Genomic DNA, 45,550 nt, shown 5'->3' with positions numbered 1-45,550 from the left:
GGACCGGCCGGGGCGGTCGCGCTGACCTGGGCGCTGTCGCCGACGCGCGACTCGCTCGGCCTGTCCGGCGTGCTGCTGTGCCTGCTGCTGGTGGTGGCGGGGACCGCGCGGCTGGGAGGGCTGCTGCCGGCGGCGGGCAGCACCGCGGCCGGGGCGCCGGCAGCGGACTACTTCTTCACCACGCCGTGGCGCAGCCTGACGGTGGAACGGGGCGCGGACCTCGCGGCGCTGCTGGTGTTCCTCGCGGTGGCCGGGGTGATCTCCCATCTGATCGACGGTCTGACGCGCCGTTCGCAGCAGGCGGACAGGTCACGGGCGGAGGCGGCGGTCCTCACCCGGTTGGCGGGGGAGACGGTGGAGTCGGGGCCGCGGGTGCTGTCCGACCTGGTGGCGGAGCTGCGGCAGGTGTTCGGCCTGGACGGCGCCGCCGTGCTGGTGCGTGCGGGTGAGGCACTCTGGCAACCGGCGGCCTCGGCCGGGGTGGAGGTGCCGTCGAGGCCCGACGAGGCGTCGTTCTCCGTCGACCTGGGCGACGGCGCGGTGCTGGTGCTGCGCGGCGCACCGCTCACCGAGGAGGACACTCGGCTGCTCGGGCCGTACGTCACGCAACTGAAGCTGGCCCGGGAGCGGGAACGGCTGGCCGCGCAGGCCTCGGCGGCGGAGGTGCTCGCGCACACCGACGCGATGCACACCGCGCTGCTGGAGGCCGTGGGGAAGGACCTGCGGGCGCCGCTGGCGGCGGTGCGTCGGGAGGCCGAGCGCCTGCCGGACCCGGCCGAGGAGCGGATCGACGCCGAGGTGGAACGGATGGAGCGGTTGGTCGCCAACCTGCTGGACCTGAGCCGGCTGCGGGCCGGCGTGATGCCGGTGGTGCTGAGGCCGACGGCGGTGGCCGAGGTGGTACGGGCCGCCGCCGACGGGCTGGTCGGCGTCCGCATCGACCTCGGGGCGGGTCTGCCGCGGGTGCTCGCGGATGCCGGGTTGCTGGAGCGGGCACTCGCGGACGTCCTGGTCTCCGGGGGGACGGCGGCGGTGGCGGTCGACGCCGGCGTGGTGGCCGGGCGAGTGGACGTCCGGGTGACCGTCCACGGCGGCGAGGCTGTTGCCGTGGAGCCCACGGGTCTGGCGGTGGTACGGGGATTCGTGGAGGCGATGAACGGCGAACTGGCCGTCGAAGAGGCACCCGGCGGCGGCACCGCGTACGTGATCAGCCTGGCCCGTGCGGTGGCCTGAGGGCGTGGCGCCGGGTCGGCCGACGGTCCGGGGCACCAGGACCGCGTTGTCGGTCGAGGCGGGTGTTCGGCGGGACCGACTCGTCGATCTGGCAGCCGACTTCAGCCACCTCGCGGAGGGTGCGGCCGACCCGACGATCATGCGGCACGATGTCCGAGCGCGCCCGCAAGAAGAGGGCTCGGCACAAGAAGGGGGCGAACCGCGGCCGCAGGGCCGGGCAGAGCTGACCTCGTGGACCCACCCGGTGCCGCGTGCCACCGGCACCGGGTGCACCCTTCGGGCCCTGAGGCCCGTCGTCCGTCCGCCGGTACGGCGGGCGTGCTGGGCGGCCATTGCGACCGCGGTCGGGACGCCGAGCGAGGTCGGGGTGGGGCCGGCGAGATGGGCGAGTGGTTCCTCGGCCGGGCCGGACGGCGCCCGCGGCCGGTTGCCTCGGTCGAGCAGTCCTCCTGCGGATGTCGAGTCCGCCTCACCACGAACCACCGATCAAGAGCCGCTCGCCGGACCTGGCCGACCGGCCCGAGGCCGACCTCCGTCTCCGTGCGTCATGGTGGCGCCCCGTCCAGGCGGCCGTGGTTCAGGAGCCGTGGCCCGTGCCGACGCAGCGCTCGGGCGGGGCGACCTTCAGGTACTCGTGCTTGAGGAGGTTGGCGACGTTGTAGCGCTCGGTGTCCGTGAAGTCGGACGGCTTGAACTGGGGGTCGAGCCACTGCTGGTAGCCGAACCCGGGCTGGTTGAAGCCGGCCGCGATCCGGCCCGCCTGCACGCGGAAGGAGCGGCTCACCTCGTAGCAGTGGTAGCTGTTCCCGGGGCCGTTGAGCGAGTCCGGCGGCAGGGCGCGCTTGGCGTAGGGAGTCCCGCCGGTCGCCAGGAATCCGCCGGTCTCGGCCCCGAACCGGTCCAGGGCCTGACCCACGTCCATCGCCTGCTCGTGCATGTCGAGGGTGCCGTTGGTCTCCGCGAAGCCTCGGTTGTCGGGGTACTTCCACTGGGTGCCGTCGCGGTACCAGGCGAGGAACTGGGTCGGCTGCAGGCCCCCGAAGCGCTGGTAGTGGTTCAGCAGCGCCGCCACCGGTCCGGTTGTCGGCAGTTCGGCCGGGCCCAGCTCGGACCGGCCGCAGTAGTAGACGGTCGGGTCGTCCGGAGGGAGGAGGTCCGGACAGTCGGACGGCTGAGGGGCGCGGTGGGACGCCGACCGGTCCGGCGCGGCGACGGCGGTGCCGGCCGAGGCCATCACGGTGAGCGGAAGGGCAGCGGCCAGCGGCAGGACGACGAGCCTGAGCGAACGCATGGGTGGGCTCCAGGAGTGCACGGACGGAGGGGGTGCGCGACGTACGACGCAGCGACAGCGGGCGTACGTGGCACGGTCATTGCACACTCGTACTGATGGGTAGGCGGGCAACCCGGGGAGTGGCTGCGCGCACGGCATCCGGACGGAGCAGTCGACGGGGCCGCGAGGCCTCGGGTGCCCCGCTCTCTGCAGCGGTGGCTTCGGCGCCGTCCGCCCGGGCGACGTGGACCTCATCCACGCCCCCGGCCTCGACGGCCTCGGCCTCGACTTCTACAGCCCCACCCGCGTCGCCGCCCCCACCGAACCCGGCCTCCCTTTCGACCTGGTCGACATCCCCGACGTCCCCCACGCCGCCTTCGGCTGGCTCGTCGTCCCCGGCGCCCTGCGCCAACTCCCCGTCAATCTCAAGGACTTGTACGGTACGGCCCTCCCGCCCGTCACCATCACCGAGAACGACTGCTCCGTCGAGGAGTCCACCGACCCCGCCCAGCCCCACAGCGCGTGGATCGCGCACCGGCCGTTCCGTCGAAGGTCCGGAGCGTCGACCTCGGCCGGAGGGTCTCAGCCGCGCCAGGGCGTTGCCCGGATCTCGAAGCCCGTCAGGCCCTCGGGCTGTTCCTCCCAGACGAGGACCCGGTCCACGATGGCCAGTGGCGGCCCCTGCCTGGTCCACTCGACCAGCCGCTGGACGGTGGCCGAGCTCCCCTCGAACACGGCCTCGACGGTGCCGTCCGGCAAGTTCCGCACCCAGCCCCGCACGCCCTGCGCGGTTGCTTCGTGACGGCAGGTGTCGCGGTAGAAGACCCCCTGCACCTCGCCGGAGACGATCACTCGGCTGCGGATCATCGCCCACTCCCTACGGTGTCCGGGTCACGGTACGGCCCGCTCGCGCGGCAGCGGCCGCGAACGCGCTCGCGTCAAGCACCGCCGCACCGCCCAGGTCGTTGTTGAAGTACACGTAGACCTCGGCCGAGTCCGCCCAGCTGTCGGCGATTCGGCCCACCCAGCCGGCCAGCGCCTGCCGCCCGTACCGGGGCCAGGGCCGGGCCCGCCCGGCGTGGCAGCGCAGATAGCCCCATTCACAGGTCCGCCACAGCGGGGTGACCGGGCGTGACTCCCGGTCCGCCCAGCACAGTGCGGCGTTCCGGCCGGTCAGCACCGCACGGATCTCCGGCGTCCACCACGACGGGTGCCGCGGCTCGACGGCGACCCGCACGCCCGCGGGGAAGGCGGCCAGACAGCCGTCCAGCAGCTCGGCATCCGCGTGCAGCGTGGGCGGCAGCTGGAGCAGCACCGGGCCGAACCGCTCCCCGAGCCCCTGTGCCGCCGCGAGCAACCGCTGGACCGGCTCGGCCGGCTCGTGCAGGCGCTTGATGTGGGTGAGGTAGCGGCTGGCCTTCACCGCGAACACGAAACCCTCTGGGGTACGGGCGTGCCAGTCGGCGAAGGTGTCCGGCGAGGGCAAACGGTAGAAGGCGGCATTGCTCTCCACCGTGGCGAACCGCTCGGCGTACTCCTCCAGCCAGCGTCGCTTGGGTGTCCCTTCCGGATAGAGCACCCCGCGCCAGTCGTCGTACTGCCAACCAGAGGTACCGACGATCACCGACATATCTCCAGCAAACACCCATCTGCCGGACCCGGCCCTCGATGGAGATCACAAGCGGCCGTTGTCGGGAACGCGCAGCTGCCCGGGATGGCAGTGGCGTCGGTCGGGAGCGGGTGGCAACAACGGAGCCACCCGCTCCCACAGGTCGTCCGGAACAGGATCGGCACGCACCCGGACACCCTGCCGACCAAGATCGCCGAGCGCAAGGCCCGCAGCTCAACCCGTCTGGAACGATCGGTAGGTCCTGCGTCGTCCACTCGGCCTCGGTCTCAGCCCGGACGGCGCAGGCAGTCCGCGAGCGCGTCCGCCAGGCCGAGCACCGTGTGCGAGGCCCGGCTCGCGACCACCTCGTCGGGGAGGAGGGTGTCGTACCTCTCCTCCAGCACGGTCATCACTTCGAGCCAGGTCAGCGAATCGATTCCGAGTTCCGCGGACGAGGTCTCCAGCGCGTCGCTGCGGGCACCGAGCCGGGCCCGGAGCGACTCCAGAGAGGCCTCATCCGCCCCAGCGTTCCCAGCCGCTGTCAGGACCGCGCCGATCACCACGCCTACCCAGTCCTCGGCCGCCACCGGGAGCGGCCGATCGTCCTCCTGCCCGTGGGTACCGGCCGGCCGCATCGCCATGTCATCCATCGTTCTTGATCCGTTCCGTGAGTGCCGTCCGATCGAGCTTCCCCAGGCCGGTCCGCGGCAGCTTGTCGAAGATCCGAAGACGTGGCGCGAAGCCGTCCGTGGTGGCGGAGCGCAGCGCCCGCTCGACCGAATCCCGGTCGATCCGGGACCCGGCCACCACGGCGAAGACGTCCTCGAACTCGGCACGGCCGGCCCGCGGGAGCACCACGAAGGCCACCTCGTCCACGCCCTCGACCGCGTTCAGCGCAGCCTGGACGGGGCCGGTGTCGAGGAACGTCCCATTGGCCCGCAGGGCCCCGGGCTTGCGTTCGACGAACCGGACCTGGCCGGAGGCGTCACGCTCGACGATGTCACCGGTCTCCCACCGCAGTGATGTTCGGACGGGCTCGTGGGCGTGGCCGAGCACGGGAGTCCGGGTGCGAATCACCAGCTCGCCCCGCCCACCGACCTCGGGCCGGACGATGTCGACGGAGGGGATCGGCCGGCCGAGGCCGCGCGGACCGATGAGGATCCCCCCGGTCTCGCTCGATCCGTAACCCCGGGTGACCGGGACTCCGAACCGGGTCACGCACTCCGTGTCCAGACTGTCCGGGACCAGCCCCGCGCCGGCCAGAATCGCCTGGGGACGGTTGTCGCCGCGTCGTGCGGTCCGGGTGAGCAGGCTCAGCAGGGCGGGGGTCACGGCCAGCTTGGTGGCCGGCCCGCGGTCCAGGTCCGCAGCGACGCCGGCAGGTGTGGAGAACGGACGGACATCGAGCCGGCAACCCGACAGCAGCGCGCTGAAGGCGACCCCGGAGCCGAACGAGTGCGCCACCGGTACCGGAATGCGTACCGTGTCTGCGGCGTCCAGTCGAAGCCCCTCGCGGTAGCCGGCGTGCTCCGCCAGGAGGCTGTCGACGCTGCGGCGGGCGAGCTTCGGTTCACCGGTGGAGCCGGAGGTCTCGTGCACCAGCGCGAGGGCCTCGGGCACCGGTCCGGCCGGTTCGCGCTGTCGGGTCGCCGTGGGCTCCACGGCCCGTTCCGCGGTCGCGACGAATGTCGCGCCGTCGGCCCGTACCGCCTCCCGTGCGCGGGGGGTGACCCGGACGGCTGCCCCGATGCTCCAACAGGCGACCACGACGGCCAGCATGCTGTCCTGCGCGAGGCCGGTGAGCAGAACCAGGTCGCCGTCGCCCACCCCGGCGCGCTGGTACCACCGCGCACACCGGTCGATGCGGGCCACGGTGGCCTCTGCCCCGGACCCGTCGAGCCTTCCCCCACTGGCCAGGACCGTTTCGGCCAGCTGTCGGCGAGCCTCAGACATTCTGCAGGGGAGCCGGCGTCGACGAGGTCGTCTCCTGGATCAACCGGTCCACACCGATGACGGGAAGGGCCGTCGGGAACGATCCCACCATGCCGATCCACATGCACGCCACGACCCCCGGGTGGGAGCCGAGCCGGCCGGCGACGACAGGCGCATCGGACACGGGCGCGGTCACCGGGTGTCTCCCTCGTTCATCGCCTTCTGTTCGATGAACACAGAGCCCCGTAGTTCGAGTCCGGAGGACTCCACCAGACTCCGCACATGGTCGAGTGTCACGACGAACCGGTCCTTGCCGTAGATCAAATAGCGTTTCCGGTCGCCGGCACCGGAGAAGTTGACAGTCATGACGTTCGCGCCCGCGTCGAGCCCGCGCGACTGCCCACCGCCACCCACCCGCTCCAGCGCGCTGACCGAGGGGATCAGCAGGTGCGGGTAGTTCAGACGGAGCAGGGCGATGACGTTGAGCGCCAACTCGTTGTCGCCGATGGGCTCAAGGCTCATCGGTGTGTTCGGAGCCGGAATGAACGGGCTCACGCTGCACATGTCCGCGCCGATCTCACCCGCCAGCTCGATGTCGTCGATGATGCTGTCCAGGCTCTGTCCCGGCAGACTGGAGATGAGGCCGGTGCCGATCTTGAAGCCGACGTCCTGGAGGTCCCGCAGATGCCGCAGGCGACTGTCCAGGGTTTCGTGACGGATTCTCAGGTGCAGGTCTCGATCGCTGGTCTCGTGCTTGAGGATGTAGCTGGTCGCGCCGAGCGCGTGCAGCCGTTCGTACTGGCCGCGCTTGAGATTGCCGACGTTCAGGAGCACTTCGACCCGGTCGTCGTACAGCCGGCGGATCCGAGGGATCGCGCTCTCCAGGACCGGCAGCACCGCTGGCGTTTCGCCGCCTTGCAGCAGGACGACGTCGATCCCGTTGTCCCGGATGAGCTCCGCGGTCGAGACGATCTGGTCGGCCGTCAGGAAGAACGTGTCGTTCTCACGGACGTTGTCACGGCGCATCGGGCAGTAGTCGCAGTTCACGCGGCACACATTGGTCAGCTCGATGACACCGCGTAGAACGACCGTCGCCCCGAAACGCTCGTTCCGGACACGGCGGCTCTCCGCGAACAGCTCATCCTGTTCTCGGCCGCGTGCCACCAGTAGTCCGTGCATCTCTTCACGGGTCAGCAAAACGTGCCTCCTCACTCGTCGATTTCGGGTGTTTCCATGTCGACAACCAGTGCGCCGGACGGCCGGTGTCCGCACCCGACTCGGCATGGGTAGTGACGGCGCCCGTCAGGGACGGTCAGAAGTCGACTGTCTCCTCGCTTCCACCGACCGTCGCCACCACGCGGCCGGGATCCAGCCGACCCGGGTGCCGGCCGGGTCGGCCTGCTCGATGCCGAGCAGCTCCCCGACGGCGGGTGTCCCCCCACCGGGGAGCGGCACGGTGAGGGTGCCGGGTCCCTGTGCTCACAGCTGTCGCCCGGTGGGCAGCTGGGCCAGCAGTTCGGGATTCCGTCCTACGACGACTGGGTGCCCGACCGCGCTCAGCATCGGCAGATCGGAGATGTGGTCCCCGTACCCGTAGCAGTCCGCAGGATCGAGGTGTGGATAGCCGGCTATCGTCGAGCGCACGGCCTCCGCCTTGCCGGAGCCGACCAAGGGGTCGCCCAGGAGCCCCCCGGTCAGCTCGCCGTCGAACTCCTCGGGCCGGGTGCACAGCACGTGGTCGGCCCGGACATCCCGCGCGATCGGGTCCAGCAGCGCCGGAAACGACCCGGAGACCAGCACGATGGCAGCTCCGCCCGCCTGATGCCGTACCAGGGCCTTGCGGGTGGATGCCAGATAGAAGGAGCCGTCCGCCGAGCGCTCTGCGAACCAGCGCTCACCCCATCGCGCCACGTCCTCGGCCCGCTCGCCGGCCCAGGCCCGGAAGTACGCCCGGTTGGTCTCCTCCCGAGGTATCCCCTGAGACGCCTGTACCAGCAGGGACTCGCGCAGCTGCCGGGCTCTGGAGGTGCCGGCCGCGCCGTGGCGTCCGGTCATGTAGTAGTCGAGGAAGTCGAACATGCTTCTGCAGTTGATCAGGGTCTCGTCCACGTCGGTGAAGACCAGACGGGTCGGCAGGCCGGCTGTGTCCATGGGCACTCCAGGCGTGGGCGACGCTCGGCGAACTCCGGGAGTCGGGCGGGCGGGACGGCTGGGCGGCGGCGCATGGACGTGGCGTCCGCCCGGGTCACGCTGCCGGCCTCTCCCTCCGGCGATGCCCGCGGCGCTGGTGTCGAGGGGGAGTGCCACCGGAAGGTCACGGTTGCGGAAGCGGGTGATGCTCCTCGCAGCCGCCGCGACCGTGTTCGCCGGCCGGGCCCGAGTGGTAGGGCGCAGCGATCCGCCGGCGTACTCGCAGATCGCCGGTCCGCCCGGACGTCGTGAAGCGTGGAGGCGTGTGTACCGATGCATGAGGGCAGTTCTCCTGGTTCTTCTCGATCGGGTGTGACGGGTGGCGCGACAACGCGGCAGCGGGGGTCGGCAGGAGACTCAGAGCGTCGGACGGGCCCCGGGGGGCAGCCCGCCGTCCACGTGGATCGTCTGGCCGGTGATGAACGAGGCGTCGTCGTGCGCGAGGAACGCGAGGGTCGCGGCCACGTCCTCCGGAACTCCCACGCGCCGCACGGGCGTCGCTGCGGCGACCGCCGTGTGGAGGGCGGCGAGGTCATGGCCGCTGGAGCCGGCAGCGGTCAGCGGGGTGGCGATGAAGCCGGGGGCGACGGCGTTCACGGTGATGCCGAACGGGCCCAGCTCGATGGCATGGGCACGTGTCATGCCCTCCAGGCCCGCCTTGGACGCGGCGTAGTTCCCCTGCCCGTGGTTGCCCTGCGCGGAGATGCTGGACACGTGGAGGATGCGTCCCCAGCAGGCCTTCGCCATGTACTTGTGCACGGCGCGCGAGCACAGGAAGGCACCGCGCAGGTTCACTGCCAGCACGCTGTCCCAGTCGTCGGTTGACATGGCGAAGAGCGGTCGGTCCCGAGTGATGCCGGCGGCGTTGACGAGGATGTGGACACCTCCGAACTCCCCTGCCGCGGTACGGACCGTGGCCGAGACCTGGGTCGGGTCCGTCACGTCACAGCCGGCGGCAAGCGCCTGCCCGCCTTCGTCGGCGATGATCCGGGCGAGTTGCCGGATGCCCTTCTCGTCCCGGTCGACGAGGGCGACCGCGGCCCCGTCGCGTGCCAGGCGGAGCGCGGTCACGGTCCCGATCGCACCGGCAGCCCCGGTCACCATGGCCACTCTGTTGCGCAAGGTCGTACCACCGATCTTCAGACGGAGTCATCGCATGAGCGGACCTGGTGAAAGCGGAGAGACTGGGGCGCGCCACAGCGGCCCGGTGGTTCCCGTGCAGGTGACGGCCACGTGACGCGGAGCGCTTCTCCGGGTACGGCGGCCGCGTCTCGAACCCGGTGCCCTGCCGATCCTATTACTAAACTCGTTTAGTAACCCCGATCTTTTGAATTTGGCCTGCCGATGCCCACAATTCGGGGAGGTTCTGCCCGGTATCAGCCGAGGTCAGGGGCCGAATACCGTCACGACCGGGCTCCGTCGGGGTGGCAAGGCGATGACTTCCGGGCCTTGCGTGTACGCGAATCGCATGCTAGCACTAAACCAGTTTAGTAGATCCGGGGCTCTTGACTCATTCGGACGCCGGGTCGGATGATCGCTCGGTGTCCATACGGGCGGTGGCGCAAAGTCCTTCGCGGAGGAGTGAGTTGACGTCATTTCAGGACCTGGCCGATTTCTGGCCGACGCAATGCGATTCGGTCGGTGATTACCTTCGTAGATGCGGTATCGGTGAATCCCGGGCCCGACTCTACGAGCGATACTTCGGATTCTCCGAGATCCGGGTCGCCGACGGCATTTCTCCAGCTGATCAGCTGGTCTCCGCGGCGCGCAATCTGTCGCATCTGGACGATCGAAGGCGGCATATCCGGTACATCCTGCAGGCCCGTACCCTCCCGGTCGGAGCGCCCTATCCCTCCAGTACGGTCCATCAGGTCCGAGCGGCGCTCGGACTGGAGCACGCACAGGCGTTCTGCGTGACACAGCACGCGTGTGCCTCCGGCCTGCTCGCCGTCGAACTCGCCGGGCGCCTGTTGGCAGGGGCCGGCGACCCCGAGGCCCTGGCTCTCGTCGTCACCGGTGAGAAGGCGATCGGCGTGGAGACCAGGGTGATCCCCGAGACGGGGGTCATGGGGGAATGCACTGCGGCGATCCTGGTCGGCCTCGGTGGCCGACACGATCGCGTCTTGAGCTATGCCACGGCGACACAGGGCGATTTCGAGGACGGCGCGGCCATGACCGACGAACAGAGGGCCAGGTTCCAGGACGTGTATCCACAGGTCCTCGCGGACGTCATCGCCTCGGCCGTGCAGCGGGCGGGGTCCCAGATCGACGACATCGACCTCATCCTCCCCCACAACGTCAACCGGATGTCGTGGTTACCGGTCCTGCGCAGGCTGGGGCTACGCGGCTCGGAACGGCTGTTCCTGCGGAACCTGCCGCTGATCGGTCACTGCTTCGGGGCCGACCCCTTCATCAACTACCTGACCGCGCGCAATGAGGGGCGGCTCCGACGCGGTCGGCGGTACGTGCTGACCTCCGTCGGGCTCGGCGCCACGTTCTCGGCGATGGTCGTGGAACATTGAGGACGGATCCGACGATGGCGGAAGACGGTTCCCCCACCTGGGCCGGCAGGATCCGCACCGTACTGGCCGGGTCCCCGCGCGCGCCGCTCGTGCTGCTGGGGAACTTCGAAGTGGAGAACGCGTGGGCGAAGGGCGAGCCCGGCCTCCCGCGGATCGCGGTCGGCGCCACGACGGAGATCGTCAACCGCATGGACCAGTTCGCCCTGCTGCTGGGCTGCGGCGCTGATCACGTCGTCCTCAAGTCCCAGCCGGACCCGGACCATCTGAGCCACCTGGCGGAGCTCGGGTTCGACCTGCCCAGGGTGCTGTGCCCCAGCGCCCAGGATCCCCACCACACCGTCACCGAGGACGTCCTGGCAGACCCCGGACTTCTCCGGGTGCTGAGCGGACTGGCCGGTACGGCAGCGCTGTGGCCCCACGGGATCTCCGAGCGGGAGGAGGCGGTGGCCGAACGGACCGGACTTCGGCTGGCGGGGCCGAGCGCCCGGATCTGCAAAGCCGTGAACGGGAAGGCCTACAGCCGCCGGCTCACCGAGGACCTCGGTCTGCGTCGGCCACGGGGCCGGGTCTGCTCGACCGTTGACGAACTGCTGCGAGCGACCGTCCGGGCCCAGGAGGGGGAATGGCGGCCCCTCGTGCTCAAGGACTCCTACGGGGTGTCGGGCAAGGGCCTGTTGATCGCCCACGACCCCGCGACGCTCACCCGGGCATGCCGCATGATCGCACGTAGGGCCGAGCGTTCCGGGGACGACCGGCTCGACGTGGTCCTGGAGGAATGGGTGGCCAAGAAGGCGGACCTGAACTACCAGTTCACCCTGGGGCGTGACGGCGCCGTGCGGTTCGACTTCGTCCGGGAGGCCGTCACGGAGGACGGAGTCCACCAGGGCCACCGCGTTCCAGCCCGCCTCGACGAGGCCAGGACCGGTGAACTCCGTGAGGTCTCGCAGCGGATCGGCGAACGCCTCCACGATGACGGCTACTTCGGGGTCGTCGGAGTCGACGCGATGGTGGCCCCGGACGACGGGATCTACCCGGTGGTCGAGATCAACGCCCGCAACAACATGTCCACCTACCAGCAGGGAGTCATCGAGCGCTTCGTCCCCGCAGGCGGGGTCGCGCAGGCGGGCCACTACCCGGTGACGCTCCGCGAGTTCCTTCCCTACTCCACGTGCCGGGAGCTCCTCAAGGGCCTGGTCCTGGAACCGGGTGGCAGCGAAGGGCTCATTGTCACCAACTACGCGACGGTCAACGCGGCGCAGCACCGCCTGCGGGATTCGGACAGGGGAGACCGGACAGGGCGAACGAGCTTCGACGGCCGGCTCTACGGAATCACCGTCGCGAACGGAGCCGATCGACTCAGGGAACTCACCGCGGAGCTCGCCGCCCGGATCACCGCGTTTTCGAAGGGGAATCGAGATGAACGCTGAGTTCCGCATCCAGGACGTACCTGTGACCGAGCTGGCCGAGGAGTTCGGCACTCCGCTCTACGTGTACGACTCCGAGGTGATCTCCCGCCAGTACCGCGGTCTACGGGACATCCTCGACCCGGACGTGGAGATCTTCTACTCGCTCAAGGCCAATCCGAACATCGCGGTGTGCGCACTGCTGCGTTCCCTCGGCGCACGGGCCGAGGTCTCCTCGCTGGCCGAACTGATCACCGCCCGACGCGCGGGTGTCGCCCCGCACGACATCGTCTTCCCCGGCCCCGGAAAGAGCGCCGAGGAACTGGCGGCCTGTCTGGACGAGGGCATCGAGGCGATCGTCTGTGAGTCCCTCTCCGAACTGGACCTGATCGACCGGCTCGCGACCGAGCGCAACGTGGTGGCGCGGGTCGCGCTGCGCGTCAATCCCAGCTTCGCGGTCAAGGGCTCCAAGCTGGTCATGGGCGGCACCAGCCGGCAGTTCGGAATCGACGAGGAGATCCTTCTCGCGACCCCTCGCCTCGCCGCCTCGCATCCCTCGGTACGGATCATCGGGGTCCACGTCTACATGGGGACGCGGGTGCTGGAGGAGCGGGTGGTGGCCGAGCACACCGAACGCATCCTCGACCTCGCCGAGCGGGTCTCCGCAGCGCTCGACTTCCCGCTCGAACTCGTCGACATCGGGGGCGGCTTGGGTGTCGCGTACTTCGACGGCGAGCGGGACCTCGATCCCGAGGTTCTGGCCGGGCTGCTCAACCCGCTCGTCCGGAGGTTCGCGACCGCCCACCCGGGCACCCGCATCGCGATGGAACTGGGCCGGTACCTCACCGCACCGGCGGGGGTCTACCTGACCCGGGTACTCCACACCAAGGAGTCCCGAGGCGTCAGGTTCGCGATCACTGACGGCGGTACGCACCACCACGTGGCCGCGTCGGGAAGCGGCTCCTTCGTCAAGCGGAACTTCCCCATCCGGCTGCTCTCCCGGATCGAGGCGGAGCCGGACGAGGCCTGGACCATCGCCGGGCCGCTCTGCACGCCCAACGACACACTGGGGAAGGGCGCTCCGCTGCCCGGCCTGGCCCCCGGTGACCTGATCGGCGTCCTGCGGTCGGGAGCGTACGGTCCGAGCGCGTCCCCCGTCCTCTTCCTCAGCCACGGCCATCCCGCCGAAGTGCTGGTGCACGAGGGCCGGGCCGGCCTCGTCCGCGAGCGGGACCGTCCTCAGGACCTGCTCGCACGACAGTACATGCACGAACTCATCGACGGCGGAGCGAACCCGGACCGCTGACACCGCAGACCGACCGGACCCGACGCACGACCAGGAGGAGACGAACAGGATGAGCACCGACCCCCACGACACCCTCGCCACTGCACGGGTGACAGATGCGGTGATCAAGGTCCTTGCCACCGTACTCAACCGCGAGCCGGCGTCGATCGCGCCACGGACGCGGCTCTTCGACGACCTGGCCTTCGACTCCACCAGCATCCTCGAACTGCTGATGGCCCTGGAGGACGAACTGGGAGTCGAGTTCGATCCGGATGTCCTGGAGCCCGAAGACTTCGAGACCGTGAGCGCGCTCGCCTCGCACGCGGTCGGACTGCTGGAGCAGCCCGAGTGATCTACACCTCCGTCCCGCCCGAGGCGGCCCCCGGAGCCCGTCGCAATCCAGGGCTGCGGCTGGCCCGGCTGTACCTGGACGATTCCGGCCCGACCAGGCCGTACAACGACACCGAACGGGCCTTCATCTCCGATCTCCTGCAAGCCCACGGCCTCCCCGCGGACATCGACCGCGTCGTAGGGCAGTTCACCCCGCTCCGGGACATGCTCGCCCGGATCCTGCCCCGGCTCACCACCCACGACCGGCCCTTCGACCTGGCACTGCTGGCCTGCGCCACACCGGATGCCGAACTCGGCTGGTCGATGAGCCGCCTCGCCCGGGTACTTCCGGGCTCCGGGCTCGGGTTCGCGATCTCCGACCAGGGGCCCACCGCGCCGTTCGCGGCACTGCGGCTGGCCGTCGACGGCGTCGTCGTCGACGATCCCTCGTGCTCGCTGGTGATACTCGCGGACCAGGCCGTCACCGGCCTCAGCGCGGGGCGGCTGCCCGAGGAGTACCTCCCGCACCGTGAGGCGATCGCTGCACTCGTGCTCGACGTGGAGGGCGGCATCGCCTCACTCGACGCGACCCAGCTGCCAGGGGTGCTCCCCGAAGCCGTGCCCACCCTGACGGCTGCCTGGCTGAAGGAGGCCGAAGCGGACACCGGATCCCGTCCCGTGCTGTTGGCGGGGCCCGGGCTCACCGGAACCCTCCGTGACCCGTCGGTCGACGTGGAACCGGTACCTGTGCCCCCGGGGCTGCCGTGCGTGGGCCTCTGGTCGCGGTTCGCCGAGGAACTGCCGCGGCTGCGCCGCACAGGCGGCACCGTGCTGCTGGCCGAGTACGACACGCTGCTCGGCTACCTGGGCCTGTGCCGAGTGGACGTGGACCAGGCGCCCGGCGGGGACATCGGGGCGGCTGTGAACACGGACGGGGCCGGCCCCGATCAACGGGACGCGCCCCACCCGGGGCGGCGGGGCGGCGGGGCATGACCGCCTTCGTCGCACCTGGCGACCCGTCGTCCCCGCCCCACCGGCTGGAGGATCCGCGGTTCCACCGCCACCTCGGCGACGTCGCCCGCCATGGCGGCGCCTTCCCGGCGGTCGGCGCACTTCAAAGAGCCGCCGGGGAACGCGTCCTGATCACCGGTCCGACCGGCCATGGCGTGGCACCGGCAGCTGAGCTCGAAGCCGCGCAGCGGACCTGGCCCTCGGGCCGCACCCTCGAACAGCCGCTGTCCGTCCGTCCAGTGTTCCCCGTCCCACCGGCGGACGGCGCCCTCTTCCTGGTCGAGACCGAGTCCGGTCCGGGCACCACTGCGAGCACCGCTTCCGCCTGCGACGCTCCATCCTTCGCCGTCGCGCTGCTCCGGCTGCGTCTCGGCCTGTCCCTGCGGCTCTACGACGCCTGCTTCGGCTACCTGGGCGGCCGCACGGTCGCAGGTGAGCCCCTGCTGCGCCGGCAGTTGGTCAAGGGAGCGCTGGCCGACGCGGTCGCCGACCAGGTCGCCGTGGAGACCCTGCTCGCCCCAGGGGGCCGACCCGACGCTGCCACCCACGGCGACCTGCACCGTCAGCTCACGGACACCGATCGCGGACTGCTCCGGCTGCTGGGAGCGTCCGGTTTCCTGGCCGACGGCCCCGGCGCCACCGCCCACGTCTCCGAGCTGCTCGCCGACGTCTATGCCCTCGCACCCCTCCCGCCGACCGATGCGAGGACAGCATCGTGACCGAACTCGACGACCGTCTCAGGAAGCTCCAGGGACTGGCCCGGGAATGGTGTGCCGAACTGCGGCCACACTCACTGGCAGCGGACCGGGACCCGGACCGCGCGGTAGAGCTGGCCCACCTCCCGGCGTTGGGACGGCTGGCGACACTGCAGGTTCCACCCGAATACAACCCGGATCCGCTGCGGATCTCCGGACACGTCTACTACCTGACGAGCACCCTGGAGAAGGTCGTGTTCCTGGAGGAAGGCGCGTGGGGCGATCTCGGCCTCATGCTCTCTTCCCCCGGAGCGCCGATGGCCTCCGTACTCGTCGACGAGCTCGGCGACCCCGGGCAGAAGGAATGGTTCTACGGACAGGTACTGGCCGAACCGACCTGGACGTTCTTCGCCCTGACCGAACCCGCGCACGGCTCCGACGCGGCCGCCATGTCCACCACGATCACCCGGATCTCACCGGAGGAACCCTGGCGCCTCACCGGCGCCAAACGCTACGTCGGCAACGCCGCCCGGGCCCGACTCGGCGCGGTCTTCGCCCGCACCGGCAAGGGCCCCCTGGGCGTGAGCGCCGTCCTCGTGGACACGGATGCCCCCGGCTTCACCGCGGAGCCGATCGAGACCCTCGGGCTGCGTGCGGCCCAACTCGGCGCCATCACCCTGGACTCGGTGGAGGTCGCACCCGAACGCCTCCTGGGCAGGCACCTTCCGGCCAGCCGACGCGGCATGGCGGGCTGGCTGCGGACCTTCAACCGGCTGCGCCCCGTGGTCGCGAGCATGGGAGTCGGGCTCGCGAGGGCCGCACACGAGTACACCCTGGCCAACCGTCGCCGCTTCTCCGCCGAGGAGCAGTCACGGGTCGAGGCCGTTGCACGCCGGATCGAATCGGTGCGGCGCCTGACTCGACGCGCGGCGGCGGCCGTGGACGCCGACCCGGGTGCCGGCGAGCTGGCCAACATCGCCAAACTCCGGGCGGCCAGGCTTGCGGAGGACGTGACCCTCGGGGCGCTGGATTTCTTCGGGCCCGCAGCACGTGTCCGACATCCCGTCCTGGAGAAGCTCGCCCGAGATGCGCGCGGGATCGAGTTCATGGAAGGCACGGGGAACATCCAGCGCCTCAGCATCTTCAACAGGATCGCCAAGGGAAGGCACATCAATGACTGACCCCGCCGAGGAGGCCGGCCCACAGGCCCCGGCGACCGCGGGCCACACAGACACGCTGAGCAGCTCAAGGGCGGTATCCGAACGGGTCCCCGGCGCGTCGACGCGGATCCGCCGCCTGGCCCTGCCGATGACCGCGGGGGAGATCGTCGGGTACCTCCAGATGCTCGCGCTGGTGGCCATGGTGGGCCGGATGGGCGGCGACGCCCTGTACGTGCGCTCGCTGTTCGTTCCCCTCGGCATGCTCTTCGGTGCTCTCAACTCCGCCCTCGCCGTGACCGCCCAGGTCGCCTGCTCCATCAGCAAGGGCCGCAACGCCCCGGAGAAGGCGTTCCCCATCGCGGTGAGCATGATGAAGGTCTGGGTCGCCCTGGGCACCGGCCTGACGGTGCTGGTCACCGCCTGCTCCCCGCTCCTGGCAGCGTTCTTCGACGTCAGCGCCTCCGCCAGGCCCGACTTCATCCGGTTCCTGTGCTGGATGTCCCTCGTCAGCCTGCTGGGCTTCGGGCCCGCCGTGTGCGCGTCCGCCCTGAGGGCGTTCGGGTTCGTCCGGCAGGCACTCGTGGTGTCCCTGAGCGGCGCCGCTCTGGAGCTCGGCCTGGTGGGCGCGCTCGGCCTGGGCGCCGGGATGGGCATGGACAGCCTTCCGGTGGCCGCCGCGGTCACCGCCGTGGCGGGAACGCTCGCCGGCCTGTGGATGCTGCGCCGCACCGGACTCAGCAGCGCCGGACAGCGGTCGCCGTGGCAGCCCGAGGTCATCGGGCTCATCAAGAGCGTGGGTGTCCCGGTGGCCTTGACCATCGGTGTGATCTCGCTCTACAGCCTTGCCATGATCCGGGTGCTGAGCCCGTTCGGGTCCGCAACCGTTTCGGGGTTCGCCACGGCGTCCTCCGTGCAGAGCCTGGTCATCATGCCGGGCCTCGTCCTGGGCTCCGCCGCGGCCATCGTCCTGAACCAGCAGCGGGGTGCGGGCACCTACACGTCCCTCGGCCCCACGTACGCGGGCGCAGTCAGGATCGCGTTCGGGGTGTACGCCGTGATCGCTCTGGTGGCTTGGGCGGGCCGGGACCTCATCGCCCAGGTGATGACCGACGATCCGGTGGTCGCCGAGCAGGCCGCCCGCTATCTCGCCATCGTGGCGCTGACCTACGTTCTCCAAGGCCCGGTGCTCATGGCACTGACACTGATGGAACACGTCGGGGGCGGGCAACGCGCGCTGCTGCTCAACATCGGCTACTTCGGCGTCAACATCATTGCCGGTTACTGGGCGAGCCGGGCATTCGACAGCCCGGACGGGCTGTACTGGGCCGTAGCCGCGTCGAACCTCCAAGGCGTCGTCGTCCTGCTCATCGCGGCCTCCTTCATGAGGACGCTCGCTTCGAAGGACGACGGAGCCGGCACACCGTGACGAGCAACGACCCGACGGCCTCCCGGCCGACGTACCCGCAGCCGGGTCCGTCATCGCCGGGGAAAGGTGTCGCCCACCTCTGGCGCATCGACGTGCCCGTCGTGCTCCGCACTGACGAGCCGCACCGGTACCTGAGTGGAGCGGAGCAGCGCCGCACGGCACGGATGGGAGATCCCGCGGTCCGGGCCCGGTACCAGACCGTGCGTGTCGCGCTGCGCGACGTCCTCGGCCGGTACCTGGCCGTACCGCCGCACCTCGTCGAACTGCGGACCGGTGCCGGAGGAAAGCCGGAGATCGCCCACAGCCCCCTGCGGTTCAGCCTGTCCCACTCCGGAAGGCTCGGCCTGCTCGCGGTGACGTGGGCCCGCGACGTCGGCGTGGACGTCGAACGGCCGGCTGACGGGCGCGACTTCGGAGCGCTCGCCGCCCGGTACTTCCCCGAAGCCGAGGGCAGACTCGTGAACTCCGCCGACCCCGCTGACCGGGCCGGGATCTTCCTCCGGCTGTGGACGAGGAAGGAAGCCTGCACCAAGGCGGCCGGCGGCCGGATGCTCGGCCCGGGCCTGCGCATCCCGGCAGCCGGATCGCTCGCGGCCGGGGACGGCCTGGTGACCCACGATCCGTCCTGGTGCGCGCCAGGAGGAGTCTGGACGATCCGTGACGTCCCGGCCCCGGTGGGGTACCAGGCGGCGCTCGCCCTGGCCGGACCCGAACCCGCTCGATTCATCCTCAGACGATGGGAGCAGCAGTGAACGCAGAGAACACCGTGACCGCGCCCATGTTGTGGGGCCAGGAGTACTACTGGTTCAAGTACTTCGACACACCCGCATACGGCACCACCCCGGACTCCATCAAGATCTCCCGCGTCTGGAGGGTGCCCCGAGGTGTGCCGGACGACGATGACTCGGTACTGGCGGCCCTCGACGAGCTCGTCCGCCGCCATGAGGCACTGCGGACCAACTACCTGGTCGACGACGAGGGCCGACCGGTTCAGGTCATCCGCCCGCCGACCCCGACGGGCTTCGCCTTCCGGGCGACCGGCGAGGCCGCCGACCTCCCCGCGCTGCAGGAGCGCCTGGCCGCGCCGCCCTTCGACCCCGCTCGCGACCGTCCGCTGCGCGCGGCCCTGGTCAGGTCGGCCGGCGGTGGGACCTGGGTCGTCCTCACGGTGCTCCACGCCGCAGTCGACGGGTTCAGCTGGCCGGTGCTGGGCACCGAGTTCGAGGCACTGCTCGCCTCGGGCCCAGCCGCCGGGCCGCCACCGCCCGCCGCCCGCCAGCCCCGGGAACAAGCCGTGCTGGACCAGGGGCCCGATCGGGCGGACCGCAGGGAGCGGGTCCGTCAGTACTGGCAGTGGGCGTTACGGTCGATGCCCCAGAGCATGTTCCCCGGGTTCAGGCCGGCACCGGTCGGTCACTTCGGCGGGCACACGCCGCCGAGCCCGTACCGGCGCATGGTGCTGACCTCCCGCCGACTGGCCACCGCCGCAGAACGCGTGGCGGCCCAGCGGCGGGTGACCCCGAGCACGGTCTATCTGGCGGCGTTCGGCATCGCCCTGTCCGCCATGTCGGGGAACGAGCGGTGCGCCATCTCGATGGACACCTCGAACAGGTCCGAACCGCTGCTCAAGTCCGCGGTGGGCTGCTTCTTCCAGCCCGCCCTGGTCATCCTCGACGCGGATCCCGACCAGAGCGCGCAGGACTTCCTCAGCACCGTGTTCCGCTCGGCCATGCGAGCCCAACGCCACTCACGCTATTCCCACCTCGACGTCTTGGCGGAGCAGACGCGCATCGGCTTCGAACGGGGCATGAACCTGCGCATCGGCGTCACCTACAACTACTTCTCGGAGCGTGGAGCGAAGGACACCGCGCGGACCGACCCGGCCGACCGCGACGGCAACCGGGACGACGACGGAGCAGACGGAGCACCGGACATCGAGATCCGTCCGGCTTCGATCGACTGGCAGGACAACAGCGCCGACCTCTACCTGGCAGTCCAGGCCGATGACGACGGCGTCGCACTCGCCATGCACGGCCACGTCTCGGTCACCGACACCGACCGGATCACTCGCGCCCTGCACGGCATCGCCACCGTGATCTGCACCTGGGCGGACCACAGCGAGACGCTGGAGACGCCGATCGGTCGGCTGGCTGACGACCTCGGCATCCCCCGCGGGCGCCACGGGACCGGTTGGACGTATCTCGACCACTCCTGGATCGACACGTCCGAAGTGACCCGCGGACTCTCCGCGTTGCCAGGGGTCACAGCAGCCGCCGTGTTCCCCGAACCGGTCGATGACGGCGTCGGGCTCACGGCGTACGTGAGCAGCAAGGCTTCCCCGGCCGAGCTCCGTGCCGCTCTGGCAGCCATGCTGGCCGAACGTCCCAACCTGGTACTACCGCACCGGTTCGTGGTGTGCGCGTCCGCACCGGACGACGCCACGACAGGGTCCTGGGCCGCGCTCGAGCCGACCGGGACGGGAGACGGCGCCCCGGACGGGAGGCTGCCGCGGACAGCGGCCGAGCAGGCTCTGGCCGAGGCACTCTCGGCGTGCTGCCCGGGGCTGGTCCCCGACATGGCGAGTCCGTACGTGCCACTGGGCGGCCAGGTGATCCGAACACCGCGGGTCATCGCCTGGCTGGCCGAGCGAGGATTCACCGGGATCATCCCGGCCGATCTCTTCGGACCGCTTCCGCTGGAAGCGGTGGCGGAGAAGCTACGGGAGAGGAAATGACCGGAGCCGGCCGGACCCCAGCGACACCGCCGGCGCTTCCGCTGCGGCGGGAATGCCCCTACCACCCGCCGCGCGCCTACGAGGAACTGCGCGACCGGGGCCCGTTGACCGAAGTCCGGCTCTTCGACGGCCGGACCGTGTGGGCAGTCACCGGTCATGGCCTGGTGCGCGACCTGTTGTCCGACGCCCGGCTCTCCGTCGACCGAAGCCACCCGGACTTCCCACGGCTGACCAGGGTCCTCACTTCGGTGCCACCCGAACGCCGGCGCGCCATGCAGCCCCTGCTCAGTACCGACCCCCCGCTGCACGCCGAACAACGGCGAGCCCTGCTGGCCGGATTCACCCTCAAACGGGTCCGTGCCCTCCGGCCGGCACTGGAGGGGGCGGCCGACGCCCACCTCAACGAGATGGTCGCGGAGCAGGGCCCGGCCACCGACCTCGTCGCGGCCTACGTCAGACCGCTGGTCACGACGGGCATCAGCCTCCTGCTGGGCGTCAGAGGCCGGGACGAGTCCGTCCTGAAGGACCTGCTGTCCCGACATTTCGATCCGATTCCGGCCCTCATGGACCACTTCACCGCCCTGTTGAACGACGGATCCGGGCCTGTGCGCCCCGACACGGACCTGCTCGGCCACCTGCACGCCCGGATCGCGGAGGGCACACTGGCCGCCGAGGACGCGGCGAGGTACCTGACCGTTCTGGTCGTCGCGGGCCAGGACGTGACGGTCCACACGATCGCCGTCGGCGTGCTGGCCCTCCTGGCCCACCCCGCACAACTCGCCGGACTGCGCAGCGGGCAGGTGCCATGGCCCGGTGCGATCGAGGAGCTGCTGCGCTTCGTCTCCCTGACCGGAGGGCTGGTGCGGCTGGCGACAGCCGACATCCCCACGACGGCGGGCCTCATCCGGGCCGGCGACGGAGTGCTGCTCCTCAACCCGGCGGCCAACCGTGACCCCGCCGTGTTCGACCGCCCCCACGAACTCGACCTGCTGCGGCCCGCGCGCAGCCATCTGACCTTCGGGTTCGGCGTCCACCAGTGCATCGGCCACAACCTGGCCCGCTTGGACCTGGAAGTCGCCCTCCGGCGACTGTTCACGCGTCTCCCGTCCCTGCGACTCACCGTCCCGGTCGAGCAGGTGCCGCTGCGCCAGGGGCTCGTCTCCGGCATCACCTCGCTCCCGGTGTCGTGGTGACAGCGGGCCGCACGGGGCAGCAGCACGACTACGCATTCCCGGCTGGCGGAGGCCGTCTCCCGCCCCGACACAGGTAGGAGAAGAAGAAGTGGATGACAACGTCGTGGAACCGGTCAACCTGGTCGCGCACTTCCTGGTGGCCGACGGCTACGGCAGCCTGGCGGAGTACACGGCCGTCGGCATGGCACGGGCCGGGGCCAGGGTCAACGTCCTGCCCATCAAGGTCTTCCCCGAGGGCCTGAGCGCGCCGATGACGACCCTGCTGGCCGAATCCACCGAGTTCACGGGCGGCCCGGTCCTGTTCTCGGCCGCGCTGGAACCGGAGCTGGAACAGTACGCGGGAGTGGAACACTTCGTTCACACCATGTGGGAGTCGAGCCGGCTCCCCGCCGACTGGCCGCGGAAGCTCAACCGTGCGCGGGCCGTCATCGTGCCCACCAGGTTCGTCGCCGACGTCTGCCGGGCGAGCGGAGTGACCGTTCCGGTCGAGGTCGTCCCCGAGGGGGTGGACGCCGGGCTCTACCCCCTGCTGAAGCGGCCGCCGCGATCCGGCCTGACCACCCTCATGGTCGGTACGGTCATCCCGCGCAAGCACGTCGTCGAGGGGATCGAGGCCTGGAGACTCGCCTTCGACGGCGATCCCGAGGCGCGCCTGGTCATCAAGTCGCGCTTCAACACGGCGGCGGCCTACGGCCTCCGGGTCGATGATCCGCGCATCACGGTCATCGACGAGCCCGAGATGGGACGGGGGATCCTGCACTGGTACGAGCAGGCGGACGTCCTACTCGCCCTGGGGAGCGAAGGGTTCGGGCTCCCGCTGGTCGAAGCCATGGCCACGGGACTGCCAGTGATCGCGCTGTCATCCGAAGGCCAGGGTGACGTGTGCGCGGACGCCGCCGACCTGGTCCTGGCCGTTGCTCCGGGACGGTGGGAAGCCGTCGACGAGCCGGGATACGGGCGGTGCGGGGTACGCGGCGTACCTGATGTCCGGGAGGTCGCGGCGCTGCTCTCCTGGGTGGCGGGACACCGCGACGAGGCCGCCCAGATGGGCGCGGCTGCCTCCGACTGGGTTCACCGCAACCGCGACATCTGGGCCAAGGGGCCGGCAACGCTCGACGTGATGGAGCGGTACCTGCAACCCCGACGGCCGCTCAGGGCCCGATGAAAGCCACTGTCACCACTCAAGAGGGGGATCGATCACACGTGCTCCATCACCGGCACACCGCGGACACGGTGTGCGTCATCGGCCTGGGATACGTCGGCCTGCCACTGGCGGTGGCGCTGGCCGCTCGCGGCCGCAGGGTCATCGGCGTCGAACGGAACCGCGAAGTGGGCGAAGAGCTCCGCCACAAACGAGCACACGTGCACGAGGCAGGACTCGAACTGGCCGAAGCCGTGGACAGCGGAATGCTCACCGTCACCGAATCCCTGCCCGACGGAACCGGAGTCGGCACGTACGTCGTGTGCGTCGGCACCCCGGTGGACGAGGCGGGTTCACCGGATCTGTCCCAGTTGGAGGGAGCGCTCGCCGCACTGGCCGGTCTCGTCGACGACGGAGACCTGATCGTGCTGCGCTCCACGGTTCCGGTAGGCACGTCGCGGCGGTTGCTGGCCGCCCTGCGGACGCACCGCGACGTCGACCTCGCATTCTGTCCGGAACGGACGGTTCAGGGCGCGGCCGTGCGTGAACTGCGCACGCTCCCGCAGATCGTGGCCGGCAGCAGTCCACAGGCCGTCGAACGGGCCGCTGCCCTGTTCCGACTGCTCACGCCCGAGATCGTGGAGGTCTCGTCACTGGAGGCAGCGGAGATCGCCAAGCTGGCGTGCAATTCCTTCCGGTACACGGCGTTCGCGTTCGCCAACGAACTGGCCAGGCTCTGCGAGAAGGTGGGCGTCAGCACCCGGGAGGTCCAGCAGGCTGCGTCCACCGGGTACCGGCGTGGCGCGATGCCGGCACCAGGGCCCGCCGGCGGCTCGTGCCTGCCCAAGGACATCAGGATCCTGTCCCGGGCGTTCGACGACTACGGACTCGGACCTTCCGGCCTGGTCGACGGAGTCGGCGAGGCCCATCGCGCCGTACCGGACAGACTGGCAGTCGACGTCATGGAGCACACGGCCAAGGTCGCCGACTTCGGACAGCTGGAAGTGGCACTGCTCGGTGTCGCCTTCAAGGGACATCCGGAGACGGACGACGAGCGGTGCTCCCCGTCCGTGGACCTCCTCGAACGGATCCGCCGCCGGGCCGATGCCGTGACGATCCGTTCACACGACCCTCTGGTCCCGCACAGGAGACAACGGGCCCTCGGATACCTGCCGTGTGCGGAGGTGGCCGAGGCGGTTCAAGGCGCCAACGTCGTGATCCTCGGGACCAACCACCGGATCTACCGGAACCTGTCACTTCCCTGGCTGACCAGCAGGATGGAGCACCCCGGCCTGGTGTACGACATCTGGTCCCTGCACGCGGACCAGGTGCCCGAGGTCCCCGACGAGGTGATGTACCTCGCGTTCGGTGAAGGTCAGTTGAAGTAGGAAACCGCACGAGTCGGAAGGCAGGACAAGCAGGTGAAGGTGTTGGTCACGGGCGCGGCGGGATTCATCGGCGGCTACGTCGTGGAGGAGTTGCTGGCGCGCGGGTACACGGTCGTCGGACTGGACAATCTGTCGAAGTACGGACGACCTGCCCGCGCCCCGATCGAACACGAGCGGTACACCGAGGTGGTGGGTGACGCCGGAAATGCCGAGCTGCTGCACGAACTGTCCGCCGGCTGCGATCACCTGATTGCGAATGCCGCCATGATCGGCGGCGTCCGGTACATGAGCGACCTGGCATACGACATCCTCCGTGAGAACAACCGGATCGTCCAGACGGCGGCCGACATCGGAATCGCCCGGCGCGGGCAAGGGCTTCGCAAGGTCACCTACGTCAGTTCGTCCATGGTCTACGAGAAGCACGACGGTGCGGGTTTCCTGGAGGGCGACGAGCGCAGGGTCCCGCCGCCCGCGACGGCGTACGGATTCCAGAAGCTGTCGGTCGAGTACTACGCGAGGGCCGCATGGTCACAACACGGCGTGCCCTACACCATCGTGCGGCCGTTCAACTGCGTGGGCGCCGGCGAGCGGTGGGCTCAGCACGAAAGCACGTCATCCGACCAACTGCAGCGAATGGTCCGCGGCCACGTGATACCCGACTTCGTGGAACGCGCCCTTCGATGTGAGACCCCCTTCCGCATACTCGGCGACGGGCGTCAGTTCCGCACCTTCACCTACGTACGGGACATGGCCCGAGGCATCGTCCTCGCCATGGAGTCGGAGGCCGCGCGCAACGACGACTTCAACCTGTCCGGTCGGGAAGGATGCACGGTGGCGGATCTCGCCCGCCTCGTCTGGGAGCGCGTCAATCCGGGGCTCCCGATGGTGGTGCGACACGAGCCGGCGCTTCGTGACGACGTCAGGGTTCGACACCCCGACACGAGCAAGGCGGCAAAGGTCCTGGGATTCCTGCCTGAGACCCCCCTCCACGTCATGGTGGACGAAGTCATCGAGTGGGTCCGGGAGCACGCATGACGTCAACCGTGAACCTGGCCGGTGAGTTCTACGTCCACGACGGCTACGCGGGAATCTCCGAGTACATCGCGGTAGGCCTGTCCAGACTCGGGATCAGGGTCAACCTGCTCCCGTTCAAGACGGACCGCAACGGGCTCTCGGCCGAACTGCTGCGGATCCTGGAGCAGTCCGGCCCCGAGGTGCCCGGCCCACTGATCTTCAACTCCTGGGTACGGCCGGAGCTGGACCGCTTCGCCGGGCGCGAACACCTCGTCCACACCATGTGGGAGTCGAGCCGACTCCCTGATTGCTGGCTGGAACCGCTGAACCGGGCGCGCGCACTGATGGTTCCGACACGATTCGTGGCGGACATGTTCCGGGCGAGCGGAATCCGGGTGCCGATCGAGATCACGCCCGACGGCGTGGATCCGATGGTCTACCCGTACGTGGCCCGGCCGGAGCGGGAGGGGATCACCACCCTGGTGGTGGGGACCGTGGTACCGCGCAAACACGTCCCCCAGGCGATCCGGGCCTGGCAACTGGCCTTCGAGGACGACCCGACAGCCCGACTGGTGATCAAGGCGCGCTTCGGCGAGGAGGGGCGCGCCGGACTGACCGTACGGGACGAGCGGATCACCATCGTCTCCGAGAACGAGCCGTCCCGAGGGATCCTCCACTGGTACGAGCAGGCGGATGTCCTCCTCGCCCTGGGCAGTGAGGGGTTCGGTCTGCCCCTGATCGAGGGCATGGCTACCGGGCTCCCCGTCATCGCCCTGTCGTCCGAGGGCCAGGGCGACGTCTGCGCGGACGCCGCCGATCTGGTACTGGCGGTGCCACCCGCTGCCTGGGAAGACGTGTTCGAGCCGCACCTGGGGCACTGCGGAGTCCGTGGCGTACCCGATGTCCGAGAGGTGGCCCGCCTGCTCAGGTGGGTGGCCGACCACCGCACCGAAGCCCGCGCACTCGGGCTCGCGGCCTCCGAGTGGACCCACAGGGAACGCAACATCTGGCGGAAGCCCGCCCTCTTCCTCGACGCACTGGAACAACACTGGCCTGGCCCCTGACGCAGGGGACAACGGCCGTCATCCCTCCCCGTCCGACCCGTCGACGGGTTCCTCTGGTGTTTTGGCGCAGTGTCAGTAACATGAGTGCTCCTCATGTTCTCGCCAGGAGGCTGCCATGCCGGATCGCTACGACCTGCCGGCGGGATTCCGCTGGGGTGCCGCCACCGCCGCCTACCAGATCGAGGGGGCGGTGGGGGAGGACGGCCGAGGGCCGTCCGTCTGGGACACGTTCGCCGCCCGCCCGGGCGCCGTACGCGACGGGCACACCGGCGCGGTGGCCTGCGACCACTACCACCGGTACCCCGAGGACATCGCCCTGATGAAGGGCCTCGGACTCGACGGCTACCGCTTCTCCATCGCCTGGCCCCGCGTCCTGCCCACCGGCGCGGGCACCGTCAACCCCGCCGGACTCGCCTTCTACGACCGGCTCGTCGACGCTCTGCTGGAGGCCGGCATCACCCCACTGCCCACCCTCTTCCACTGGGACCTCCCGCAGGCCCTGGAGGACGGTGGCGGCTGGCTCAACCGCGACACCGCGTACCGCTTCGCCGAGTACGCCGCCATCGTCGCCGACCGCCTCGGCGACCGGATCCCCGCCTGGATCACCCTCAACGAGCCCTTCGTCCACACCGTCTTCGGCTACGCCCTGGGCACGCACGCCCCCGGCCGCGCCCTGATGTTCGAGGCTTTGCCCGCTGCCCACCACCAACTCCTCGGCCACGGCCTGGCGGCGTCCCTGCTCCACGAGCGGGGCCTGGAGGTGATGCTCTCCAACAACCTCACCCCCGTCGAACCGGCCTCCGACTCCGCCGAGGACAAGGCCGCCGCCGAGGCCTACGACGCCTTGCACAACCGGCTGTTCACCGACCCCGTCCTCCTCGGCCGCTACCCCGACCTCTCCGCCCTCGGCGTCCCCGACGACATCCACGGCGCCGTCCACCCCGGCGACCTCGACCTCATCCACACCCCCGGCCTGGACGGCCTCGGCCTCAACTTCTACAACCCCACCCGCGTCGCCGCCCCCACCGAGCCGGGCGGCCTGCCTTTCGACCTCGTCGACATCCCCGACGTCCCCCACACCGCCTTCGGCTGGCCCGTCGTCCCCGACGCCCTGCGCCGACTCCTCCTCCACCTCCGCGACACCTACGGCAAGGCCCTTCCGCCCCTCACCATCACCGAGAACGGCTGCTCCGTCGCCGAAGACACCGACCCCGACCAGCCCCGCATCGACTTCATGGCCGCCCACCTCGACGCCCTCGCCCAGGCCGCAGCCGAAGGCGTCGACGTCCGCGGCTACTACACCTGGTCCCTCCTCGACAACTTCGAATGGGCCGAGGGGCTGTTCAGCCAGCGCTTCGGGCTGGTCCACGTTGACTTCGAGACCCAGCGCCGCACGCCGAGGGCCTCATATGCCTGGTACCGGGACCTGATCTCCGTTCACCGGGCCCGTTACTCGGTGTAGTTGACATCAGTCGATGTGGGATCGTATGGCCTCTTGGTGTCTACCGAGAGGCCATCCTGATGGCGTGGCCCGCAGCAGCTGTGATCATCGACGAGGCCTCGGAGCAGCCGATCCACCTGGACGTCCCGCCCAAGCTCCCGGACGGTTGGCGCGCTCACCGGGTGGTCATCACGCACCTGGAGCGCCCCGAGCATCGGACCAGGCTGCACTGACGAGTTCTTCGCAGGCCGGATCACGGGGCCGGGGCACGGGGTCCTCGACCACACGATCGGTCTGCGGGGACGCAGGGGAAGCGCATTCGGCACGCGAGCGCCGGTGTCCGTACGCGTACTGTGGGGCCCGACGGGGAGGAGGGGAGCTGTTGCGCAGGGTGCCGCCGGAGATGTTCCGGTTCACGACGGGGGAGAAGGCCGAACTCTACGGTGCGATCCTCCAGGCCTTCGGCGCGGCCAACGAGCGGTTGGAGACGGCGCTCGGGCTGGATGACGTCCGCGCCCGGCTGCGGGCGGTCGGCTGGCTCGACGCGGTCGACGACGACGATCTCCAGGAGGCGCTGCGGAAGCTCCGGGAGTGGCAGTTGCTGGACGTCGTCCAGAACCACGCGGAGAACTACCGGACCGCCGAGGAGTACGAGCGCCGCAACCTCCAGTACTCGCTGACCCGGCGCGGTGAGGCCGCGTTCGCCGGGGTCGAGCACGCCCTGTCCGTGCTCGCCTCGACGGGGGCGCTCCAGACGGCGGTGCTGGAGGCGATCACGGACCGGCTCGACGAGCTGTACGTCCTTGTGGGCGACTCCACTTCCTCGGACCGTCGGGTCTTCACCACCCTCCAGGAGCTGGAGGGCCATCTGGAGGCGCTACTGTCCAACACCAAAGCGTTCAACGGAGAGTTGCAGCGCCTGCTGCGCGCCGAAGGTGCGGACCTGGCGACGTTCCGTGAGGTGAAGGCCGCGACGGTGGCCTATCTCCAGGAGTTCCTCGTCAACCTGGACCAGCGGGGACAGACGGTCTCCTCCGCCGTGGAGCGGTTGGAGCAGCGTGGGGTGAGCCTGCTGCACGAGCGGGCGCTGCGGGGCGCCGAGCTGCCGCCGGTCGCCGACGGCGACCCCGCGCCGGCCTGGCTGGAGCGGCGTCGGGCACGCTGGGAGGGGCTGCGGGCCTGGTTCCGGCCGGCGGACGGGTCGCGACCGCGTGTGGAGCAGCTGCACGACGTGGCGCGGCGGGCGATCGTGACGCTCCTCCAGGTCCTCGACCGGATCACCGAGTCACGGCGCCGCTCGTCCAGTGCCGTCCAGGACTTCCGGGAACTGGCGCGCTGGTTCGCCGCGGCGCCCGGGGAGGACGACCTGCACCGCCTGTGGTCGGCCGCCTTCGGACTCGGCCCGGCTCGTCACGCCCATCTTGCGCACCCCGATCCTGAGTTGGTGCCTTCGTCGGGGACCTGGGCCGAGGCCCCGCCGGTGGAGGTGTCGGCTCTGCTGCGCACCAGTGGCCGTACCGAGAGGTTCACCCGCACCGGCAAGGTGCGTGACATCGGCGGCGTCAAGGCGGCCCGCGCCGAGCGGGCCCGGAAGGAGCGTGCCGAGCTCGAAGCCGCCTGGGACGTGCTGGGCACCGACGGCCCCGTGCGGCTCTCCGGTTTCGGCGTGCTGGACCACACCGTCTTCGAGCGGCTGCTCGACCTCCTCGGCCGGGCGCTGGCCGTACGACCGGACGCCGACGGAGCACGTCGGGCGGTCACCTCCGACGGGCGCGTCGAGATCGTGCTCCGGCCGCTTCCCGCCGGCGGGCGTGCCGTTCTGCGGACCTCCCACGGTCGGCTGGAGGGGCCCGACTACCTGGTGGAGATCCGCAGCCCGGGCGCCCCGCGGGCGGTCACCCGGGAGGACAGCGCATGAGTGGGCGGAGCGCGATCCTCATCAGGAGAGGCGTATGAGCACCCTTGCCAACCAGCTGGTCCTGGCCGAGCGGCAGGACGTGGCCCGAGGCATCAGACTTCTCCTCGGCCGACCGCTGATCACCGAGCGCGGCGACCCGCCCGCCTTCGAGCTGATCCGCCGCCGGCAGGACCCGTTGACGAAGTGGTTCGACTACCACTGCGGCTGGCAGCTGGTGGTGGAGCCGCGCCTGGGGTACGCGCGCCTGCTCAAGATCCGGGCCGTCCCCGACGCCTCGCGCCCCGCCCGCCGGCTGAGGTCCGGCAAGGCTCCGTTCGACCGTCGGCGTTACACCCTGCTGTGCGTCGTCGCGGCCGAGCTGCTCCCGGTCCCGGTGACGACGGTCGGCCTGCTCGCCGACCGGATCGTCCAGGCCTGTGCCACCGACGAGGCGCTGCCGCCTTTCGACACGGCGAGCAAGTCCGAGCGCATGGCCTTCGTGGACACCCTCAAACTGTTGGAGTCCTACGGCGCACTCCTCACCGTGGACGGCGTCACGGAGAGCTTCGTCGACTCGGCGAAGGCCAAGGTCCTCTACCGGGTGGACGCCACCGTACTGATGCGCCTGCTCGCCGCGCCCGTCGGGCCGTCCCGGCTGGCCGTGCCGGCGGAGGACGTGCCGCTGCGCTTCGAGGAACTCCTGCGGGGCACGGTGCGCGAGAGCCGCTACGGCGGTGCCGACGCCTCCGATGCTCAGCGCAACCTCCGGCTGCGGCACTCGGTGCTGCGCCGGCTCTTCGACGATCCCGTCCTCCACCACGACGACCTCGGCGCCGACGAGCTCGCCTACCTCGGCTCGCCGACCGGGCGCCAGATCGTGCGGCGCGCCGCCGAGCAGGGCGGCTTCGTGCTGGAGGAACGGGCCGACGGCCTGTTGCTCGTCGACCCGGACGGGATCGCCACGGACAGCCGCTTCCCGGACGACTCCGCGACGGCCCGTGTCGCCGCCCTGCTCCTGCTGGAACCGCTGACGGCCGCTTCGGACGGGCTGACACCGGAACAGCTCGCCGTCGAGGCGAACGAACTCCTGCGGCGCTTCCCGAAGTGGGCGAAGAGCTACCAGTCGGAGGACGGCGCCCAGCGCCTCGCGGCCGATGCCGTTCGCGTCCTCGGGGACTTCGGCCTGGCCCGTCGGATCGGCGACCGCACCGTTCCCCGGCCCGCGGCGTTCCGGTACCGGACCACCGTGACCGACGGTCCCGCAACCTGACCAGGGAAGACTTCCGATGACCGTGACACAGCTCCCGCAGCGCTCGGCGTTCCCGACGGCGGCCGCAGCAGCGCGATGGCAGCCCGCCCGGGCCGGCATCCTCAACGTCTGGCGCTACTACGACGAGACCTTCACCTTCCACGAGGGCCGACTGCTCCTGCGGGGGCAGAACGGCACCGGCAAGTCCAAGGCCCTGGAGGTGCTCCTGCCGTTCCTGTTCGACGCCAGCCTGCGCCCCAACCGGCTGTCCACCTTCGGCGGCTCCGAGCGCACCATGCACTGGAACCTGATGGGCGAGGGCACCTCGGGCAAGACCCGTGTCGGGTACGTGTGGCTGGAGTTCGTCCGCGACGACGGCGATCCCGTCCGGTTCACCTGCGGCGCGAGGCTCCAGGCGAGCGTGCACACCACCGGTGTCACCGTCGACTACTTCACCACCGGCGCGCGGATCGACCGCCCCGGCGGTCTCTCCCTGGTCAACGACGCGGGCCAGCCGCTCACCCGCGCCGCCCTGGCCGAAGCCCTGCACGGCCGGGGTGAGCTGCACGGATCACCCACCGACTACCGCAACACGGTCCGGAGCACGCTCTTCCCCGGACTGAGCGAGCAACGCTACGACGCACTGATCACCGCCCTGCTCCAGCTCCGCACCCCCAAACTCTCCGAGCGCCTGGACCCGTCACTGCTGTCCTCCCTGCTCTCCCGGGCCCTGCCCCCGCTCGGCCAGGGAGAGATCACCGAACTGGCCGAGGGCTTCGAACGCCTCGACCGGCAGCGCGAACACCTGAAGTCCCTGGACGACGAGGTGGCCGCGGCCACCGCCGTCGCGACCCAGCAACGCGGCTACGCCCAGCGCATCCTGCGTGCCGGGGCGGCGGCGCTCATCTCCGCAACGACCGAGGTGGACAACCTCACCCGCGTCGCCAGGGAGAGCGAGAAGGAGCACGCCGACGCCCTGCGCCGACGCGATGAGGACAGAGGGGCGCGGGAGGAGCTCGAACACCGGCGACAGGAGGTCGAGGGCGCCATCGAGGGGCTGCTCGACTCCGAGGCCTATCGGCAGGGGCAGGAACTCGATCAGCTCCGTCGCAGGACCGACCAGGCCGCCGGGACCGCCGCCCGTGCCCGCGCCGCCGCCGACCGGAAGGTTCAGACGGCCGACGAGGACGCCGGGCGTGCCGACGATGCACGGCTGCGCTCGGAGCAGCGGGCCGAACACACCCGCGTGGCCCGGGAGGAGACGCGCGGCGCGGCGCGGCGAGCAGCCATGGAGTCCGTCTGCACCGAGGTGCAGACCCTGCTCGGTGCCGCACCGGGTCCGTCCGGGGACGCGCAGGAGCAAGGGCGCACGGCACGCCGCCTGCTGCGCGGCGCGGTCGTCTCGCGGCACGGCCAGATCGCCGAGGTCCGCACCGCCGCCGAGCGTCACGAGCGTTCCCTCGCGGACCGGACGGCGGCGGAGCAGCACCTCGACACGGCGCGCGAACGGCTGGCCGACGCGATCGCGCGGCGCGAGGGGAACGCCCACGCCTACGAGACGGCCGTCGACGCCCACGCCGACCGGCTGCGCCGGTGGGCAACGGCCGACTGCACCGAGCTGTCGATCGACGACGTCGAGGAAATCGCCTCCCGCGCCGCCGTCGAGACCGACGTCCTCGCGCTGGTCGAAGCCGCCGCCCGGGCCGTGGAGAGCTCCATCACCGCGGACGAGACGACCGCCCGCGCCGGCCGGGACGACGCCCGCGCCCGGCGTGACCTGGTCGTCGGGGAACTGGAACGCACCGCGGCCGCGGCGGATCTCCCGCCGGTGCCGCCACGGACCCGCACGGCCGACCGGTCGGTCCTGCCGGGTGCCCCACTGTGGCGACTGCTGGTCTTCCGGCCGGACGTGCCGCCCGCCGACCAGGCAGGCATCGAAGCGGCTCTGGAAGCGGCCGGCCTGCTCGACGCCTGGATGACCCCCGACGGAGGCCTCGTCGTCGCCGGGCACGACATCCTGGCCGACCCGGCATCGGCCCTTCCCGCACCGGGTCCCTCGCTGCTCGACGTCCTCGCTCCGGAACCCGACGGCCCGGTGACGACCGACCGGGTACAGCGGCTGCTGGCCGGTATCGCCTACGGCCCCACGCTCCCGGCGGGCCACCAGGCCGCCGTGGCGGCCGACGGAAGCTGGCGGCTGGCGACGGTGGTCGGCTCCTGGACCAAGGAGGAGTCCAGCCACATCGGCGCCGCGGCCCGGGAACGCGCCAGGCAACGGCGGATCGCGGAACTCACAGCTGAGCTGGCTGAGGTGGACACCACCGTCACCGGCTTCGAGACGCGGCTGCGCGCCCTCGCCGACCGCCGGACGCGCCTCGGCGCCGACCTCCGCTCCCGGCCGCACCACCGGGAGGTGGAGCAGGCCAAGCGCGTCTGGGAACGGTCCGAGTCCGAGGTGGGTGCCCGCGAGGATGCCGTACGCGAGGCCGTCGAACGGCTCGCGCGACAGGAGGAGGCGGTCGCGGGCGCGCTGCGCGCACTCGCCGTCGCCTCGGCCGAGCACGCCCTGCCGACCGAACGCGCCGCCCTGGACGCGACCGCCACGGCGGTCGACGCGCTGCGCGAACAGGCAGACGCCTGGCTCGATGTGCACCTGGCCTGGACGGCCGCCCAGCAGGCCTGGGACACCGCCCGCAGCCACGCCGAGGCATCCCGGGGTGCGGCAGCCGAGAGCCTGGGCGAGGCCGAGGACGCCGAGGCCGCCGCCCGCGGGCTCCGATCCGCGCTCCTGGCCGTCGAGAGCACCGTCGGCGAGGACTACCGCCAAGTGGCCGCCCGGATCAGCGACTTCCGAAAGCTGCTCGACCGGACCCGCCATGAGATCGACACCAGCAACCGGTCGCTCCTCGCCCTCGAAGGCCGGATCGGCGCGCTGGGCGCCACCACGGCCCAGGACGCGGCCCGGCGCGATGACGCCGTGGCGGCCCGGAACGAGGCCGCCCACGGCTTCCGGCGCCTGTGCGTTCTCGGGTTCCCCGAGGACGCGGGCCTCGGGCTCGTCCTCACCGCCGTGGACGGCACCCGCGCCACCCTTGGGGCGGCGCGCGAGACCGCCGCCGCGTGGCCCAACCTGCCGCACGGCACCAGGAACCTCGGAGACTCGCTGAACCGACTCTCCGAGGCCGTACACCGAGCCCGCCAGAGCCTCAGCAGCCGCGCCGACCTCGAACTCGAAGCCGAGGAGGACATCCACGTCCTCACCGCCACCATCGACGGCATCCGGGTCGGCGCGACCGGCCTCCTCGCCATCCTCACCGGCGACCGTGACCGCAGCCAGGACGACATCACCACCGCCGAACGCAGCCTCTTCGACCGGACCCTCACCGGCGACACCCGCCGCCACCTCGCCGCCCGGATCCGCCAGGCCGGTGAACTCGTCGAGCGGATGAACGGCCACCTCGAACGGGTCCGCACCGCCTCGCGGGTGGCCGTCCGGCTGGTGTGGCAGATCCACCCCGACCTGCCCGCGGGTACCCGGACGGCCCGTGAACTGCTGCTCAAGGACCCGGCGCGGATCACCGAAGCCGACCGCGAGGCCCTGCACGCCTTCTTCCGGGGCCGCATCGAGGAGGCCAAGACCCGCAACACGGCGGCGACGTGGGAGGAGCAGCTCGCCGAGGTCCTCGACTACACGGCCTGGCACCAGTTCGTCGTCAAGCTGGACCGCGCCAACGGCTCCGGTTGGCAACTGCTCACCAAGAAGCTCCACGGCGCGCTCTCGGGAGGTGAGAAGGCCATCGCCCTCCACCTGCCGCTGTTCGCCGCCGTGGCCGCCCACTACGAGGCGGTGCCGGAGTCCCCGCGACTGATCCTGCTCGACGAGGTCTTCGTCGGCGTCGACACCGTGAACCGCGGGCAGGTCTTCGGCCTCCTCGCGGCACTCGACCTCGACCTGGTGCTCACCTCCGACCACGAGTGGTGCACCTACCGGGAGCTCTCCGGCATCGCCGTCCACCAGCTGATCACCGGAGGCGACGGCGACGACGCCGTCACCAGTGCCCGCTTCACCTGGACGGGCACCGAGCTGCTGCCCGACGAAGCCGACACGGAAGAACCGGCATGACGGCCCGCCACCCCCTCGACCTCCCCGAACTCCGCCCCCTCTGGTCGGCCGTCCACGACCGCCTCTCGACCGGCCGTCCCGTCAGCCGGGTGCGGTCCGGACCGCTCGACGACGCGGGCCGGGAGGCATTGGCCGACCTCCTCGGACTCGACCGACTTCCCGGCGCCGAGCCGACGATCCCCCTGGCGGGACTCGACGGTGCCGTGCTGGAGGCCTGCGGTCGGCCCGTCCGGGACGTGGTGACCGCGATCCTCGGCCCGATCCACGACCGGGCTGCCGACCGCGAACGCAAGGCCGGCCAACGCGACGCCCTGTGGGAGTGGTTGGCCGGCCACAACGTGGTCGCTGCCCAGCCCGCGCTCTTGGAGTGGGTCGGCCACCTGCAGGCCAACGGCCTCGTTGACGGCTCACCCGACCGTACCCGGGGCCTGCTGACTGCGGCGCTGACCGTCCTGGCCGCCCTCCCGGCCGACGGCGAGCCGCTACCGGTCCTCGCCGCCCGTCTCCTCGACGGCGACTCCCACGCCCTCGACGACGGGACCCGACTGTCATCCCTGGTCCTGCGCGCACTGGCGGTGCTGTACGGCACCGACATGCCCGAAGCCGCCGAGGGGCGACGCGCACTCTGGAGCCGAGCCGGCGTGGCCGACGACGAGCTGTCCGCCACCGTGCTCGCCGTCGGTCTCCGCCCCAGGGGAGAAGGCCCCGTCGCCGGGATCTCCCGGATCTGCGCCGGAGCCGGCCACCCCGTCAGCCTCACCCTCGCCCAACTGCGCTCACCCGGCGAATTCACCGGTCCCGCAGGCCCCGTGCACATCACCGAGAACCCCAGCGTGCTCGCCCTGACCCTGCGCCGCTTCGGCCCCCACTGCCCGCCGCTGGTCTGCACATCAGGGTGGCCCAACACCGCCGTGATCCACCTGCTGCGCCGACTCGCCGACGACGGCGCATCCCTGCACTACCACGGCGACTTCGACGGAGAGGGGGTCCGCATAGCAGCCCATGTCCTCGCCAGGACGGGGGCCGTACCCTGGCGGATGTCAGCCGACGACTACCGGGCCGCCGTGCCCCGGGTTCCCTCAGGCCCCGACCCGGGGCGTCTCACGCCCGCACCGTGGGACCGGGCACTCGTCGACTCCATGGCCGAGCTGCGCACCGCAGTGGTCGAGGAGGTGGTCGCGGACCTGCTCCTCGACGACTTGGCAGACCACCGACAACGATAGATTGACAGCCCGTTCGACGGGCCGAGGGGTTCAGCCGGCGCTTCGACTGGTTCGCCGTTCGCGCGAGTCCGCTCCCTGAGGGCCGCTCACCGGAGTCGGCCGGGCCCCCGCTCGGGGCGGCGCACGCGCAGGGCGAGTGCCGGGCACTGGTTCACGGCCCGGCGGGCACCGTGTTCCTGCCAGGGGGCGACGGGGATGGTGGTCGACGCGGGACAGCCGTGCGGGCCGAGCCGGACGAGGCCGGGAGGACCGCGATGTGGACAGCCAGGAACCCGAGCGCCGCGACGGCGGTCGCCCGGTGCACCGACTGGACGGCGACCCGCAACCGCGGCGTCGCACGATCCGGCTTTCTCCCCGACGCCGCCACAAGCACGCTCGATGACCGGTCACCGGCGGGGGAAGCTGAAGGTGTAGCCGTTGTCCTTGAGCCACGGCAGGAGTTGCTCCAGGGCTTCCAGGGTCTGGGCGCGGTTGCCGCCGCCGTCGTGCAACAGCACGGTCGGGCCGATCCGCAGTTGGGCCTTGGCTGTCTCGACGATCTTCTCGACGCCGGGGCGTTCGAAGTCGCGGGTGTCGGCGTTCCAGCCGAGCGGGCGCATGCCGTGGGCGGCGGCGATCTGGCGGCTCTCGGGGGTGAAGGCGCCGCCGGGGGCGCGGTAGTACGGGACGGGGGCGCCGTCGGTGGCGTCCTGGATCATCTGCAGGCCGTCGACGATCTCCTTCTCCTGGTACGCGACGTCCTTGTGGTCCATGGCGGTGTCGTGGCTGACGCTGTGGTCGCACAGCCGGTGGCCGGCAGCGACGACCTGCTTGGCAAGGTCGGGGTGGGCCCGGGCGTTGGGGCCGAGCATGCAGAAGACGGCCTTGGCGCCGTTGCGGGCGAGGACGTCCAGGACCCGGGGGGTCCACCGCGGGTCGGGGCCGTCGTCGATGGTCAGGTTGACGGTCTTGCCCGGGTCCTCGGACTGACGGGAGATGCTCATGTCCACCGTCGGCGCCGGCAGGCCCGGGTCCGGAGCCGAGACCCTGTCGGTCGCGGCGGTGGGCACGGAGGGCCCGTTCACCGCACCGGCGACGCCCAGCAGGGTCAGGGCCGCCGCCCCCAGCGCCGCCCCCAGCGCCAGCCCCAGTGTCGTGCTCCGGCGTCCGGACGGCCGGCCCAGCCGGTCCGCCCGCGGGTACCGGCTGTGCGGGGTCTCGTCGGTCGGGGCCGGCTCGTGGTGGTCGCGCACGGTGGTACTCCTCGCCAGGGGTTCGGGTGTCGGTGTCCACCACCGTCCGCCGCAGGGTTGCGGGCCCTGTGATCTGCATATGAGCGTTTCGCAACAACCCGCCCTGTCCCCACGCCGCAGGCGCGATTCCGCAGGTCGAGACCGGATACTGGCTGGCATGGCACGGCTATTGCTGATCGAGGACGACGACTCCGTACGCGAGGCGTTGGCGCTGGGGCTGCGTCGCCAGGGCCACGCGGTGCGCACCGCCGCCTCTGGTGAGGAGGGGCTGGAGCGTGCGCGGCAGGAGCCGCCGGAGCTCGTGGTGCTGGACCTGATGCTGCCCGGGATCGACGGCTTCGAGGTGTGCCGACGGCTGCGGCGGGCCGGACCGACCCCGGTGATCATGCTGACCGCGCTCGGGGACGACGTGGACACCGTGCTCGGCCTGGAGGCCGGGGCCGACGACTACGTGGTCAAGCCCGCGCAATCCCGCGTCCTGGACGCCCGGATCCGCGCCGTGCTGCGCCGCGCGGGCGGCGCCGGCCCGGAGGCGGAACGGGAGGCCCACGGCGACCTGGTGCTGGACCGGGCGGCGCTGACCGTCACCAAGCGCGGCGCCCCGCTGCCACTGGCACCCAGTGAGCTGCGGCTGCTGCTGGAGCTGGCCGCCGCCCCGGGACGGGTGTTCAGCCGCGAGCAACTCCTGGAATCCGTCTGGGGGCTGGGCCGTCAGGAGGACATCCGCCTGGTCGACGCCGGAGTGAACCGGCTGCGCGCCAAGATCGAGGACAGCCCCTCCGCGCCGCGCTACATCCAGACGGTGCGCGGCTTCGGCTACCGCTTCGGGCCCCTGTGACCACCCCACCCGTCGGCCCCGACCCCCGCACGCCCCGACGGGTCCGGCTGCGCCGCGCGGTCGCGGGGCTGCGGCAGCGGCTGCTGGTCGCGTTCGTCGCCGTCGCCGCCCTGAGCGCCCTGGCCACCGCCGCACTCACCTACCGGGCCGCGACCAACTCCACCCTGGAGCTGACCCAGGACACCACCCTGGACGAACTGCGCCGCCGCGTCGACGTCCTCGCCCCAGCCCTGCCGTTCCCGCCGACCCAGGGCGAACTCGACCGGTTGGCAGGTCAGTTGTCGGGCACCGGCGGTTTCCGCGACTGGCGCGTCCTGGCCGCCTACGGCACCGCGCACTCGGAGTGGACCCAGCCCGTCGCCGTCCCGCCCACCCTGGCGGCCACCGTCGGCGGCGGCCACGCCGCGTTCCAGCGTTTCACCGCCGACGACCACCCCTGGCTCGCCGCCGGCGTCCCCGTCACGTACGCGAAGGGCGGCCCGTCCGGCCTGACCGTCTACGCCCTCCTCCCGCTCGACCGCGAACAGAGTGCCGCCAACGCACTGCTCGCCGGGGCGGCCGGAGCTGGGGCGTTCGCCGCGATCCTGGCCGCCGGGCTCGCACTGCTGGCCGCCCGCCAGGTCCTGCAGCCGGTCCGGGCGCTCGGCGACGTCGCCCGGGCCCTCGCCCAGGGGCGGCTCGACACCCGGCTCACCGTCACCGGGCACGACGAACTCGCCCAGCTCTCCAAGACCTTCAACCACACCGCCCGCACCCTCCAGGGCACCATCGAGGAACTGCGCGCCGTCGAGTCCCAGGGCCGCCGCTTCGCCGCCGACGTCTCCCACGAACTGCGCACCCCGCTGGCCGCGATGCTTGCCGTCACCGACATCCTCGACGAGGACGCCGAGCACCTGCCCGCCGACACCGCCACCGCCCTGCGCATGATCAGCAACGAGACCACCCGCCTCACCCGGCTCGTCAACGACCTCATCGAGATCTCCCGCCTCGACGCCGGCGCCGCACCCCTGCGCACCGAGTCCGTCGACGCCGCCACCGCCGTCCGGGAGACCCTCGACCTGCGCGGCTGGAACGATCGGGTCGACCTCGACCTGCCCGCCGAACTGCCCGTCCGGCTGGACCTGCGGCGCTTCGACGTCATCGTCGCCAACCTCGTCGGCAACGCCTTGCGCCACGGCCGCCCGCCGGTGCGACTGAGCCTTCGGGGGACGGACGACGACCTCGTGCTCACCGTCGCCGACCGGGGGCCGGGCATCCCACCCGCCGAACTCCCGCACCTCTTCGACCGGTTCTACAAGGCCGACAAGGCCCGGGCCCGCTCCGAGGGCAGCGGGCTCGGCCTCGCCATCGCCCAGGAGAACGCCCGGCTGCACGGCGGCCTCATCGAGGCCGCCAACGCGCCTTCCGGCGGTGCGGTGTTCACCCTCGTCCTGCCCCGCGGTCTCGTCACGGAGGACACATGACCACCTGGCACCGCTGTTTGGCCGCCGCGGCCGTGCTGCTGCTGGCCTGCGGCTGCTCGATCTCCACGACCGGCCCGGTGAGGAGCGGGCAGCCGGCCACCGGGGTCCAGCCGGGCACCCGGCTGTACTTCCTCGACCAGCACGGCATTCACCTCACCATCCGACCGGACGCCCAACGCGAGGACCTCCAGCAGACCCTCGACGCCCTCGCCGCAGGCCCAGACCCGGCCGAGCAGCGGTCCGGCCTCTACAGCGACCTGCCCGCCTCGGGCCGCGTCCAAGCCACCGTCACCCCCGGCACCGTCACCCTGCGGCTGTCCTGGTCTGCTGCGTCTCTGAGCACCACTGCCATCCAGCAGCTCGTCTGCACCACCGAGGACGCCCCCACCACCGGGCCCGTGCCGAAGGTAACCATCGTCAGCAGCGACGCCCCCTCCGGCATCCAGCAGCAGTGCGACCTCCACCGCGCCGACTGATCACCACCACGCCGACGGGCCCGGCACGCGAAACACGCGTACCGGGCCTGTACCGGGTTCAGCCCTCGCTGCGCGGCACCGCCGCCGCAGTGACCCGGTGCACCAGGGCCTCCAGCGGACCACGGCGGAAGAACCGGCGCCACAGCACCGAACCGACCAGCGCCGCCGCGGCGAACAGCGCGTACGGGACGAGGGACTGCGGCGCATGGCCGAAGCCGCCCGGCCCCCGGCCGAGGAACCGGCTGGTGACCACGTCCTGGACGAAGTACCAGGTCATCGCCATCCCACCCATCGCGGCCAGCGGCCACAAGACCCGCTGCCACAGGCCCCGTTCGGTCAGCAGGAGCAGCCCGCCGAGCAGGGCGAGGGACACGCCGACCATCCAGACGATCTGCAGCGCGCCGTACTCCGCGATGCCCGGGCCCGGCTTGGACATCGCCCACAGCTCCGCCCACGGCACCTTCGGCATCGGAGGCAGCTCGGGCATGGCCGCCGGCAGATCCGGCAGCGTGCCGTCCCCGACGACCGGTGGCACCGGCGGCATCGGCGGGGGCGCCATCAGCTCGGCCTGGAACCGGTCGATCGCCACGCCCAGCCCCAGCGGTCCGAGCACCAGCCACGACGCCAGCCAACCGCCGACCACGATCCCCGCACCGGTGATCGCCATCCGTACCCGCACCGCGCGGTCGTACAGGTCCAACCGCCCGATCGCCAGGCCCGCCAGGAGCAGCGGCAGCGCGTAGAAGGTGTCCACGTTGAACACGTACGACTGGAACACCGCCAGCCAGTCGCCCGGGTGCACCAGCACCGCCAGTCCCTGCGGCAGCTCCGGCGCGCCCGGCCCCACGGGAGGCAGGAAGCCCCAGTTCTGACCCCAGTTCGCCCGGGTGATCTGGAACACCGGCGCCGCCATCGCGAACACCCCCGCCGCCGCGAACAGCCGGCGTGCCCGCACCCGCGTCCACGGCAGCAGGAACAGCAGCCAGCCGGTGTAGGCGGTGATGATGTTGACCTTCCCGGACACCTGCTCAAGCCCGAGGCCCAGCAGGAGCAGCGCCCCGGCCCGTACGGCGATCCGGCTGCGCGCCCGCCGCATCGCCGTCCCGTCGAACGGCCGGGCGCCACCGGTCATCAGTGCGACCGAGACGCCCGCCAGCAGGAAGAAGACGCTGCGGGCGCGAGTGTCCAGGAACCCGTTCAGCCACTCCAGCACTCCGGGCCAGGCGTGCCCCGGCGGCGTCGGCTCCAGCCAGCCGGTCGGAACGAAATGCATCCACACCATCCCGAAGATTGCCAGGGCCCGAAGCACGTCGACCGCCAGGAGGCGCCCGCGCGGCGCCCTCTCCCGTGTGCGCTCCCTGCGCCGGGCGGCCTCCGGCACGCTCTCGGCCATCGGTTCGGTGATCACGGCAACTCCTTCGAACGACATCAAGGAGCCGCCACGCTAGGAATCCGGTATCAGCCCGCCCCTACCGGAACATGACCGTTGCGTCACAGACCCGGGAGACCACGGGCCGCCCACGACGCGGCCGCTGGAGCTTCTGGCACGGCCCGACGGGCCGAGGGCTACCACCAGCGCTTCGGCTTGGTCCGCGTCGACTTCGAGACGCAGCAGCGCAAGGACACCGTCGACCTGCGCCCGGCCGAGGCCGTGGAGCTCGCCGTCCGGTCCTGGCCGTTCCGCCGTTCCGGCCGCACTCGTCGTGCGGCCGGGGCCTCGGGGCGTGGTGGTCAGCTCAGGGTGCGGACCGCGGCTGCCTCATAGGGGTGCAGGTCGGTGAAGCGGCCGGAGAGGACCTTGGCGGCCCACTGCGGGTCCTGGAGGAGGGCGCGGCCGACGGCGACCAGGTCGAACTCGTCGCGCTCCAGCCGGTCGAGCAGGTTGTCGATGCCCTGGACCGGGGCGCCCTCGCCGATGAAGGCGCGGACGAAGTCACCGTCGAGGCCGACCGAGCCGACGGTGATGGCGGGGCGGCCGGTGAGCTTCCTGGTCCAGCCGGCCAGGTTGAGGTCCGAGCCGTCGAACTCGGGGACCCAGTAGCGGCGGGTCGAGGCGTGGAAGGCGTCGACGCCGGCCTCGGCGAGCGGGGCGAGGATCGCCTCCAGTTCCTGGGGGGTCTCGGCGAGGCGGGCGTCGTAGTTCTCCGACTTCCACTGCGAGTAGCGGAAGATCACCGGGAACTCGGGGGAGACGGCCTCGCGCACCGCGGCGACGAGCTCGGCCGTGAACTTCGTCCGGGCGACCGGGTCGCCGCCGTAGGCGTCGGTGCGGCGGTTGGTGCCCGCCCACAGGAACTGGTCGAGCAGGTAGCCGTGGGCGCCGTGCAGCTCGACGCCGTCGAAGCCGATCCGCTCGGCGGCCGCGGCGGCCTCGGCGAACGCGCCGATGACGGCGTCCAGGTCGGTCCGGGTCATCGCTTGCCCGGTTCCCTCGGTGCCGTCCAGCCGGATGCCGGACGGGCCGAGGGCGGGGGCGTCGGCGAACGGCGGGTCGCCCTGCTTGCGCACCATGCCGATGTGCCAGAGCTGCGGCACGATGGTGCCGCCCGCCGCGTGGACGTCCTCGGCGACGCGGGCCCACCCGGCCAGCTGCTCTTCGCCGTGGAAGCGCGGGATGTCGTCGCTCTGGCCGGCGGACTCGTGGCCGACGTACGTTCCCTCGGTGACGATCAGGCCGACGCCTGCGGCGGCGCGGCGGGCGTAGTACGAGCGCACGTCCTCGCCGGGCACGCCGCCCGGGGAGAACCTGCGCGTCATCGGCGCCATCACGATGCGGTTGGGCACGGTCAGCCCGTTGACCGTGACGGGCCGGGACAGGATCTCGGCCGCGCGGGAGGTGGAGGGCTCGGTGACGGTCATGGGGATTCCTCGCGGGTAGCGGTGGTGTGCGCCGGGACGGAAACGGTTGCCCGCACCAACCACCTCGGCAGCCTCCGCATTTCGCCGGCCGGGGGAAACCCGGTGTGACCCGCGCCACTGTCCGACGTGAGCCGAGGCCCGTCGAGCAGGCGACGAACGCCGACGCGCCCTGGCTGCGACGAATGGGGCCGAAGGGCCCCAGACGCCGCCGGTGTGGTCAACCTACGGTGGCGTTACCTACGGAACCGTAGGTTTGTTCGTCAATCGAGAGTTGGACCCGTGAGCAACACCTCCTCCCGCACCCGGTGGACCGATGCCCGACTCCTGCAGGCCCTGGAGGAGGTGGTCGAGCGCGAGCTCAACCGCCACCTGCGGGTCTTCAAGGAGTGGATGCCCCACGAGTACGTGCCCTGGAGCCGGGGTCGGGACTTCGACGGGCCGCTCGGCGGCGAACCGTGGGCGGTCGAGCAGTCACCGCTGACCGAGGTGGGCCGGGTCTCGCTGGTGGTGAACCTGCTGACGGAGGACAACCTGCCCAGCTACCACCACGAGATCGCGACCCTGTTCGGCCGGGACGGGGCTTGGGGCACCTGGGTGCACCAGTGGACCAGCGAAGAGGCCCGGCACTCGATGGTCCTGCGCGACTACCTCATCACCTCCCGCGCCGTCGACCCGGTGGAGCTGGAGCGCGCCCGCATGACGCACATGCAGAACGGCTTCGTTTCCGACAACCGGCACTCGCCGCTCCACACGGTCGCGTACGTCGCCTTCCAGGAGCTGGCCACCCGCATCTCGCACCGCAACACCGGACACGCCTCGGGTGACCCGGTCTGCGACCGGATGCTGGCGCAGGTCGCCAACGACGAGAACCTGCACATGATCTTCTACCGGAACCTCCTCGGGGCCGCGTTCGAACTCGCCCCCGACCAGGCGATGCAGGCCGTCAATGAGGTGGTGACGAACTTCCGCATGCCGGGCCACGGCATGTCCGGCTTCGAGCGCGCCGCTGCGCGGATCGCCGTCGACGGCGTGTACAACCTCCGCGTCCACCTCGATGACGTGCTGCTGCCCGTCCTGCGCCACCTCAAGGTGATGGAGGTCGGCGGACTGGGGCCGGACGGGCTCAGGGCCCAGATGGAGCTGGGGCTGATGCTCGACGCTCTGGCCGTCCAGGCGGCCCGGTTCGACGAACGGCAGGCGGCGATCCTCGCCCGGCGGGCCGCAGCCAAGGGCTGACTTCAGAACCCCGGCCGGGCCAGCGGCCAGGCCCCGGCGAAGGAGTGGGTGCGGCTCTTCTGCTCTGTTCTGTGCCGCCGGGCCGGCTCAAGCTCGGCGACCTGCGGCTCTACCCGCCCGGATACAGGAAGCCTCCGCCCGCGGCGCCGGCGGAGGCTGAGGGCGTCGGGGCCGGCAGAGGCTCACCTGCGCGGTCTGGTCAGGGAATTTGTTTCGGGCGCAGAGTTGGAGTACTGTCTTCCAGTCGCTCGGCAGGGAGCACCGGACACGCGTTTGCGCGGACGGTCCCGGGGCGGCCAATCCTCTGAAACACCACTTCCCGGTTCGGGCCGGGTCGTTTCGCGTTGTCGTGTTGCGGCTCGGTGCTTATTCGGCGTGCTCGTTTTATCGGATTGCGGTCGGATTCGCTTTTCGGAGCAGAGGTCGGCTAGAGTCTGGAATGTCGGACAGGGCGTCAAGCCCCGGAAGACACCGGCGAGTTGGACGAACGAAGCCCCGGAAACGGAGCAGAAAACATCTGATAAGCTGGAAGCACGAAAGAACGAAGCCCGGAGGGCCCGCTGGAAGGCGGTCCGAAGGAAGCGTCCGTTCCTTGAGAACTCAACAGCGTGCCAAAAGTCAACGCCAGATATGTTGACATCCCCGGCCTCGGTCATTGCGACTGGGGTTGGAGATTCCTTTTGAAATAACACTAGCGAGGACGCAGTGCGCGGGGCCGCCTTATTCCGGTGGTTGCCGTGCCGCTCAACGCGGGTGTGAACCGTCCCTGCTTTATGTCGGGGCCGAGTAAACATTCACGGAGAGTTTGATCCTGGCTCAGGACGAACGCTGGCGGCGTGCTTAACACATGCAAGTCGAACGGTGAAGCCCTTCGGGGTGGATCAGTGGCGAACGGGTGAGTAACACGTGGGCA

38 protein-coding genes, 1 rRNA gene and 1 pseudogene are annotated in these 45,550 nt (G+C 71.1%); 27 read left to right on the top strand and 13 right to left on the bottom strand.

Features of this window, described 5'->3' with window-relative positions; translation table 11 throughout:
* A partial coding sequence (locus KS423_RS03240; protein ID WP_224274584.1) for a DUF4118 domain-containing protein occupies window positions 1-1,233 on the top strand: 1,233 nt, incomplete at its 5' end.
* A gap of 577 nt (window positions 1,234-1,810) precedes the next feature.
* Here KS423_RS03240 and KS423_RS03235 read toward each other — a convergent pair.
* The 10 genes and pseudogenes from KS423_RS03235 to fabG all read right to left on the bottom strand — a co-directional run bounded on the left by KS423_RS03235 (window position 1,811) and on the right by fabG (window position 9,338).
* A complete protein-coding gene (locus tag KS423_RS03235) occupies window positions 1,811-2,524 on the bottom strand; it encodes a TNT domain-containing protein (protein WP_224274582.1) in 714 nt (237 codons plus the stop codon).
* A gap of 561 nt (window positions 2,525-3,085) precedes the next feature.
* Complete coding sequence (locus KS423_RS03230) at window positions 3,086-3,370, bottom strand: acylphosphatase (RefSeq protein WP_224274580.1); 285 nt, start codon at window positions 3,368-3,370, stop codon at window positions 3,086-3,088.
* Between the two features lie 10 nt (window positions 3,371-3,380).
* On the bottom strand, window positions 3,381-4,133 hold the full coding sequence (locus KS423_RS03225; protein WP_224274579.1) for a DUF72 domain-containing protein: 753 nt from the start codon (window positions 4,131-4,133) through the stop codon (window positions 3,381-3,383).
* Window positions 4,134-4,181: 48 nt separating this feature from the next.
* A pseudogene (locus KS423_RS03220) lies at window positions 4,182-4,301 on the bottom strand (IS5/IS1182 family transposase); the annotation flags it as partial.
* Between the two features lie 98 nt (window positions 4,302-4,399).
* Window positions 4,400-4,753: an acyl carrier protein gene (locus KS423_RS03215; RefSeq protein WP_224274577.1), complete on the bottom strand. Its 354-nt coding sequence runs from the start codon at window positions 4,751-4,753 to the stop codon at window positions 4,400-4,402.
* A gap of 1 nt (window position 4,754) precedes the next feature.
* A complete protein-coding gene (locus KS423_RS03210) occupies window positions 4,755-5,984 on the bottom strand; it encodes a class I adenylate-forming enzyme family protein (protein ID WP_224274575.1) in 1,230 nt (409 codons plus the stop codon).
* Window positions 5,985-6,057: 73 nt separating this feature from the next.
* Window positions 6,058-6,240, bottom strand: a complete 183-nt coding sequence (locus KS423_RS03205) for a hypothetical protein (RefSeq protein ID WP_224274573.1) — start codon at window positions 6,238-6,240, stop codon at window positions 6,058-6,060.
* A complete protein-coding gene (locus KS423_RS03200) occupies window positions 6,237-7,241 on the bottom strand; it encodes a radical SAM protein (protein ID WP_224274572.1) in 1,005 nt (334 codons plus the stop codon). Before KS423_RS03200 ends, KS423_RS03205 begins: the two co-directional genes overlap by 4 nt.
* A gap of 282 nt (window positions 7,242-7,523) precedes the next feature.
* A complete protein-coding gene (locus KS423_RS03195) occupies window positions 7,524-8,195 on the bottom strand; it encodes an HAD family phosphatase (protein WP_224274570.1) in 672 nt (223 codons plus the stop codon).
* A gap of 396 nt (window positions 8,196-8,591) precedes the next feature.
* The gene (gene fabG / locus KS423_RS03190) at window positions 8,592-9,338 is read right to left on the bottom strand and encodes a 3-oxoacyl-ACP reductase FabG (protein ID WP_224274593.1); all 747 of its coding nucleotides are present in this window, start codon (window positions 9,336-9,338) and stop codon (window positions 8,592-8,594) included.
* Window positions 9,339-9,820: 482 nt separating this feature from the next.
* Here fabG and KS423_RS03185 point away from each other — a divergent pair, with 482 nt between their 5' ends.
* The 21 genes from KS423_RS03185 (at window position 9,821) to KS423_RS03085 (ending at window position 36,533) form a co-directional block, all read left to right on the top strand.
* Window positions 9,821-10,756: a 3-oxoacyl-[acyl-carrier-protein] synthase III C-terminal domain-containing protein gene (locus KS423_RS03185; RefSeq protein ID WP_224274568.1), complete on the top strand. Its 936-nt coding sequence runs from the start codon at window positions 9,821-9,823 to the stop codon at window positions 10,754-10,756.
* Between the two features lie 14 nt (window positions 10,757-10,770).
* Window positions 10,771-12,183 carry an ATP-grasp domain-containing protein gene (locus KS423_RS03180; protein ID WP_224274567.1) on the top strand — a complete coding sequence of 471 codons (1,413 nt, stop codon included), beginning with the start codon at window positions 10,771-10,773 and terminating at the stop codon, window positions 12,181-12,183.
* Window positions 12,173-13,465, top strand: coding sequence for a diaminopimelate decarboxylase (gene lysA, locus KS423_RS03175; RefSeq protein WP_224274565.1), 1,293 nt, complete (start codon window positions 12,173-12,175; stop codon window positions 13,463-13,465). The genes KS423_RS03180 and lysA overlap by 11 nt, the downstream gene beginning before the upstream one ends.
* Window positions 13,466-13,514: 49 nt before the next feature.
* Window positions 13,515-13,796, top strand: coding sequence for an acyl carrier protein (locus KS423_RS03170; RefSeq protein WP_224274564.1), 282 nt, complete (start codon window positions 13,515-13,517; stop codon window positions 13,794-13,796).
* A complete protein-coding gene (locus KS423_RS03165) occupies window positions 13,793-14,767 on the top strand; it encodes a hypothetical protein (RefSeq protein ID WP_224274562.1) in 975 nt (324 codons plus the stop codon). Before KS423_RS03170 ends, KS423_RS03165 begins: the two co-directional genes overlap by 4 nt.
* On the top strand, window positions 14,764-15,504 hold the full coding sequence (locus KS423_RS03160; protein ID WP_224274561.1) for a hypothetical protein: 741 nt from the start codon (window positions 14,764-14,766) through the stop codon (window positions 15,502-15,504). The genes KS423_RS03165 and KS423_RS03160 overlap by 4 nt, the downstream gene beginning before the upstream one ends.
* Entirely contained in the window at window positions 15,501-16,661 is a 1,161-nt protein-coding gene (locus KS423_RS03155; RefSeq protein WP_224274559.1) for an acyl-CoA dehydrogenase family protein, read from the top strand. Before KS423_RS03160 ends, KS423_RS03155 begins: the two co-directional genes overlap by 4 nt.
* Window positions 16,654-18,066 carry an MATE family efflux transporter gene (locus tag KS423_RS03150; RefSeq protein ID WP_224274557.1) on the top strand — a complete coding sequence of 471 codons (1,413 nt, stop codon included), beginning with the start codon at window positions 16,654-16,656 and terminating at the stop codon, window positions 18,064-18,066. The genes KS423_RS03155 and KS423_RS03150 overlap by 8 nt, the downstream gene beginning before the upstream one ends.
* A gap of 101 nt (window positions 18,067-18,167) precedes the next feature.
* A complete protein-coding gene (locus KS423_RS03145) occupies window positions 18,168-18,818 on the top strand; it encodes a 4'-phosphopantetheinyl transferase superfamily protein (RefSeq protein WP_224274555.1) in 651 nt (216 codons plus the stop codon).
* Entirely contained in the window at window positions 18,815-20,800 is a 1,986-nt protein-coding gene (locus tag KS423_RS03140) for a condensation domain-containing protein (protein WP_224274591.1), read from the top strand. The genes KS423_RS03145 and KS423_RS03140 overlap by 4 nt, the downstream gene beginning before the upstream one ends.
* On the top strand, window positions 20,797-21,993 hold the full coding sequence (locus tag KS423_RS03135; protein ID WP_224274553.1) for a cytochrome P450: 1,197 nt from the start codon (window positions 20,797-20,799) through the stop codon (window positions 21,991-21,993). The genes KS423_RS03140 and KS423_RS03135 overlap by 4 nt, the downstream gene beginning before the upstream one ends.
* Window positions 21,994-22,081: 88 nt before the next feature.
* Complete coding sequence (locus KS423_RS47895; protein ID WP_224274552.1) at window positions 22,082-23,158, top strand: glycosyltransferase; 1,077 nt, start codon at window positions 22,082-22,084, stop codon at window positions 23,156-23,158.
* Window positions 23,159-23,196: 38 nt separating this feature from the next.
* Entirely contained in the window at window positions 23,197-24,522 is a 1,326-nt protein-coding gene (locus KS423_RS03125; RefSeq protein WP_224274550.1) for a nucleotide sugar dehydrogenase, read from the top strand.
* Between the two features lie 33 nt (window positions 24,523-24,555).
* A complete protein-coding gene (locus KS423_RS03120; protein ID WP_224274548.1) occupies window positions 24,556-25,557 on the top strand; it encodes an NAD(P)-dependent oxidoreductase in 1,002 nt (333 codons plus the stop codon).
* Entirely contained in the window at window positions 25,554-26,600 is a 1,047-nt protein-coding gene (locus KS423_RS03115) for a glycosyltransferase (RefSeq protein ID WP_224274546.1), read from the top strand. The genes KS423_RS03120 and KS423_RS03115 overlap by 4 nt, the downstream gene beginning before the upstream one ends.
* 115 nt (window positions 26,601-26,715) lie before the next feature.
* On the top strand, window positions 26,716-28,062 hold the full coding sequence (locus tag KS423_RS03110) for a GH1 family beta-glucosidase (RefSeq protein WP_224274544.1): 1,347 nt from the start codon (window positions 26,716-26,718) through the stop codon (window positions 28,060-28,062).
* A 59-nt stretch (window positions 28,063-28,121) separates the two neighbouring features.
* Window positions 28,122-28,274 (top strand): hypothetical protein, encoded by a 153-nt coding sequence (locus KS423_RS03105; RefSeq protein ID WP_224274543.1) that lies wholly within the window; start codon window positions 28,122-28,124, stop codon window positions 28,272-28,274.
* Between the two features lie 170 nt (window positions 28,275-28,444).
* Window positions 28,445-29,959 (top strand): TIGR02677 family protein, encoded by a 1,515-nt coding sequence (locus tag KS423_RS03100; protein ID WP_224274589.1) that lies wholly within the window; start codon window positions 28,445-28,447, stop codon window positions 29,957-29,959.
* A 34-nt stretch (window positions 29,960-29,993) separates the two neighbouring features.
* Complete coding sequence (locus KS423_RS03095; RefSeq protein WP_224274541.1) at window positions 29,994-31,208, top strand: TIGR02678 family protein; 1,215 nt, start codon at window positions 29,994-29,996, stop codon at window positions 31,206-31,208.
* A 16-nt stretch (window positions 31,209-31,224) separates the two neighbouring features.
* Complete coding sequence (locus KS423_RS03090; protein WP_224274539.1) at window positions 31,225-35,310, top strand: TIGR02680 family protein; 4,086 nt, start codon at window positions 31,225-31,227, stop codon at window positions 35,308-35,310.
* Window positions 35,307-36,533 (top strand): TIGR02679 family protein, encoded by a 1,227-nt coding sequence (locus KS423_RS03085; protein WP_224274537.1) that lies wholly within the window; start codon window positions 35,307-35,309, stop codon window positions 36,531-36,533. Before KS423_RS03090 ends, KS423_RS03085 begins: the two co-directional genes overlap by 4 nt.
* 386 nt (window positions 36,534-36,919) lie before the next feature.
* Here the strand turns inward: KS423_RS03085 and KS423_RS03080 are convergent, their stop codons facing one another.
* Window positions 36,920-37,696, bottom strand: a complete 777-nt coding sequence (locus tag KS423_RS03080) for a polysaccharide deacetylase family protein (protein WP_374119894.1) — start codon at window positions 37,694-37,696, stop codon at window positions 36,920-36,922.
* 226 nt (window positions 37,697-37,922) lie between these two features.
* On the opposite strand from KS423_RS03080, the gene KS423_RS03075 reads away from it, so the two are divergent.
* Genes KS423_RS03075 through KS423_RS03065 form a run of 3 tightly spaced genes read left to right on the top strand, consistent with a single transcriptional unit; the run spans window position 37,923 to window position 40,542 of the window.
* Entirely contained in the window at window positions 37,923-38,603 is a 681-nt protein-coding gene (locus tag KS423_RS03075) for a response regulator transcription factor (protein WP_224274535.1), read from the top strand.
* On the top strand, window positions 38,600-40,066 hold the full coding sequence (locus tag KS423_RS03070; protein ID WP_308020127.1) for a HAMP domain-containing sensor histidine kinase: 1,467 nt from the start codon (window positions 38,600-38,602) through the stop codon (window positions 40,064-40,066). Before KS423_RS03075 ends, KS423_RS03070 begins: the two co-directional genes overlap by 4 nt.
* Entirely contained in the window at window positions 40,063-40,542 is a 480-nt protein-coding gene (locus KS423_RS03065; RefSeq protein ID WP_224274533.1) for a GerMN domain-containing protein, read from the top strand. The genes KS423_RS03070 and KS423_RS03065 overlap by 4 nt, the downstream gene beginning before the upstream one ends.
* A 58-nt stretch (window positions 40,543-40,600) precedes the next feature.
* Here KS423_RS03065 and KS423_RS47890 read toward each other — a convergent pair whose 3' ends face one another.
* Window positions 40,601-41,950 carry a DUF418 domain-containing protein gene (locus tag KS423_RS47890; protein WP_224274532.1) on the bottom strand — a complete coding sequence of 450 codons (1,350 nt, stop codon included), beginning with the start codon at window positions 41,948-41,950 and terminating at the stop codon, window positions 40,601-40,603.
* Window positions 41,951-42,273: 323 nt separating this feature from the next.
* Window positions 42,274-43,401, bottom strand: coding sequence for an NADH:flavin oxidoreductase (locus KS423_RS03055; protein WP_224274530.1), 1,128 nt, complete (start codon window positions 43,399-43,401; stop codon window positions 42,274-42,276).
* A gap of 279 nt (window positions 43,402-43,680) precedes the next feature.
* Here KS423_RS03055 and KS423_RS03050 point away from each other — a divergent pair, with 279 nt between their 5' ends.
* Window positions 43,681-44,637 (top strand): acyl-ACP desaturase, encoded by a 957-nt coding sequence (locus tag KS423_RS03050; RefSeq protein WP_224274523.1) that lies wholly within the window; start codon window positions 43,681-43,683, stop codon window positions 44,635-44,637.
* A 793-nt stretch (window positions 44,638-45,430) separates the two neighbouring features.
* Window positions 45,431-45,550, top strand: a 16S ribosomal RNA gene (locus tag KS423_RS03045); the annotation flags it as partial.

The sequence above is a fragment of the Streptomyces sp. LS1784 genome, from assembly GCF_020103755.1.
Classification (GTDB): Bacteria; Actinomycetota; Actinomycetes; order Streptomycetales; family Streptomycetaceae; genus Kitasatospora.
Note: the sequence above shows the minus strand (reverse complement) of the source record. Positions and strands in the feature narration are given on the sequence as shown.

Coding starts and splice junctions, on each gene's coding strand:
- KS423_RS03170 (WP_224274564.1), top strand. CDS start 13,515: ATGAGCACCGACCCCCACGACACCCTCGCCACTGCACGGGTGACAGAT.
- KS423_RS03180 (WP_224274567.1), top strand. CDS start 10,771: ATGGCGGAAGACGGTTCCCCCACCTGGGCCGGCAGGATCCGCACCGTA.
- KS423_RS03160 (WP_224274561.1), top strand. CDS start 14,764: ATGACCGCCTTCGTCGCACCTGGCGACCCGTCGTCCCCGCCCCACCGG.
- KS423_RS03115 (WP_224274546.1), top strand. CDS start 25,554: ATGACGTCAACCGTGAACCTGGCCGGTGAGTTCTACGTCCACGACGGC.
- KS423_RS03230 (WP_224274580.1), bottom strand. CDS start 3,370: ATGATCCGCAGCCGAGTGATCGTCTCCGGCGAGGTGCAGGGGGTCTTC.
- KS423_RS03100 (WP_224274589.1), top strand. CDS start 28,445: ATGTTCCGGTTCACGACGGGGGAGAAGGCCGAACTCTACGGTGCGATC.
- KS423_RS03135 (WP_224274553.1), top strand. CDS start 20,797: ATGACCGGAGCCGGCCGGACCCCAGCGACACCGCCGGCGCTTCCGCTG.
- KS423_RS03095 (WP_224274541.1), top strand. CDS start 29,994: ATGAGCACCCTTGCCAACCAGCTGGTCCTGGCCGAGCGGCAGGACGTG.
- KS423_RS03235 (WP_224274582.1), bottom strand. CDS start 2,524: ATGCGTTCGCTCAGGCTCGTCGTCCTGCCGCTGGCCGCTGCCCTTCCG.
- KS423_RS03075 (WP_224274535.1), top strand. CDS start 37,923: ATGGCACGGCTATTGCTGATCGAGGACGACGACTCCGTACGCGAGGCG.
- KS423_RS03055 (WP_224274530.1), bottom strand. CDS start 43,401: ATGACCGTCACCGAGCCCTCCACCTCCCGCGCGGCCGAGATCCTGTCC.
- lysA (WP_224274565.1), top strand. CDS start 12,173: ATGAACGCTGAGTTCCGCATCCAGGACGTACCTGTGACCGAGCTGGCC.
- KS423_RS03105 (WP_224274543.1), top strand. CDS start 28,122: ATGGCGTGGCCCGCAGCAGCTGTGATCATCGACGAGGCCTCGGAGCAG.
- KS423_RS03215 (WP_224274577.1), bottom strand. CDS start 4,753: ATGGCGATGCGGCCGGCCGGTACCCACGGGCAGGAGGACGATCGGCCG.
- KS423_RS03195 (WP_224274570.1), bottom strand. CDS start 8,195: ATGGACACAGCCGGCCTGCCGACCCGTCTGGTCTTCACCGACGTGGAC.
- KS423_RS03090 (WP_224274539.1), top strand. CDS start 31,225: ATGACCGTGACACAGCTCCCGCAGCGCTCGGCGTTCCCGACGGCGGCC.
- KS423_RS03110 (WP_224274544.1), top strand. CDS start 26,716: ATGCCGGATCGCTACGACCTGCCGGCGGGATTCCGCTGGGGTGCCGCC.
- KS423_RS03150 (WP_224274557.1), top strand. CDS start 16,654: ATGACTGACCCCGCCGAGGAGGCCGGCCCACAGGCCCCGGCGACCGCG.
- KS423_RS03225 (WP_224274579.1), bottom strand. CDS start 4,133: ATGTCGGTGATCGTCGGTACCTCTGGTTGGCAGTACGACGACTGGCGC.
- KS423_RS03085 (WP_224274537.1), top strand. CDS start 35,307: ATGACGGCCCGCCACCCCCTCGACCTCCCCGAACTCCGCCCCCTCTGG.
- KS423_RS03065 (WP_224274533.1), top strand. CDS start 40,063: ATGACCACCTGGCACCGCTGTTTGGCCGCCGCGGCCGTGCTGCTGCTG.
- fabG (WP_224274593.1), bottom strand. CDS start 9,338: ATGGTGACCGGGGCTGCCGGTGCGATCGGGACCGTGACCGCGCTCCGC.